Raw genomic sequence first — 50,871 nt, forward strand, 5'->3', positions numbered from 1 at the left:
CACAGCGCTCGGGCGTTCGACGGCGCGCGCGGCATGCCGCGCAAACGCGCCGTCTCACCCCACCAGCCCTTCGGACTTGATGCGGCGGATTTCGTCGCGGAGCTTGCCGGCTTCCTCGAACTCCAGGTCCTTGGCGTGCTTGTACATCTGCGCTTCGAGCTTCTTCAGCACGACGCCGATCTGCTCAGGGTTCATCTGCCGGTAGTCATCGCGCGGTTCGGCGACGCGGCGCTCGCTGGCGGTGGTGCGCCCGCGACCCTTCTTGGCCTCCGCCGGCTCGCTGCGCGCGCCTTCCATGACGTCGTTGATGCGCGAGACGATGGTCTTGGGCGTGATGCCGTGCTCGGCGTTGTAGGCGATCTGCTTGTCGCGGCGGCGCGCGGTCTCGCCCATCGCGGTTTCCATCGAGCCGGTGATGCGGTCGGCGTAGAGGATGGCCTTGCCGCGCACATTGCGGGCGGCGCGGCCGATCGTCTGGATCAGCGAAGGCGCCGAGCGCAGATAGCCCTCCTTGTCGGCGTCGAGGATGGCGACCAGCGAGACTTCCGGCATGTCCAGGCCCTCGCGCAGCAGGTTGATGCCGACCAGCACGTCGAACACGCCGAGGCGCAGGTCGCGGATGATCTCCATGCGCTCGACGGTGTCGACGTCGGCGTGCAGGTAGCGCACCTTGCAGCCGTGCTCGCCGAGGTACTCCGTGAGGTTCTCGGCCATGCGTTTGGTGAGCGTGGTGACCAGCACACGATCGCCCCAGCCGACCCGCTCGTGGATCTCCGACAGCAGGTCGTCGACCTGGGTGCGCACCGGCCGCACTTCCACCTCGGGATCCACCAGGCCGGTCGGCCGCACCACCAGCTCGACGATGTTGCCGTGCGACTTCTCCAGCTCGTACTTGGCCGGCGTCGCCGAGACGAAGATGCTGCGTGGCGCGCGGCGCTCCCATTCCTCGAACTTCAGCGGGCGGTTGTCGAGCGCGCTGGGCAGGCGGAAGCCGTACTCCACCAGGGTTTCCTTGCGCGCGCGATCGCCCTTGTACATGCCGCCAATCTGCGGAACGGTGACATGCGATTCGTCGACCACCAGCAGCGCATCGGGCGGCAGGTAGTCGAACAGGCAGGGCGGCGCCTCGCCGGGCATGCGCCCAGTCAGGTGGCGCGAGTAGTTCTCGATGCCCTGGCAGAAGCCAATCTCGCCCATCATTTCCAGATCGAAGGTGGTGCGCTGCTGCAGGCGCTGGGCCTCCAGCAGCTTGTTGTTGGCGTAGAACCACTCCAGCCGCTCGGCCAGTTCGACCTTGATCGCCTCCATCGCCTCCAGCACGGTGCGGCGGGTGGTGACGTAGTGGGTCTTGGGGTAGATCGTGTAGCGCGGCACCCGCCGCTGCACTTCGCCCGTCAAGGGATCGAACAGCGAGATTTGCTCGATCTCGCCGTCGAACAGCTCGATGCGCACGGCCTCGCTGTCGCTTTCGGCCGGATGCACGTCGATGACCTCGCCGCGCACGCGGTAGGTGCCGCGGCGCAGGTCGAACTCGTTGCGGGTGTACTGCAGCTCGGTCAGGCGGCGGATCAGCTCGCGCTGGTCGATGCGCTCGCCGCGCACCATGTGCAGCACCATCTGGAAGTATTCGTTGGGATCGCCCAGACCGTAGATCGCAGACACCGAGGCGACGATCAGCGCATCACGTCGCTCCAGCAGGGCCTTGGTCGCCGACAGCCGCATCTGCTCGATGTGCTCGTTGATCGAGCTGTCCTTTTCGATGAAGGTGTCGCTGGAAACAACGTAGGCCTCGGGCTGGTAGTAGTCGTAATAGCTGACGAAGTACTCGACCGCGTTGTTCGGGAAGAACTGCTTGAACTCGCCGTAGAGCTGGGCGGCCAGCGTCTTGTTTGGCGCCAGCACCAGGGTGGGCTTCTGGATCTGCGCGATGACATTGGCGATGGTGTAGGTCTTGCCCGAGCCGGTCACGCCCAGCAGGGTCTGGTGCGCGAGCCCATCCTCGAAACCTTCGACCAGGCGCGCGATCGCCAGCGGCTGATCGCCCGAGGGCTGGTAGGGCGAGACAAGTTCGAAGGGGATGTTGGCGGCTTCCGGACGGTTCATGGGCCTCTGGCAGGATCGGGGTTCGGGAATCGGGAATCGGGAATCGGGAATCGGGAATCGGGAATCTGCTGAGGCTCGGCGCTGCAGGCGAACCGCGCAAGTCTGGCTCCCGGATGCTGACACTGTACTGACAGCAGCGTGAGGCCAGCGGAGGGCCAGGCCACTCCGAGGCTTCCCAAACACGCATTGGCAAAACTCCTACCCGCACGCGGAGCCGCTTCCGATTCCGCCGAGACGAGCCGCTGCCGACACTGTGCTCCGTCGAGCGCGGCCCTTCGCCGCCGACGTTTCGGGGAGGCTGTCCTTATGCGTATCGGATTCGCGTATCGCTCGATCAGGGGCTTCAGCCTGATCGAGCTGCTGATGACGATAACCGTGGCTGGCATCGTGCTCGGCATTGCCCTGCCGAGTTTCCGCCAGATGATCGAACGGCAGGGCTTCATCGCCGCGCAGCACCAGCTGATGGGCGGGTTCCATCACGCTCGAACTCTGGCCGTAACCCGCGGCCGGCCGGCGGCGATCTGCCCGACTTCCGACGGGTTGAGCTGTCGCAGCGGCGGGGTCTGGGACGACGGCTGGCTGGTGTTCGTCGACTCCAATCGCAACGGTGCGCGTGATGCTGGCGAGGCGATCGAACGCGTGCAGCGCGAATCCTCGCCGCGCCTGCGCGTCCGCAGCAGCGCGCAGCGACCGATGGCGATGTTCCGGCCCAATGGCGGCAGCGGTGCCAGCAACCTGAGCCTGCGCATCTGCAGCGAGGACGGCCGCCTGCTGGGCGCGCTGGTGCTGAACAACACCGGACGCCTGCGGCAGGCCCGCCCGGAGTCGATCGGCGGTGGCTGCGGCTGACGGGGACTCGCGCAAGAGAGGGCTTGACCGCGGCCGCGGACTGACTACAATGCGCGGCTCTGTTCCCGAGTAGCTCAGCCGGTTAGAGCATCTGACTGTTAATCAGAGGGTCGCCCGTTCGAGTCGGGCCTCGGGAGCCACCATTCACAAAGGCCGGAACGCGAGTTCCGGCCTTTGTTCTTTCTGGCCTGTCGATCGCGCGAGCCGCTGCTGCCCATGATCGCCTTCCGTAACCTCGCCCTGCGCCGCGGCGAACGCCTGCTGATCTCCGGCCTCGATGCCGCCCTGCACGCCGGCTGGCGGGTGGGCGTGATCGGCCGCAATGGCTGCGGCAAATCCACCCTGTTCGCCGCCGTCCAGGGCGAACTGGAGCCGGACGCCGGCGATATCGACCTGCCCGGCGGCTTGCGCATGGCGGCCGTCGCCCAGGAAACGCCCTCCTTGCCCGACCCCGCGCTCGACTTCGTGCTCGGTGGCGACAGGCCTGTCGCGGAGGCCCTGCGCGCGGCCAGCGAAGCCGAAGCGCGCGGCGACCATGAGGCCGCGGCCACCGCGCACCAGCGCATCGAGGAGCTCGGCGGCTACGACGCCCGCGCCCGCGCCGGCCGCCTGCTGCACGGGCTTGGCTTTCCGGCCGATACCCATGATCGCCCGGTGGCCAGCTTCTCCGGCGGCTGGCGGGTGCGCCTGAACCTCGCGCGCACGCTGATGACGCCCGCCGACCTGCTGCTGCTCGACGAGCCCACCAACCACCTCGACCTCGACGCCGTCCTGTGGCTGGAGGAATGGCTGAAGCGCTTCGCCGGCACCGTGCTGGTGATCTCGCACGACCGCGAGTTCCTCGACGGCATCGCCACCCACACCCTGCACCTCCACGGCGGCACCGGGCGCCTGTACAGCGGCGACTACACCAGCTTCGAACGCCAGCGCGCCGAGCAGCTGCGCCAGCAGCAGATCGCCTTCGAGCGCGAGCAGGCCGAGCGCGCCAAGCTCAAGGCCTTCATCGACCGCTTCAAGGCCAAGGCCAGCAAGGCCAAGCAGGCACAGTCGCGGGTCAAGCGCCTGGAAAAGCTGGCCGGCACCGAGGCCGTGCGCGCCGAGCGCGGCTTCGAGTTCAGCTTCGCCGAGCCGGCCAAGCTGCCCACGCCCCTGCTGCGGCTGGACCAGGTCGACGCCGGCTATGGCGACACCACCATCCTGCGCGGGGTGAAGTTCAGCCTGGAGCCCGGCGACCGCATCGGCCTGCTCGGCCGCAATGGCGCCGGCAAGTCGACCCTGGTGAAGAACCTCGCCGCCGAGATCGCCCCCCTCAAGGGTGAGCGCGCGGCCCATCTCGAACTCAACATCGGCTACTTCAGCCAGCACACGGTCGAGCAGCTCACCGAAGGCCACAGCCCGCTGCAGCATCTGGCCGAGATCGCGGCGGGCGTGGGCGAGGCCCAGCTGCGTGCCTATCTGGGCGGCTGGAACTTCGCCGGCGACCGCGTGTTCGAGCCGGTCGACGGCTTCTCCGGCGGTGAGCGCGCGCGCCTGGCGCTGGCCCTGATCGCCTGGCGCAAGCCGAATCTGCTGCTGCTTGACGAGCCCACCAACCACCTCGACCTGGACATGCGCGAGGCCCTCGCCGATGCGCTGGCCGAGTTCCCGGGCGCGATCCTGCTGGTCAGCCACGACCGCCATCTGCTGGGCCTGGTCTGCGACAGCTGGTGGCGCGTCGCCGACGGTCAGGTCGCGCCCTTCGAGGGCGACCTGGACGACTACGCGGCCTGGCTGCGCAAGGGCGCCTCGGCCATTACCGCCGGCGTGGCCAAGCCCATCGAATCCGAGGGCGAATCAAGCGAATCGAAGGCCGACCGCCGCCGCAGCGCCGCCGAGCAGCGCGAGCGCGAGAAGCCGCTGCGCAACCGCATCAAGGCCATCGAAACACGGCTGGAGAAGATCGGCCGCGAGCTGGTGGAGATCGACAGCCGCCTGGCTGACCCGGCGCTCTATGCCGGCGACAAGGCCGAGATCCAGAAGCTGGTACAGACCCAAGGCAAGCTGCGCGGTGAACGCGATGCGCTCGAGGAAGAGTGGCTGACGGTGCAGGACGCGCTGGGCTGATTCGGCGCGTTCCGGTCCGGCCGCCCAGGCTTCAGCACGCCCGCTTTCGAGAGGCGCGAACGCTGGCGCCGCCGCCGGCGGCAGACGGCTTGCGACGCACTACCCTGCAGCCGCGTCACGCTGCAGCCGCCACACCCAGGCCGGCGGAAGATTCCATGGCACCCAGCGCATGCGCTCGGCGCGCAGACCCAGACGCGCCCGGATCGACCCAGGCACCGGGCAGCGCCATCCGTAGCTGAATTGAACAAAGCGCAGATCCGGCCGGCAGCAGTCGAGCACGGCCCGCAGAATCGCCTCGACCTGAGTCTCGCTCATCGCGCGTAGCGGCAGGCCAGACACCACTGTGACCGGCGCGTGTGCGAACTGCGCGGGCTGCAGCTCGGCCGCATCAAGTTCCATCACCTGCACCGCGGGGAGTTGAGAGCGCAGGGCTGCGGCGAATTCGGGCAGACGCTCGACCACGTATAGCGCCTCGGGCGCCAAGCCCGCCCGCAGCAGGGTGCGACTGAATACACCGGTGCCGGCGCCGAGCTCCAGCACTGCCCCCTGCAGCGGCATTGCGGCCCTGAGCATCGCCCGAGCCAGCGCTTCGCTGGAAGGCGCAATAGCACCGACGATGCGCGGGTGACGCAGCATGCGTGCAAGGAAGGCGCGCCATTCGCCTTTGACCCGGGTTGGAAGACGCTCACCTTCTACAGTCGCACAGCGCGCGGTGTGCTGATTCATGTGCAGTCCTTGCCGATGGCCGCACCAGTCGCGGCAGGTGAAGGCTGCGCTGCGCACCTCAAGCGAGGCTCAATCGAGGGTTCTATGGCAGATCTGACGCAAGGAGCTCGACGCACGCACGGCGCGGCCCATAGCGATCGGCGCGCGACATGCGCACCCTACAAGTTCGAGCGACGCCACGCCCCGAACCAAGCGGAACGTGCTGCGCGCATACGGTGCGCGACACGCGCACCCTACGGATTCGATTGACGCCGCGCGCCAAACAAGCCAGCCCAGACGTGCGCATAGGGTGCGCGTGTCGCGCACCAAGCCCCTTCGCGTAGCGCAACCCTGAGTGCGCCACCCCGCTTTCCTGCGCAAGCGCAGGCGACCCTGGACCGGAACGGATCACACGCCGGCAGTCTTCGCCATGGGACACAAGATGAGCTCCGCAGCAGCGCGGTCGATGCGCGCCACCAGTGTCCATTCGATCTTCGCCAGCAGCCGACGTGCCAGTTCAAGGCCCAGGCCGAAGCCCGAGTGGCTCTCGCCCCCAGGGACCGCGTTCCGGAACGCGATCCGCTCGGCGTCCAGTTGGATCTCGATCGCGCCCGGCGCGCCGTGCTGGATCGCGTTGACCAACAGATTGCCCAGCACAGCCTCGATGCCCGCCGGGGGCAGCGCCCAGCGCACGTCCGCATCGCCCGCGAGCACGAAGTGCTGGCCGCGCCTTGAGGCCAGCGGGGCGAACTCGTCAACGAGCGTCGAGAGCATCGGCTCCACGTCGAGGGCCTCGGCGACCGGCGTCGACTCGCCCAGCCACAGCACCGCCGCGCTGGCGCGCTCCAGCCGCTGCAGGGCACGACGCAGGCGAGCCTCCGCGGGCGCTTCGATCTGTTCACCCAGCGCCGCCATGGCGAGCCGCGCACTCTGCAGCGGCGTGCGCAGCTCATGGGCGAGAAAGCGCAGGGTCTCCTCCTCACGCTTCAAGGCCGCAAGCCGCGCATCCAGGGCATCGGCCAGTGCATGGCCAAAGCGCTGGAACTCGGCGACAGGCTGGGTATCGGCCGCGTTACGCAGCGACGACGCACTGGGCTCGCGCTCCAGCGCCTGCAGCAGACCCGTGGCCGCGCCCTCGATGCGGCCAACAAAGCGCCGCGCGAGCCAGGCGGCATGCAGCAGCAGAATCGCGAGCAGCACGGCAAGCACCGGCGCGGCCCGCCACAGGGCTTCGCTGACGCGCATTTCCTCCTGCGCATTGAACACGAGGAAGCGCGGCCCCTCGGCATCGGCCGCCAGCGCGCGCAGATGCACATAGCGGTCCTTGTCGAGGCGGAACTCGCGCAGCGCCCCGGGCTTCAGCGCGGCGAGGCGCTCCCGCTTCGCTGCCGGGAACGCATCGAGCCGCCACAGCTGCACCTGCGGCAGCGGTTCACGCTCCCCGGCCAGGGCGCGCTCGGCCGCCAACAGGCGGGCGTCGATGAAGCTGTCCTCCAGCACGTACAGCGCCACTGCAGCCAGCGTGCACAGGCCCAGCAGCAGCGCACCGCCGAACAGCGCCCACTGCACGCCCAACACACGCTTGAGCGAGCGCGGCCTCATGCGGTTCCGCCGAAGCGCACGCCGAGGCCGCGCTCACTGTGGATGGGGGCCTCGCCGAAAGCCTCGCGCAGGCTGCGGCGCAGGGCGTAGAGATGGGTGCGCAGGTCGTCGTCCTCGCCCGCCTCACCCCACAGCGCTTCGCCCAACTCGGCGCGGCTGACGCAGCCGGGGCTGGCCTGCAGCAGGCAGCGAAGCAGTCGGGCCGCAGACGCCGAAAGCTGCAGCTGCGTACCGGCACGCTCGAGCAAGCCGCGCTGCGGGTCGAGGCGCCAGTCATCGACCACGATCCAGCCGCCCGCGCGCGCCGGCACGTGCTTCGCCAGTGCACGAATGCGCGCAACCAGTTCGGCCGGCTCGAAGGGCTTGATCACGTAGTCGAGCGCGCCGGCCTCGAAACCGGCCAGCCGATCGGCGAGCGCGCCACGAGCGGTCAAGAACAGCACCGGCGCACTGTCGGGCTGCAGCGCCTTGAGCCGGCGACACAGGCTGAAGCCGTCCTCGCCGGGCAGCTGCACATCGAACAGCCAGAGGTCGAAGCGGCCCTCGAGCAGACGCGCCTGCGCCTCGCGGGCGTTGAAGGCATGCTCGGCCTCGATGCCGCGCGCCTCGAAGTAGTCGACCAGGCCCGCTGCGATGTCGAGGTCATCCTCGACCAGCAGCACGCGCAGAAGCTCTGGCGGACGCTCGGGCACGCGCAGGCGCTCCTTGGGCCGCTCAGGCACGCGCAAGCCGCATCAGATCGAACATGCGCTTGTACTCGCCGCGCATCGAAGCGATCAGGCCGTGCATCAGCAGCAGGCGGTTATCGACCGGCCCGAGCCCCGGCTTGGCGGCGCGCGCGGCGTCGTAGCCCTCGGCGTGCAGGCGCTGCAGCAGATCGACCGCGCGCTCTTCGCTGCTGCGCGGACGCACGGCGGGCTCCACGCCGAGCGCTCGCACCGTCGCCTCGGCGAGCGCCCAGGTCGACCACGGGTTCTGGCCGGTAATGACGCGACCATCCACAACCACATGCTCGAGGTACATCGGCGCCTCGCTGAACTCGCCCTCATCGGCCAGCGCATCCTGCAGCAGAAAGCCCAGGCGCTGCACGGGGTCCTCCATCAGGAACAGCTCCTCGGCGTTGCTGAAGCCGGTGACGCTGCGGCCCTGCAGCAGGGTCTTCCCCGGCGCGATCTCGACGCCAAGCAGGGCCGCCGGGCCGTGGCAGACGGCGCTGATCACGCCGCCGCGGGTGTAGACCTCGGCGAGGATGCGCTTCAGCGCTGCGTTGCCGTGCAGGTCCAGCATCGCACCCTTGCCCCCGACCACATAGACGGCGTCGTAGCGGGCCGGATCGACCGCGTCGAGGCGCAGCGTGTGCTCGATCGCTTCACGCGTGCGCGACTCGTTGAGGAAGGCGTAGTCGGCATCCACCGCATCATCGGTGTCGACCACCTTGGGCGGCGCCCCGCCCTCGGGACTGGCCAGTTCGACCTCGAAGCCCGCGGCCTCGAACACCCACCAGGCGCGCGACAGCTCGGTGAGCTCGAAGCCAGCGCGCCCCTGACCGACCAGGGTGCGCTCGGCACTGGTCAGCACCGCAAGGATGCGGCCGCGTGTCGGCGCCGGCCCCGTCGGCAGCCAGGCAAGATCGGCGCGCGTCGCCTGCGGATTGGCGACGCTGTGGCTGAAGTCGATGCCCGCCCACCAGACCCACAGTCCCAAAACCAGCAGCAGCGGCACCGAAGCCAAGCCCGCCACCCATCGCACCCATCGCCTGCGCCACATGTCCGAGCCTCCGTCGTTGAACCAGTGACGTCAGCGTGCCGGGGCTGTCTCAAGCGGGGCTCAATGCCCGGGTTGGGATTGGGGATAGGGCAAGGACGCAGCATCGCAAACGACCGAGTGAAGCCACCTAGAACACCATGACATGGTCGACCAGATAGCGGCCGCCCTGCTGCAGCAGCACCATCTCGGCCACAAAGTCACCGGGCTGCCGGGTGAAGCGCTGCTTCCAGACCACCGCGACCGAATCCGGGCGACGAAAGACCGCGACGAACTCCCGCTCGGCGAAGTAGCCCTTGGTGCTCTGGTAGTCCTGACAGATCCACTCCAGCTGCTGCCTGGACAGGCGCTGCTTGAGGCGATCGGTGAAGTCGCGGATGTGCCGGTCGTAATCGATGGCCGTGGATGCCTCCATCAGGTTGTCCATGATGGGGTTCGCCACCGACAGGATGTCAGCGTCCGATTTCGTAGCCAGATCCACCTGAGTCCTCCTTGGCGCCAACCGTTGGCGTGAGCGACATGCTGACATCGACGGCGCCCGAGGCGCTTCCTGCGCCTTGGAAGCAACCCAGCTCGCGCCTTCACCTTCAAGCGTCCAGAGCCGCGAGCCACGCAGCGACCTTCGCCTTGCCGCGTGAGGCCGCGAGCTGCGCGGGCGTGAGTCCATGAGCATCCGGGATCTTCGTGTCCGCACCCGCACGAACAAGCGCACGCACAACACCGAGATTCCCCCAACCCGCAGCCCAGTGCAGCGCGGTCATGCCGTCGGTCGACACCAGATCATGCCGTGCGCCGAGCTTCAGCAAGGTGCGCACCGCCGTGCGGTTGCCCCAAGCCGCCGCGCCGTGCAGCGGGGTCTCGCCGATGTCATCTCGGAAATTGACATCGTGCCCGCGCGAAACCAGGCGACGAAGGCGCCGCCACTCGTTGCACCACGCGGCGCCATGCAGCGGCGACTCCGCCTCGCCTCTCGCGCCCGAGCTTCGTTCACTCATGCGGAGCACTTCGTGTCATCGAACAAGAATGGAGTGTGGACTGGCACATCGAACCTCCGCAGCGACTCACTCCTGCGCAAGCGCCAACGCAAAGCGGCCCGAGATTACAGTGACAGCCCACGCGGCTGTCGTCTTCCTCACGAACGCGCAGCTGCTCCCGGCGCCGCCCTGCCAGCGCGGCAGCGACGACCGTCCTGATCTGCTTGATGAAGGCGTGCCTGAGCCCGTCGGGGTCTTGAGCGCTTCCCAGCCCCGCGTCGCGGATCGGGTGTTCTTCAAGAAACATCGGTTCGTCATCCCCGCGAGGAGCCTGTCCTCGCGGAGGCAGGGACGGGTTTCCAGAATCGGGGCCTCGCATCTGGGCCCCCGCCTTCGCGGGGGCGACGGTGAGGGAGGTCGGGCGAGAGGTCTGCTTGTTGAGCGCTTCCCAGCCCGGCGCGGTGGATCGGGTGTGCTTCACGAGAGCAGGGCTCACACGCTCGCGCTGTCGGCAGGTGCGCGCTCGCGGGCGACCGCGGCCGCCGCTCTGTGTCCACCCTGCGGGTCGCGACGAGCTCGCTCCTGCACACAGCCAGTCTTCGCGGGGCGGCTAGCGAGTCCCAAGGGTGCAGTTTCTCTCGGGGTGCGCCTCGTCGGCAGCCCGCGGGGCCTTACCGATAAAGGCCCCGGATTCCCGATCAACCCACCTCACCAACCTCCACCCCGCGAAGTCAAGCTGACCTCGCGAGGCAGGCGGCAAGCGCATTGGGTACGCGCGTTGGCCGCATCAGAACGCGTAGCGCGCACCCACGCTCAAGGTCGTGATCTTGCCCAGCTCGTAGCCGGCGAATACTGCGACCTTGGGACGGACGTACCAGCGGCCGCTCAGGCCGACCAGGACGTCGGCGTCGAAGACATCGGAGCCCTCGGTGGCGACGTCGCCCACCGAGGTGTAGCGCGCGTGGCCCTGCAGGTGGACGCTCGGGCTCGCTGCCCAGATCACGCCGACCTCGCTGCCAAAGCCATCTTCGCCGCCGTCGGCCGGGAAACGGAAGTTGGCGACTTCTAGATTCTTCAGCTCGGCGCTGTCGAAACTGAGGCGCCCGTAGAGACTGGTGCGCGGCGAAAGCGCGTGCGCGTAGCCGACGCCGATGCGCCAGCGAACGACGTCGAACTCACCGTCGATCGTCTCGGGGCCGCCTCTGACCTCCAGCTCCTGGCCGGCGTTGGAGTACTCGCCGAACACGTGCATGTTCTCGCTGAACTGCCATGCGCCACCGATGAAAACACCGCCACCTGCATCCGCTTCGAGTTCGAGCGGGGTGCCGCTGCCCGTGAAGGTACCAGCGCCCTCCACGTCGTTGACGAAGGCGCCGACGATGCCGCCCTCGATGTAGTTGAAGCCGATGTCCTGTGCGCCCGCTGCCGCCGGGGCGCCGAGCGCGAGCGTCAGCGCAAGCGCGATCATCCGTTGTCGCGTGGTCATGTGTTTGCTCCTTGATGAGTTGGTGAATGCGACCGGCTGCTGCGGGCCCGGCTGTGTGGGTCGGGCTGAGCCCGGCCAGGCGATGGTGTTGAGGCTGTGCCGACTGCCGGCCCGTTCGCCATGAAGCCGAGGGCCGTGGCAACGGCAGCCTGGGTCACTCGTGGGTGGCGGTCCGCGTTGCGGTCCGTGTCGGAGTGCGGTGAGGCGGATTGCGACCACGCCACCAGACTCAGGCGGCGGCAAGCCTAGGCCGCGCTTCGCGAATTCCGCGTGTCGATCCGGTTGCTGCGCGCGCTTCTGCGCAGAGGGTTTACGCCGGCGCGTTCGCCCGGTTCCACGCGTACCCAACACATCCAGTGCGCGAACGCCGCGCGGCCAACGGTCGCCGCAGCATTCGGCAGCTCACTCCCCACTCCCCAATCCCGAATCCCCGCTCTCCAGCCACACCTCCGCCCGACAGCCGCGAGCATCATCGCGATTGCGCAGCGTCAGCCGCCCGCCGTGGCCTTCGACGATCTGGCGGGCCAGCACCAGGCCGATGCCGGAGCCGCCGGGCTTGGTGGTGAAGAAGGGCACGAACAGGTTGTCGCTGCCGGACAGGCCCAGGCCCTCGTCGAGGATTTCGATGTGCACTTGGCTGCCTTCGGCGCGGGCGCGGATTTCGACGCCACCATGCTGGGCCAGGCTGGCCTCGGCGGCGTTCTTGACCAGGTTGATCAGCGCCTGCTCCAGCTGGTCGGGGTCGGCAGCGAAGCGCAGCTCGGGCAGGGCGCCGAGCTTGACCGGCACGCGCTGTTCGAGGGCGGCGACGCGCCGCAGCAGCGGGGCCAGCTCGACCTCGCGGCGCTGCGGCGGCGGCAGGCGGGCGAGCGCGGTGTAGCCGATCATGAAGCGGTTCAGGGCTTCGGCACGGTCGCCGATCACCTGCAGGCCGGCGTCGACGTCCTCGCGCCAGTCTTCGGGCAGGGGCTCGCGCGCCAGCACGCGCACCAGGGTGCCGGCCATCGATTTGATCGGCGCCAGCGAATTGTTCAGCTCATGGCCGAGCACGCGGATCAGGCGCTGCCAGGCTTGGCGCTCTTCTTCGCGCAGGGCGCGCGAGAGGTCGGTGATCACCAGCAGGTCCTGCGGGCGGCCGGCCGAGCGAAAGCGGAAGCGACGCACGTCGAAGCGGCCTTCGCTACCGCCAAAGCTGCGCTTCAGCACCGCGGCGGTTTCCACGGCGAGGCAGTCCTCCAAGCCAAGTTCGGCGGCACTGCGGCCAGCCGCGTGGCTGCGGCCGAGCAGTCGCAGGCCGGCGGCGTTGACCAGCTGCAGGCGCGAATCGGCGTCGAAGCTGAAGAGGGCGATGTCGATGGCTTCGATCACTTTGGCCAGCAGCGCGCTCGATTCCTCCACTTTCAGGCGCTGCTCGCGCAGGGTGGCGGACAGCGCATTGACCTCCCAGATCACTTCACCGATCGCATCGCCGCGCTGGGCGCGCGAACCGCGCAGGCTGAAGTCGCCTTCGCGCAGGGCTTCGAGCAGGTTGGCAAGCGTGTACAGCGGGTAGACCACGCGCTGCTTCAGGCGCAGGGCCAGCAGCAGGCTGGCGATGGCGGCGCTGACCAGCAGCGGCGTGCGCAGCCGGCTCAGGGTGTCGGCGGGCAGCCACAGCAGCAGGCCGATGCAGAGTACGGCCGGCAGCAACAGCAGGGCGGCATCGAGCAGCAGGCGGCGCTCGAAGTTGGGCTTCAGCATGCGGGCGCTGCGCTGTGGTTCGGCGCTGCGTAGGAGCGCACGGCGAACACCGCCTGCGCGAGGACGGGTGCAGCAAATGCGGCAGGCGGCGTCCGAACCGCAGATCGCTGCGATTGCGCGAGACGCATGGCGCGTGCGCCCATGGCTTACTCCTCCGTCGCCAGGCCGTACTTCTCCAGCCGCCGATACAGCGCGCCGCGGCTCAAGCCCAGCACCTCGGCGGCGCGCTGTATGTTGCCGCGGCATTGATCCAGCGCGTTGCGGATCATCGCCTGCTCGGCCTGCTCCAGGGTCATGCCGTTCAAGGCCGGTGCGGCGGCGCTGGCAGCGGGCGCATCCGCCACCACGGCACTGCCGCTGCCGAGGTCGAGACTGTCGATCTCGCTGCCGCGCGCCATCAGCACGGCACGTTCGATCACATGCGCCAGCTCGCGCACATTGCCCGGCCAGGCGTGCTGCTCCAGCGCACGCAGGGTCGAGGGCGCGAAGCGCAGGCCCTCGCGGCGGTAGCGCTGGGCGGCGCGGGCGAGGAAGTCGCGGGCCATGGCGGCGATGTCCTCGCGGCGCTCGCGCAGCGGCGGCAGGCGCAGCTCGACCGTGTTGAGGCGATACAGCAGGTCCTTGCGGAAGCGGCCGGCGGCGACCTCGTCGGCGAGGTCGGCATTGGTCGCCGACACCAAGCGGACGTCGACCTTGAGCGTGCGCGAGGAGCCGACCCGCTCCAACTCGCCGTCCTCCAGCACGCGCAGCAGTTTGGGCTGCTGGCTGGGCGGGATGTTGGCGATCTCGTCCAGGAACAGGGTGCCGCCGTCGGCCAGCTCGAAACGGCCGATGCGGTCGGCCTTGGCATCGGTGAAGGCACCGCGCACGTGGCCGAACATTTCCGACTCGAAGACGGTCTCGGCGATACCGCCCATGTTGACCTTGACCAGCGGCGCTTCGGCCCGCGCCGAGCGGCGGTGCAGCTCGCGTGCGAGCAGGCCTTTGCCGGTGCCGTTCTCGCCAAGGATCAGCACGTTGGCATCGGACGGCGCGACGCGGTCGAGCAGATCGAGCAGGGGGCGCATCGAAGGCGCTTCGGCGATGAAGGGCTCGGCGCCCTCGCCCTGCTTGAGCATGCCTTCGAGCTTGGCGGCGCGGCGCTGGCTGCGGCCCAGCGCGACCTGGGTGGCGAGGATGCTGAGCAGGCGCGTGTTGTCCCAGGGCTTCTCGATGAAATCGCCGGCGCCTTCGCGCATGGCGCGCACGGCCAGATCGATGCTGCCCCAGGCGGTCATCACCACCACCGGTAGCTCGGGCGCCAGCTTCTTCAGCTCGGCCAGCAGGGCCAGGCCTTCCTCGCCCGAGGTGGTGTCACGGGTGTAGTTCAAGTCGATCAGCGCGGCGTCGAAGGCTTCGCGGCGCAGCTTCTCGATGGCCTCGCGCGGGCCGTCCGCGCAGACGCAGGTGTGGCCTTCGGATTTCAGCAGCAGGCGCAGGGCCTGCAGCACGTCGGCCTGGTCGTCGGCGATGAGGATGCGGGAGGTCATGGGGGCAGCAACGAGTGAAGAGGAGAGACGAACGCGTGGCGCGAGTTGCGGTGGAGTGATGCGGGGGCGACGCGCGGCCCATAGGGTGGGCCCTGGCCCACCGTGAGCTCAAGCCTTGCGCCGGCGTGGGTGAGCGTAGCGGGGCTCAAGCCTTGCACCGGTGTCGGCTGGAGCATGAGGGCGAGCGTCGAGCCCATGGTGGGCCAGGGCCCACCCTATGGGAACGGTGTTGTCGTGGCGATGCCGGGTTCGCAGGTTGTCGTGGGGCGTGGCATTCGATCAATGACCGGGGCGAGCATCGGGCCCATGGTGGGCCAGGGCCCACCCTATGGATCACGGTGGTGGGGTGGCGGGATATTCATGCGAGTCGTCGGTGAACGTAGGGATTCGCCGTGCATCGCCCTGCGCTCAAGCCACCTGCTTCATCCAGCCATCGTGCAGCTCCACCCGCCGCGATCCGCGCGCGGCGTACTCGGGGTTGTGGGTGACCTGGACGATGGTGGTGCCCTCCTTGTTCAACTCGCCGAGCAGGTCCATCACCTGCTCGCCCTGGCTGGAGTGCAGCGCGCCCGTGGGCTCGTCGCAGAGCAACAGGCGCGGCCGCGCGATCACCGCGCGCGCCACCGCGACGATCTGCTGCTGGCCGCCCGAGAGCTGGCGCGGATACAGGTCGCGCCGCGCCGCCATGCCGAAGCGGTCGAGCAGTTCGGCCACCCGCGCCTGCCGCTCGCTGCCGCGCACGTTGCGGTAGGACAGCGGCAGCTCCAGGTTCTCGGCGACGGTGAGGTCATCCAGCAGGTGGTAGTGCTGGAACACGAAGCCGATGTGCTCGCGGGCGAAGTCCTTGCGCGCGCGCTCCTTCAGCGTGTGCAGGTCGGTGCCGTCAAAGCGGTAGCTGCCCGACCAGTCGGAATCCATCAGGCCCAGCACCGACAGCAGGCTGGTCTTGCCCGAGCCGGACGGCCCCATGATCGACAGGAAATCGCCCTCGGCAATGCTCAGGGTGATCTTGCGCAGGACGTAATGGCGCTGGGCAGCCAGCGGGTAGGACTTCTCGATTTCGCGGAGTTCGATCATGGTGTTGGCGGTTCCAGGTTTTGTTTAGTCATTGAACAGGGCAAGCTGCGTGCTGTCACCGTTGCCCCGTGGGTGAGGGTTCGACTGTCACCGCCCTCTCCGCGCGAAGAGTCGAAATCGTCCGCCCCTCTCCTGGCTGCGCAGCGCGCCGGCTGTCACTCCCCTCCCCCCTCGTGGGGAGGGATCGGGGGAGAGGGGGAGAAACCTTGCGACGGGCGGCGCACACCGCTTCCGGTCGCACACGCATCACTCGCCTCAACGGCGCTTCTTCTGCGCAAAGCGCGCCCCCCAAAATCTAGTCCTGCCGCAAGGCCTGCATCGGATCGATCCGCAGCGCGCGCAGCAGCGGGCCGGCGAAGGCCGCCAGTGCGGCCAGCAGCACGACCAGCAGGGCCGCGAGGAACACCGCGGGCTCGGCGCTGCGCGTGTGGAAATTCTCGCTGGCGAGCATGCCGGACCAGGGCAGGGCCAGGGCCAGGCCGATCGACAGGCCGATCGCCAGCTGCAGACCGACGCCGCCGCCGACCAGGCGCAGCACGCTGCGCGCGTCAGCGCCGATCGCGCGGCGGATGCCGATCTCGCGCGAGCGCGCCAGCACTGCCTGGGCCAGCACACCGTAGAGGCCGGTCGCCGCCAGCACCAGGCCGAGCAGGCCGATCGCGCTGAACATCTGGCTGAGGATCACCGGCCCGATGCGGCCCATCTCGATGGCGCGCTGCTGGGTCCGCAGCCAGTAGACCGGCAGGTCGGCGTCGAGCTGGCGCACACGCTCGGCCAGCAGCGGTGCGAAGCCGAGCGCCTCGCCCTCGGTGCGGATCGCCACGGTGACGAACTCGCGCGGATGCTGGGCCAGCGGCGCCAGCAGGGTCGGCTGCACGGGGTCGTCGGCGTCCTCCAGATGCAGGTTCGCGATCACGCCGACCACGGTGTAGACATCGGGCTCGGCGCGCTGCGGGTTCACCCACAGGGTCTGGCCCAGCGCATTGCCCGAGGGCCACAGTTCCTGCGCCAGCCTCGCATCGATCACCACCACGCGCGCGCTGTCGGCGCTGTCACGGGCGTCGAACATGCGGCCTTCGAGCAACTCCAGCCCGTAGACCTCGGCGAAGCCGGGGTCGACATGCGCCGCCAGCGCCTGCGGCCAGCCGCCGTTGGGCTCGGCCTGGCCGGCGGCGGCGACGCTCTCGCTGGCGCCGGCCATGGTGCCCGGCAGCGCCGAGGAGACCGAGGCCGCTCGCACGCCGGGCTGGGCTTCGAGGTCTTCGACCAGCGACTGGTAGAAGGCCTGCTTCGCGGGCGCCTCGGCATAGCGCGCATCGCGCAGGCCGATGCGGCCGGTCAGCACTTCGGAGGGCGGTGTGACGGTGCCGAAGTCGAAGGCGAAGGTGCGCTCCAGCCCGCGCAGGAAGGTGCCGGCGCCGACCAGCAGCAGCACGGTCAGCGCGATCTCGGCCACCACCAGCGCGCGTACGGCGCGCCCTGCGCCGGCATCGGCGCCGCTGCGGCCACCCGCGCGCAGGCCCTGCTGCAGGTCGAGCTTGGAGGCCCGCAGCGCCGGCCACAGGCCCGAGGCCAGCGCGGTCACGAGCGCCGCGAGCAGGGCGAAGCCGAACATCTGCAGGTCGATGCCGAAGTTGACGAAATAGGCCGGCGCGTCCTCGTTGGCGATGAACACGGCGAGCAGCCAGCGCCCGGCGGCATCGGCGATGACCAGGCCGATGGCGGTTGCCGCCAGCGCCAGCAGCACGCTCTCGGCCAGCAGCTCGCGCAGCAGGCGCGCGCGGCTGGCGCCGAGCGCGCCGCGCACCGCCAGCTCCTGCTGGCGCGACAGCGCATGGCCGAGGCGCAGGTTGGCGGCGTTCAGGCAGGCCAGCAGCAGCACCAGGGCGCCGGGCACGAAGATCATGCCGATGATGCCGCGGGTGTGCTCGTTGACGAAGCGCAGCACCAGCGGTTTCAGGTTCAGCGGGCGCTGGTCGCGCTGCGCCATCAGCGCCGGCCCCAGGCGCTCGACCACGGTGTCGAACTCGACGCGCGCCTGGCTCAGCGACACGCCGTCGGCGAGCTTGGCGATCACCTGCGCGCCGTAGGGGTCGTCGCTGCGCAGGCGGCGCGGCATCCACACTTCGGCGATGTAGGGAAAACGGAAGTCTTCCGGCAGCACGCCAACCACGGTGGCGGCTTCCCCGTTGAGCTTGAGCACGCGGCCGATGACCGCTGGATCGGCGCCGAAGTCCTCGCGCCAGACGCGCTCGCCCAGCAGCAGTACGGCGGGTGCGCCGGGCTGGTCGTCGGCGGCGATGAAGCCGCGGCCGAGGATCGGCTGCACGCCGACCAGCTGCTGGGCCTCGACGCTCATCTGCGCGCCGTCGTAGCGCTGCGGCAGGCTGCTGCCGCCGCGGCTGATGTTTGCAGTGGCCTCGTCGTACACGCCCATGCGCTCGAAGCTGCGCAGCTCGTCGCGCAGCCGCAGGAAGTCATTGGCATGGATGCCGCCGACCCCGCTGTCGCGGCGCTCGCCCATGGCCACCAGGCGGTCCGCTTCGGGAAAGGGCAGCGGCCGGATCAGCAGGCCGTTGACCACCGACAGCAGGAACAGGAAGGCACCCAGCCCGAGGCCGAGCACGCCGACCACCAGCGCGCTCTGGGTGGGCCGGCGCAGCAGGCGGCGGGCGGCGTTGTTCAGCTCCGTTGCGAGAAACATGGCGCACTCCTGTCCGTATGAAGACGACGCGGCTCCCGTGCGTCGTCGAGATGCCCGCCGCCGGCGATCGCCGCGCGGGCCTCGTGATGTCCGCTCACTCCGCGCGCAGCGCCTGCATCGGCTGCACCCGCAGCGCGCGCTGCATGCTGCGCAGGCTGGCGGCGACCACCACGGCCAGCAGCAGGGCCGCCGCCAGCGCCGGCATGCTCCACAGCCAGCCGTCGACGCCGACCACCACGCTCCGCAGCACCTGCCCGAACAGCAGGCCCAGCCCGGCACCCAGCGCCGCGGCCGGCAGGCCGAGTGCAAGTCCGGCGCGCAGCACGCGCAGGGCCAGCGCCCGCGGCGCCGAGCCCAGCGCCAGGCGCAGCGCGAACTCGCGCTGGCGCCGGGTCATCTGGTAGGCCACCACCGAATGCACGCCGATCGCCGCCAGCAGCAGGGCCAGCACGGCGAAGGCGCCGGCATTGCGGGCAAAGAAGCGCGGCGTGGCGAGTTGGCGATCGCGCAGGGCGGCGACCCGCTGCGTGCTGTAGATGCCGAGATTCGGGTGCAGGGACCAGATCGCCTCCTGCGCCGGCTTGAGCAGGGCGCCGGGCTCGGCCTGGGCGCGCAGCAGCAGGGCCACCGAGCTGACCCAGTACTGCGCGTCCGGCACCCAGACCTCGGGCTCGGCCGGCGCCGCCAGCGTGTCGAGGCGCGCGTCTTCCATCACGCCAACGATGCGGAACTCCTTGCGCGGCCCGGCCTCGCCGAAGGGCGGCAGGCTGATGCGCTGGCCCAGCGGATCCTGGGTGCCGAACACGCGTTCGGCGAAGGCGCGATTGACTACCGCCACCGGCTCGGCGTCGGCGTGGTCACCCGACTCCAGCCAGCGCCCGCTGCGCAGGCCAAGCCCCAGCACCTCCTGCACCGGGCCGGAGGCCGTGCGCACGCGTGGGCGCAGCGCCTCCTGTGCGTCGCGGCCCAGCACCTGCACATCGATCGGAATCGACCCCAGCGGGCTCAAGGGCCCGGAGCTCAGACTGGCGGCCGCAGCCACGCCGGGGACCGCCTGCAGCTGCTCGATCAGTGCGCGGTTGAAGGCACCGCGGCCGGGATCGGGCTCGCGGAACAGCTGCAGCATCAGCACCGGCTCGGGCGTGTAGCCCAGCGGCACCTGCTCCAGATGACGCACGCTGCCGGCCAGCAGCAGGGCCGCGGCCAGGCCACCGACCGACACCGCGCAGGCCGCAATCGGCAGGGCCCGACTCACTCCGCCGCGCGCGGCCAGCACGCGACCGCTGGCACCGCCGAGGCCGCGCGCCGGATCGGCGCGCAGCAGTCGCCAGGCCGGCAGCAGGGCCGCCAGCAGGCTGGCCGCGAGGCCGATCGCGACCACGCTCAACAGCCCGGCCGCATCGAGCTGGATCTCATCGACCCGCGGCAGGTCGCTGTCGGCGAGTCCGACGAAGCCCTGCAGGGCCAGCTCGGCGCCGAGCACGCCGAGGCCCGTGGCCAGCGCACCGAGCGCGAAGGTCTCGATGAACACGCGCCGGGCCAGCCGCCCGCGGCTGGCGCCCAGCGCCTGGTGCACGGCCAGCTCCTGGGCGCGGGCCAGGGCGCGCAGCAGCACCAGGTTGACGACGTTGGCACAGGCCACGCCCAGGGCCAGCGCCGCTATCAGCAGCAGGGCCAGCAGCACCGGGCGCACCGGACCGATCTCGTCGTCGAGCATCGGCGTGGCCGCCAGCCGCCAGTCGCGCAGCGGCGCGTGCTCGCCGGCCAGACGCTGCGAGAAGGCCGCAAGCTCGGCCGACAGGCTCGCCTCGTCCACACCGGGCTTGAGCCGGGCGATGCCCTTCAGGAAGCGCGCGTTCTCGAACAGGGGCGGCTGCGCGCGCAGCTGGGCGACGTCGTAACCGATCCACAGGTCGATGCCGTCGACCGGATAGCCGAAGCCCGGCGGCATCACGCCGACCACGGTCGACTGGATCCAGTCGACCTGGAAGGGCTTGCCGATGATCCCGGGATCGCCGCCGTAGAGGTCCTGCCAGAGCTGGTGGCTGAGCACGACGCCGCTGTCGCGGTTGGCATCGCCGGCGGTGAGCCAGCGGCCCAGCTGCGGCTGCACGCCCAGCGTGCGGAAGAACTCGCCGCCGGTCAGGATCAGGGTGAGCATGCGCGGGCGCTCGCCGCCGGTGTGCGTGGCGCCACCCCAGAGGAAATAGCCGGCGCTTTCGACCACGCCGAGCTCGGCGAGCCGCTCGGCCTCGGCGCCGGCCAGCATGCCCTCGCCGCCGGCGCTGAGATCCTGCGCACCCAGCACCCGCAGGCGCTCGGGCTCGGGGTAGTCGAGGCCCTTCAGCACCACGCCATGGACCACGCTGTACATGGCCGCGCAGACCGCAATGCCGAGCGCGAGCGTGAGCACCACGCCGAGCGCGTGGCCGGGCTGGCGCAGCAGGCCGCGCAGGGCCAGTCGAAGTTCGGGAAGCAGCTGGGCCATCATCGCGTTCGTCCTCACTCGTAGCGCAGCGCAACCATCGGATCGGTCCGCGCGGCGCGGCGCGCGGGCAGGTAGCAGGCGGCCAGTGCGACCGCCGCGAGGAAGCCGCAGACCCCCACATAGGTCAGCGGGTCGCCGGCGCTGACGCCGAACAGCTGGCTGCGCGCGGCGTAGCCGAACAGCGCTGCGCCGAGCAGGCCAAGGCCGAGACCGATCGCCACCAGCCGCGCGCCCTGCCCCATCACCATGCGCAGCAGCTCCTGCGCGCTGGCGCCGATCGCCATGCGCACGCCGAGCTCACCGGTGCGCTGGCTGACCGCGTAGGCCAGCACGCCATAGATGCCAAGTGCAGCCAGCAGCATCGACACCGCGGCGAAGGCGCCGAGCAGCAGCATCGGCGCGCGCTGCTGGTCCAGTGAGAGCGCGATGCGCTCGTCCAGGCTGCGGATGTCGTACTCCGGCTGCTCGGGATCGACCGCACGCAGGGCCTCGCGCACCTGCGGGATCAGCTGTTCGGCCGGCAACGCCGAGCGCAGCACGAAGCTGCCGAAGGGCGGCGTCGCCTGGCGGGTCGGCCAATACAGGGTTTCCTTGCTGGTGGCGGTGGCCAGCTGCTGGTGGCGGACCGTGCCGACCACGCCGACGATGGTGGCCGGCGGCAGTGAGCTGCCGCCGCGAGTCAGCTGCTGGCCGAGCGCATCGCGACCACTGAAGTACTTGTTGGCGAGGATCTCGTCGATCACCACCACCCGCTCGGACTCCGCGCTGTCGCCCTCGTTGAGATAGCGACCGGCCAGCAGCGGAATCTTCAGCGCCTGGAAGTAGTCGCCGGCCACCTGCCGCTGCATGCCGTGCGGGTTGGCCTCGCCATCGCCGCTGTCGCGGCCGACGATGGTGTACGAGCCCGAGGAGTTGCTGTTGCTGAAGGGCAGGTTCGAGGTGAAGGCCGCATGCTCCACGCCCGGCAGCGCGCGCAGCTGCGCCAGCGCCTCGTCGATGAAGCGCGCACGGGCGGCGTCCTCGGCGTGGCGCGGCGCGTCCAGATCGACGCGGGCGGTCAGCAGGCCGCTGGACTCGAAGCCCGGGCTTTGCTCGGACAGCGCCTGGAAGCTGCGCAGCAGCAGGCCGGCGCCGATCAGCAGGGTGGTCGCCAGCGCCATCTGCAGCACCACCAGGCCCTGCCGCGACAGCGCCGCGCGACGGCCGCCGGCCCCCGAGCGGCCGCCTTCCTTGAGCGTCTCGCCGATGTCCATGCGCAGCAGGCTGGCCAGCGGCAGCGCGGCGGACAGCAGCGCCGCCAGTAGGCTGATGCCGATGCCGAACAGCACCACCTCGCTGTCGAGGCGGATCGTGTAGTCGGCCGAGTCGGGCTGGATGCCGAGTGCGGGCATCAGCTCGATACAGGCAGTCGCCACCGCCAAGCCGGCAAGCCCACCGAACAGGGCCAGCAGCAGGGCCTCGCCCAGCACCTGCAACGCCAGACGCGTGCGTCCGGCGCCGAGCGCGCTGCGCAGCGTCAGCTCCTTGCGGCGGCCGTGCAGGCGGATCAGCATCAGGTTGGCCAGATTGGCGCAGGCGATCAGCAGCAACATGCCGACCGCGGCCTGCAGGATCGCCAGCACCTCGCGCGCCTCGCCGACCTGCTGCTCGCGCAGGCTGCGCGCGCCGCCCTTGAAGTTGCCGGCGCGCAGGAAGGCGGCGAAGCCCGCGCCCTGGTCACCGGCGGCGGCCAGGCGATCGGCATTACGGGCGATGATGGTGTCGAGCTCGGCAGCAAGGCCTTCGACGCAGGCGCCGGGCTTCAGCCGCGCGATGCTCGCCGAGTACTCGTTGCCGCGCTCCTGGTCGCTACGCTGCTGCTCGGTGAAGGCGAAGGGCACCCACAGCTGCACGTTGCGCGAGGGAAAGCCGAAGCCCTCGGGCATCACCCCGAGCACGCGGAAGTTCTCGCCGTTCAGGCGGATCTCGCGGCCGATCAGCTCGCGGTCGGCATTGAAGCGGTTGCGCCAGAGGTTCCAGGACAGCACCGCGACCCTGTCGCTGCCCGGTTCGGCATGCGCATCCGTGAACACCTGGCCCACCGCCGCCCGCGTGCCCAGCGTGCTGAACAGGCTGGGCGTGGCCTTCAGCGCGCTCAGGCGCTCGGGTGTGCCGGCGCTGCTGCTGAGCCCGAAGCTGACATTGGTGTAGAGCGCCATGTCCTCGATCGAGGGCGCCTGCTCGCGGCGGTCCAGATAGTCGGGGATCGAGGTGCCGGCGTAGTCGAGGTTCATGTTCGGGTAGCGGTTGAACACCTCGACCAGACGCTCGCCGCCGGCGTAGGGCAGCGGCCGCAGCAGCAGGCCGTGCATCACCGAAAAGATCGCGGTGTTGGCGCCGATGCCCAGGCCCAGGGTGAGCACGGCGATGGTCAGGAACAGCGGTCGCGCCAGCAGGCCGCGAAGGCTGTAGCGCAGGTCCTGCAGCAGGGATCCGATCATGTCGCTCTCCTCGTCGTGCGGGCGCTCAGGCGCCGCGCAGGCTCTGCACGGGGTCCGCGCGCACCGCACGCAGACTGGGAATCAGACAGGCCAGCAGCCCGACCAGGCCGAGCACGCCGGCCACCGCCAGCAGCACGCCGGGCTCGAAGCTGGCGACGCCGAACAGCTGCGCGCTCAAGCTGCGGCCCAAGAGCAGCGCACCGACCAGGCCCAGGGCCAGCCCCATCAGCAGGAGGCCCAGGCCCTGGCGCAGCAGCAGGCCGAGCAGGCGCCGCGCATCGGCCCCCAGCGACATGCGGATGCCGAGCTCCTGCCGTCGCTGCTGCACGCCGTAGCTGATCACCCCGTACAGGCCGATCGCCGCCAGCCCCAGCGCGACCGCACTGAAGATCGCCATCAGCTGCAGGTTGAAGCGGCGCAGCAGGTTCAACTCACCGGCCATGGCTTCGAAGGGACGGATCGCCGACACCGGCATCGCCGGGTCGAGCGTCTGCAGGGCGCGGCGCAGCGGCTCGGCCAGGGCCATCGGCTCGCCGCGCACGCGCAGGGCGAGGAAGAACTGCTCCTGCACCGCCTGGTGGTGGTGCATGTAGACCTCCGGCGGAGGCTCGCGGTCGGCACCGAAGTGGCGGGTGTCGGCGACCACGCCGACCACGGTCTTGGGCCCGCCGAGGAACTCGATCTGGCGGCCGACCGGATCGCCCTCGCCCATGAAGCGACGCGCGAAGCTGCGGTTGACCAGCACATTGCCCGGCATCTCGCCGGCGCGCGCATCGCTGTCCTGCAGGCCACGCCCCTGCTCGATCAGCAGACCGACCGCGGCGAAGAAGTCCGGATTGACGAAGCGCCAGTTGGCGCCCGGCTCGCGGCCTTCGACCGGCTCGCTGCCGATCACCCGCACGCCGGAGCTGAAGTTGTCGAGCGCCGACAGCGGCAGCGCGTCGCTGATACCGACGGCCTCGACACCTGGCAGTGCCGCGACCGCTGCAAGCACGGCGTCCAGCCTGGGCGCGATGTACTGCGTGTGGCGGCGGTAGGTGTCTTCCCAGCCCTCGCCGTCCGGGCCCGCCGGCACGTTGAGCACCAGACTCGCGGTCAGCACGCCCTCGGCCTGCACGCCGGTATCGACCTCGCCCAGGCGACGCAGGCTCTCGATCATCAGGCCGGCGCCGGCCAGCAGGGTGAGGGCGAGCGCGACTTCCGCCACCACCAGCACGCGCCGCGCACGACCGCCGTGGCGGCCCGCCGCCGGACCGCGCCCGGCTTCGACCAGACTGCCGGCCGGCGCCACGTTGGCCGCGCGCCGCGCCGGCAGGAGGGCGAACAGCAGCAGGGTGACGAGGCTCAGGCCGAGGCACAGGGCGAGCACGCGCAGATCCAGCGCGACATCGACCTGCGCCGGCAGCAGGTCCGGCGCGCCCGCCAGCAGCAGGGGCACGCCGGCCGCGGCGATCAAGGCGCCGCCCACGGCACCGAGCACGCCGATCAGCAGGGCTTCGACCAGGGCGGCGCGCAGCAGGCGGCCACGCGCCGCGCCCAGCGCCGCGCGCACGGCGTACTCGGCGCTGCGCTGGCTGGCGCGGGCCAGCAGCAGATTGGCAAGGTTGGCGCAGGCGATCAGCAGCACCAGCAGCGAAGCCGCGAACAGGCTCCACAGGGGCTGTTCCAGGCGCGCGCCCAGGCTCTCGCGCAGCGGCTGCAGGCGCGCGCCGAGCTTGGCATTGTCTTCGGGATAGGTCTCGGCCAGGCGTGCATTGACCGCGGTCAGCGCAGCTTCGACCTGCGCGGGCGTCACGCCTTCGGCATAGCGACCGAGCAGGCGCAGGTAGCTGGTACCGCGGGCCGCGCCGCTCAGCGGCAGATGGGTCGGCAGATACAGCTCAGCGCCCTCGGGCAGACGCAGTGCTGCAGGCGCCACACCGATCACCGTCCAGGCTTCGCCATTCAGTTCGATGCGCTCGCCGATCACTTCGCTGCGGCCGCCGAAACGCTGCTGCCACAGCGCATGCGAGAGCACGGCGACCTTTTCGCCGCTGTCTTCCTCGGCCTGACCGAACCAGCGTCCGAGCTGCGGCTGCAGGCCCATCACGGTCCAGAACTCCGGGCTGACCCGATAGCTGATGCGGCGCTCGGCGGCGTCGCCGATACGCAGGGTGGCGATGCCACCATAGGTCGCGGCGAGCGCTTCGAACTGATCGCGCGTGGCCTCGCGCCAGTCGAAGTACAGCGGCCGCGAGACCGGGCCGCCGTAGTTCTCCTGCACGCGCAGCACCTCGACGATTCGCTCGGCCTGCGGATACGGCAGGGGCTTGAGCAGCACGCCGTAGACCACGCTGAACACCGCGGTGACCGCACCGACGCCCAGCGCCAGGGTGAGTACGGCGGTGAACAGAAAGCCCGGCTGGCGCAGCAGGCTGCGCAGGCACGGGCGGATCTCGCTCAGCAGGGTCATGGCTGGGCCTCCCGGCTCATTGAAAAAGTGCGTCCTTGCATGTCGCCTCCTTGATATGGGTCGCGTGGCGCTGCGCTTCAGTCGCTGCGCAGGGCGGTCAGTGGATCGATGCGCAGCGCGCGCCCCAGCGGACCGGCAACGCCGACGGCGAGCGCCAGCAGCAGGACGATCAGCGTCGCGCTGATCGCCACCGCGCCGACCTGGCTCTCGCCGTACAGGCTCTGGCTGAGCGGATCGACCAGGGCCACCGCCGCAGCGATGCCGAGCAGCGCGCCGGCTGCCCCCCACAGGCCCAGACCGCCCAGCAGGCCGCGACCCACGTTTGCTCCAGAGGCGCCCAGCGCGCGGCGCAGACCGATCTCGCGGGTGCGCTCGTTGACCAGACTGCCGAGCAGGGCCGACAGACCGGTGGTGGCCAGCACCAGGGCGAGCACGCCCAGCGGCGCGAACATGCCCAGCACCATCTGCGCCCATTCGTTGGCGCGCGCGCGGCGCTCGGCGAAGCTGCCGATCTCGGCCAGCGCGAAGTCGGGATCGATCTCCGCCGCCAAGGCCTGCAATCGCGGCACGAAGGCCTCGACATCACCCTGCAGACGCAGCGCGAGGGCGAGCTCGGCGCCGCTGCGCGGCGGCATCGGCACGAACACGCTGGGGCGATCGGCGCCGACCGCGTCGGCCAGCCGCAGCTCTTCCGTGAGGCCGATCACCTGGTAGCGCACGCTCTCGCCGCCGATGTCGCGGGTGAAGCTCTCGCCGATGCCGTCGCGCCCCTCGAACAGGGCTGCCGCCAGGGCCGGATCGATCACCGCCACGCGCCGCTGCTGGGCGATCTCGTCCTCGCTGAACCAGCGCCCGCGGCGCAGGGGCAGCCGATAGACCTCGGCGAAGCCGACATCGACCGGCGCCAGGTCGACGTTGACGCGACGCTCGCCGAGTTCGAGATCAGGCCGGCTCACCACCGCCAGCGGAATATGGTTGGACACGCTCACCGCGCTCACACCCGGCTCGGCGCGCAGCCGCTGCTGCAGGCGCTCGCTGAAGGCAGCGCGGGCGTCGAGATCGGCGCCGTTGAACTGCGCCACCAGCACAGCATCGGTATCGAGTCCGATCGACTGCGTCTGCTGGGCATGCGCGCCCAGCCCGGCCTGCAGGGTGGCGAGTACGGTGACTACCGCCAGCAGTGCCTGCAGGGCGAACAGGCCGCGGCTGAAGCGCGACAGCATGCGGCTGGTCGAACGCGTGCCGCTGCGCAGCTCGGCCAGGGCACCGGCGCCACGCAGGCGCATCAGGGTCGGCACGGTCAGCAGCAGCACCGCCAGCAGCGCGGCAGCGGCGCTGATCGCCAGCACCTGTGCCGACAGCTGCAGCTCGACATACAGCGGCATGCCGCTCTCGACGGTCCAGAAGTAGCGTGACAGCGCATCCAGGATGCGATCGCTCAGCAGCAGGGCCAGCACCCAGGCCAGACCCACCAGCAGCAGCCCCTGCAGCAGCAGGCCGGCACCGATGCGCAGCGCGCCCGCACCCAGCGCCCGCCGCGTCGCCAGCTCGCGCGCGCGGCCCAGCCACTGCACCAGCAGCAGGCCGCCGGCATTGGTCGCCGCCATCAGCATCACCAGCCCGACCACCGCCGCCAGCACCAGCACCAGCAGCTCGGTCTGCGGACCGGAGGAGGCACCCCACAGCGGGCTGAAGTGCAGCGCCTCGTGTTTGGCCGAGGCGCCCTGCAGGCGCTCGCGCTCGGCCTGCGCCGCAGCAAACGCCGCGCGGAGGGCCGGCAGCGCGCCCGGTTCATCGACGCGCACCAGGGTCTGCCAATAGCGGCTGTGCAGGCCGGGCGAGGCGGCAAGATTCACCGGCCGGTAGATCTGCTGCTGGAAGGGATAGGCGCGCTGCGGCGGCAGCACGCCCACCAGCACCGCAGGCGCGCCGTCGATGCGCAGGCTGCGACCGATCACCGAAGGGTCGGCATTGAAGCGCGAGCGCCACAATGCATCGCCGATCACCACCACCGCCGGCGCATCGGCGGCGAAGTCCTCGGCGCTGAAGCCGCGGCCCATCGCCATCGGCCAGTCCAGCAGGGCAAAAGGATCGCCATCCAGCAGGGCGCCGCTCACGCGCTCGCTGCGTGCAGCATCGCCGCTGGCAGCAGCGAGATTGAACTCGACGCCTCGCAGCAGGACCGCGCGCTCAAGGCCGCGCACATCGGCGCGCAGGGCCAGCGCTTCGCTACCGGGCAGGCTGCGCGCCTGCGCCGGGTGGGCGCCGACGCCGAAGCCGAACAGGCGCTCGCCCGGGATCGCATCGGGCGCTGCATCCGTGACCAGCGCGCTGATCGCGCTGACGCACATGACAGCCACCAGCCCCAAGGCCAGCACCAGCACGACCGCGGCATTGCCCAGCGGCCGCGCGCGCAGCAGGCGCAGTGCTTCGCCCCAGATGCCTGCGAGCGCGGTCATGGCCTGCGCCTCGCGTGCTCGCACAGGATGGATTGGACGGCGCGCATTCAGACCCCCGCGACGTGGCTGGCGCGGGCGCGGGCGATCTGCGCATCGAGGCGGGCTTCTTCCTCGCGGCGCAGGCGATGCAGGGTGTCCTCGTCGACGATGCGGCCGTCGAACATGCAGATCTTGCGCTGGGCGAAATCGGCGTAGCGGGCGTCATGGGTGACCATGCAGATGGTCGAGCCGGACTGGTGCAGCTCGTCCAGCAGGGCCATCACCGCCTCGCCGTTCTTGCTGTCGAGGTTGCCGGTGGGCTCGTCGGCGAGCAGCAGCGAGGGCTGGCCGACCAGCGCACGCGCGACCGCCACGCGCTGCTGCTGACCGCCCGAGAGCTGGGCCGGATAGTGCTTCAGGCGATGCGCCATGCCGACGCGCTCCAGCGCATGTTGGACGCGGTCGCGACGCTCGGCCTTGGACACGCCGTCGCGGTAGGTCAGCGGCAGCTCGACGTTCTCGAACACCGACAGGTCACCGATCAGGTTGAAGGCCTGGAAGATGAAGCCGATCTCCTTGTTGCGGATGCGCGCGCGCTCGGACGCGCTGATGTCCTGCACCGGCACGCCGTTCAGGTCGTACACCCCCGAGGTCGGCGTATCCAGCAGGCCAAGGATCGACAGCAGGGTCGACTTGCCGCAGCCCGAAGGCCCCGAGATCGACACGTACTCGCCGCGCTGGATGTTGAAGTGCACGCCCGAGAGCGCGTGGGTTTCGACTTCGTCCGTGTAGAAGACCTTGGCGATGTCTTCGAGCTTGAGCAGGGCCGTTGGCTGGGTCATGGCTTGGCTTCCGTTATCTGGTGTGTCGATGTGTGGTGGTGGTCGCTTGGCCTACTGGCCCTGCTCAAGCCGGGATTCGGGGTTTGGGATTCGGGATTCGCAAGAGCGCGTGGCGTCGAGCCTGAGGAGTAGGGAAGAGCCTGTGATGCTGACCCCCTGAAGGTTGCCCAGCCCCGGTTTTCGGCGCAGCTGGGTCGTTCTTGGAGACGCTTTGCTTCGTCGTCCCCGCGAAGGCGGGGACCCAGTCGACACGGCGAAGCATCTGGGCCCCCGCCTTCGCGGGGGCGACGGCCGAGGTGGAGGCAAGACTGCAGCCACCCTGAAGGGCGGCAGAACAACTCGCCTTGTCCAACACACCCCGGTTTCTGACGCGCGGCTTCAGAACGATTCCCCATTCCCGATTCCCCATTCCCGGTGTTTGCGAATCAATCGATCCGCAAACGCTCATACCCCTCCCACTGCGAGGTGTCCGACAGGATGATGCGGTCGCCGGGGTTCAGGCCCTGGGCGATTTCGATCTGGTTGACGGAAGCGCGACCCAGGCGCACCGGGATGCGGTGGGCCTGGCCGTCCTCGTCGAGGCGGAACAGGCGCACTTCGCTCTCGGGCTGGCCGTAGGCGGGGCGGCCGACGTGCAGCACGTTGGTCAGGCGCTCGATCTCGATGGTGCCGTCGACGCTCAAATCCGGGCGCGCGCTGTCCGGCAGCTTCTCGGTGAAGTCGACCTCGACCAGCACGGTGCCGTTCTGCACGGCCGGGTCGATGCGCACCACCTGCCCTGCGACCACGCCGTTGCGCGTGTCCACGCGAACGCTCTGGCCGTGCACGATGTCCTTGACCTGGGTTTCGCTGATGCGCAGCTCGGCCATCAGGGCACCGGGCTTGGCGACGCGGGCGAGGTTGGTGCCGGCGACGACCTGCTGGCCCTCCTGCACCGGCACCTGCTGCAGCACGCCGGCGATGCCGGCGCGCACCTGCAGACCCTCGGCCTGGCGGCGGCGCAGCTCGGCCACGTTCTTCAGCTGGTTGATGCGCGCGCGCTCCGCATCGAGCTGGGCGCGGATGGTCTGCTCGAACTTGGCGATGCGCTCGACTTCGATCTCGGTGCGCAGCTTGAGCTGCTCCGCCGCGAGCTCGCTGCGCCGGGCCTGGATGCGCGAGATGATGCCGCGCCCCGCGAGCTCGGTTTCGGCTTCCGCCGTGAGCCGCGCACCCTCGTAGTCGGCGCGGATGCCGGCAAGCGCGGCGCGCTGATCCAGCAGCTGGCTCTCAAGGCCAACGCGGCGCGCCACGAAGTCGGCCTCGGCGGCGGTCAGCGCGGATTCCGCTGACAGCTGCTGGTCGACGACCTCGGGGTTGGACAGCTCCAGGATCACCGTATCGGCCTCGACCTGGGCGCCCGCGCGGACCACGATGCGCTCGACCCGCGCATTGCTTTCGGCGGCGATCCAGCGGATCTCGCGCGGCACCAGCACGCCGGGGCCCCGCACCTCGCGCAGCATGTCGCCCTGCTTGACCGTGTCGATCCACAGGCTGGCCTCGGCGACGCTGGGCGCGGCCGGATCGAGCCGGCTGACGAAGCCGACCAGGGCGACGAGGGCGATGATTCCGCCGGCCACGTAGGCGATACGGCGACGGCGGGCTTTCTGCTTGAGATCGATGCGCTGGATGTCCATGCCCTCGACGTAGCACGCCCCGTGCCAATCGATCTGCCCCGTCAAATCAATTACTTGGCAAGTCAAAGCGCCACACTGTCCGATTCCGAACAGCGATCGCGCGAGCGGTCTGCCCGCTTCCGGACGGCTGCGCCGCGGGCCTTCGCAGGGCGCGACCGCGGCAGGCTGGGAGAGCCGCGCGATGCCCCCGAAGGCGCGTCAGCCGTTCGCGCCTCCAGTCACCGCGCCCGCAGGACCTGCATGGCCGGCACCCGCAAGGCCGTGCGCGCTGGCCCCAGCGCAACCATCAGACTCAGGCCGAGCAGCAGCAGGGCGATCGCCAACAGCTGCAGAGGCTGTGGCAGCGGCAGGCCGTGCAGCCACAGCGCACCCAGCTGCTGCAGCCCCAGCTGCAGTGCAAGCCCCAGCAGGCAGCCCACTGCTGCCATGCCCAGCGCAGGCTTCAGGACAGCCTGGAGCAGCGCCCGATCGTTGGCACCCAGGGCGCGGCGCAGGCCGAACTCGCGCTGCCGCTGCAGCACCGCCACGCGCTGGCATGCAAACAGGCCGAGCAGCGCAATCAAGGCCGCCAGCCCGGCAAAGCCCGTCACCATCAGACTCAAAGCGCGAGTCAGGCGGATTGACACCGGCTCTGCCGCGGCCAGGGGACGCAGTGCCTCCAGCGCCAGTGCGGGGTCCAGGGCCTGCACCCGGGCGTCGAGCGCACGCTGCAGGTCGCCGGCAGCGCCGGTTGCATGCAACACCAGAAACACATCGCGCTCGGCGCGCTGCGCCAGCGGACCATACAGCTGCGGCACAGTGTCGAGGCCGGCACCGTGCTGGTGCACGTCCGCCACCACGCCGACGACTTCACGCCAGGCGGGATCGTTGACCACCCGCACGCGCTTGCCCAGGGCCTGACCTTCGCCGAACCAGCGGCGCTCGAATTCGGCGCTGACCAAGGCCACCGGTATGGCATCGGCGTGATCGGCAGCCTCGATCGTGCGGCCGCGCAGCAGGCGCAGGCCGAGAGTCTGCAGATGCTGATCCGAGACCAGCGAGTAGTTTCCCGATGGCGAAACTTCCGATTCGGTCTGCAGCCCCCCTTCAACATCAACCAGCAGCTGGTAGTGCCGCAGCACCGGGAGGCTGTGGCTGAGGCTGGCGGATACCACGCCGGGCAGCGCACGGATCTCCTCCAGCAGCTGGCGATGGAAGGCCTCCACGCTGGCTGGTTCGGCATGGCGCGTGGGCGGCAGACTGAAACGCGCGTAGTGGCGATCGGCCGTCACGAAGCCCGGATCGATGGCAGCGGTGCGCGCACTGGCGGAAATCAGTGCCAAAGCCGAGCTCAACAGGACGAAGGCCAGACCGAACTTGGCACCGACAAGCAGGCCGTGCAGACGCGCCATCCGCTCGGAGCGATGCTCACGCAGCGTCGCGATCCGCGCGCTGCGCGGCTCCCAGAGCAGGGCCGGCGCTGCCGCCAGCAAGGCCAGCATCAGCCCGATGAGCGGAGCGATCACGAGCGTCTCCGCCGGCAGTTCGATGCCCTGCGCGCGCGGCAGATAGAGGATCAGCTGGGTTTGCAGAAGCGGCGCCCCGAGATGGGCCAGAAGCAGTCCCAATACGCCACCGGCGAGGCCCGGCGCCAGCACCTCGGCGACGCGCTGCAGGTTCAACTGCGCCGCGGTCGCTCCCAGGGCTGACTTCAGTGCGCGATCCGGCGCTTGCGCCGCCGAGCGCAGCAGCGACAGCGCAGACAGCGCACCCAACAGGCTCAACACCAGCAGCACGACCACTGAAGCCAGTAGCAACAGCGCCGGTCGCTGCGACGCCAGCAGGTCTTCGGAATAGGCGCGGATCTCTGGTCGCCAGGGCCGCAGCCGCGGATGCTGCTGCTCGAACTGCAGGCTCAGCGCAGCCAGCTCGGACCGAGCCGCTGTTGCCTCCACGCCCGGCCGCAGGCGCGCGATCACATGCGCACGGTTACCGCCAATGCCCGCCAGCTCCTTCGCATTCGGCTGCCAGCGCAGCAGCAGCTCGATGTGAGGCTCAGGAAAGTCGAAGCCTGCGGGCAACACGCCGGCGATCCGGTAGGGCTGGCCGTCAACCCACAGCGGCTGGTTCAGGCGCTGCGCGTCCGCGCCAAGCCGCGTCCGCCACACCTGCTCGCTGATCAGGACCTGCGCGTCGTCGTCTTCCAGAAAGCCCGCGCCGAACGACTGCGGGCCGCCGAGCACCTGAGGCAAGTCCGGCGTCACCTGCGCTGCCAGCACGCGCTCCGCGCCCTCGTCGACACGAAGGCTGACGCCCAGGGAGCGGTACTGGGCCATGGCGGAGAAGCTGGTTGACTGCTGCTGCCAGTACGCGAAGCGCGCCAGGCTGACCTGAAAACCCTGGAAACTCGGCTCACTGGATTCGCGAATCCGCACCAGCTGCTCGGCCTGTGGGTAAGGCAGCGGCGCGAGCAGGGTCGCTCGCAGCAGCTGCGCGCCCAGCAGGGAAACCGCGCAGCCAAGGCCAATCAGGACCACCCACAGCGCCCACTCGCGCCGCTGCGCACGCAGGCTGCGCAGCGCCTGCCAACAGGCCGCGCGAGCAGCAGCCATCCAACAGCATCCGAACTGCTGCAGCAGCATCCCGTTCCAACCTCTGCCGAATCCCCGAGCCTCACAGCCTACGACAGACACTCACTCGCATCAGCGCAAGCTGATGGCCACACGCCATGCCGCGTTCAGGCCTGCACATATGCGGCCAACTCGTGCGAACGTGGGACAGGCGCGGAAAGATGTAGCGAGCGCCTGCATGTGTCGGCTCTGAACGAGGCCAGAGCGGATCCGAACTGGCTGCTGCGCCTCGCTGGAGGCCCGGAAGGGTGAAGTTCGCCGCGCAGCTGGGGAATGCCGCCACGTGCACGGACTGGGACAGCTCGGAACACGTGGGCGCGCGACCTTGAGTCGGTCGAGACACGAGCCTTCGGGGCAGGAGGCTCAGCGACTGTGGGCGAGAACTTCAAGGGCCTCCAGGATCGCTTCCTTGCGGAACCCTTCGATGCGGCGCTGCCCGATCAGCAACACCGGCACGCCTACGGCCGAGAGCGCCTCGAACTCGGCGCGGGCCTGCTCGGAATCATCGATGCGCAGGTCTGCGTAATCGACCCCGCGGGCGTCCAGCAGCGCACGAGCCTGTGCGCAGTAGCTGCAGGTGGCGGTGGAGAACAGGATGACCGGCCGACCGGTGCGCTCCACAAGCGCTTGGCTATCGAAGTTGACGTACGCTGCAGCTTGCGCCTCACCGCGGATCAGCTGGACCACCACCGGCCCTAGCCACAGGCCCAGGCCAAAGCAGACCAGGATCGCGGTGACGGCGAGGAGCGCTGACAGAGGCTTCGACATGCGTACTCCCTTGCTTCCTGGTCGTGGGCTGCGGGGCGGCACACGGCCGCCCCGCAGCGGCTTCATCAGGGACAGAACAGCGACTCGCAGGTCGTGCGCTGGCGCGTGCAGGTGCGATAGCAGCCACCTTCGCCGTTCTCGGCGTCACACTGGGCAAGGCACTGCATGAAAATGGTGTAGCAGGACTGGCAGCGCAGGTCGGGCACCGACTGCGCCACCGCGACGCCCATCCCCAGGCCGATCGAAAGGGCGCAGGCACCCCAGAACAGGATCTGCTTCAGCTTCATGGTGGTTCTCCAAAGTGGGATACAAAGCGAGATCTCATGCGGTGGCTACGCCACGCCGGACCTTGGGTCGTGAGCCCGGACCAGACATCGCCGCCGCAGCATCGGAACGCTCGGTCGGGCCGCAAAGACCCGGAGAACAAATCCCCCAACGATCGAGCCCTTCAGGCTGCCGCAGTGACCGCGCCTCCGACCTGTCGATGGTGGCGCGTCAGGTCCGCTTCGCCTACCTGTCAGATCTGACAGCTCAAGGCCTCCAGACCGCAACGACCTTCCACACGCCCCCCCGGGCGGTAGCACTCGCATCGGACCACCACTTGCAGGGCGACGCGGCCCGGAGGATCGTCCGTACTCGTCTTCCAAAGCCGAGATCGCCAGGAGCCGCGCCATGAAGATCCGCGTCAACGGGGAAACCCACGAGATCGACCTGCCGGCGGACACGCCGCTGCTGTGGGTGCTGCGCGATGGCCTGGGCTTGACCGGCAGCAAGTACGGCTGCGGGATCGCCCAGTGCGGCGCCTGCACCGTGCATCTGGATGGCGCGGCGATCCGCGCCTGCGTGACGCCGGTGTCGGCCGTCGGCGAGCGCGAGGTGCTGACCATCGAGGGGCTGGCCGGCGAATCGCTGCATCCGGTGCAGCAGGCCTGGATCGAGGCCGACGTGGCGCAGTGCGGCTACTGCCAGTCGGGCCAGATCATGGGCGCGCTGGCCCTGCTGCAGCGCACGCCCGAGCCCAGCGATGCTCAAATCGTCGAAGCCATGGACGCCCACCTCTGCCGCTGCGGCACCTACAGCCAGGTGCGTGAGGCAGTGCGTCTCGCTGCGAACAAGCTGAAGGAGGGTGCGTGATGGACGCTTCCTTGTCCCGCCGCGAATTCCTGAAAGCCGCCGGGCTCGGCAGCGGTGTGCTGGTCGCCCTGCATCTGCCCGGCTTCAGCGCACTCGCCGCCGACGCCAGCGAAGCAGCCGCGACCGCGTTCAAGCCCAACGCCTTCGTGCAGATCGACGCCAGCGGTCAGGTCACGCTCTACGTCAGCCAGGCCGAGATGGGCCAGGGCGTGCGCACCTCGCTGCCGATGCTGCTGGCCGAGGAGCTCGACGTCGATCTCGATGCGGTCAAGGTGGTCGGCGTCGGCGCCGATCCGGCCTTCAATCATCCCTGGTTCCGCAGCCAGGTGGCCGGCGGCTCGACCTCGGTGCGCGGCCTGTTCGAGCCGATGCGCCGCGCTGGCGCGCAGGCCCGGCACATGCTGGTCGAAGCGGCGGCGAATCGCCTTGAGGTGCCGGTGGAGTCGCTGCGCACCGAAGCCGGCTTCGTCACCCACGAGGCCAGCGGCCGTCGTCTTGGCTACGGCGAGCTGGCCGCGGCCGCCAGCGCGCTGGACGTTCCGGACCCGGCCAGCCTCACCCTGAAGTCACCCGAGAACTTCCGCTACATCGGCCGCGAGCGCCGCCGCCAGGAAGGCCCGGACAAGGTCACGGGCCGTGCGCAGTTCGGCATCGATGTGCGCCTGCCGGACATGCTCACCGCGGTGGTCGCGCGGCCGCCGGTGTTCGGAGCGACGCTGAAGTCGCTCGACGACAGCGCGGCGCTGAAGATCGCCGGCGTGCGCAAGATCAAACGCGTGCCCGAAGGTGTGGCCGTGATCGCCGAGCATTTCTGGGCCGCGCGTCAGGGCCGCGAGGCGCTGAAGCTGGACTGGGACCTGGGGCCGCTGGCCACATTCGACAGCGAGGCGCAGGGCCGCGAGTACGCCGCACTGGCCGAGGCCGCGGGCGCGGTCGCCGCCACCCGCGGCCTGCCGACCCTGGCGCTGGACGAAGACGCCGAGGCCATCGCGCTCGACATCGACGTGCCCTATCTGGCCCACGCGACCATGGAACCGCTGAACGCCACCGTGCACCACCGCGGCGACAGCGCCCAGGTCTGGACCGGCACCCAGATGCAGGGCGCGGATCGCGCGCGTGCGGCCGCCATTCTGGGTCTGCCCGAGGACAAGGTGACGCTGGACAACCTGCTGCTGGGCGGCGGCTTCGGCCGCCGCGCCAATCCGCAGTCCGACTTCGTTGCGCTGGCTGCGAATGTGGCGAAGGACGAAGGCGTGCCGATCAAGACGGTCTGGACCCGCGAAGACGACACCCGCGGCGGCTGGTACCGGCCGCGCGCGTTCCATCGCGTGCGGGTGCGTCTGGACGAGAACGGTCTGCCGCTCGCCTGGCACCAGCGCGTGGTCGCGCAGTCGATCATGCGCGGCACGCCCTTCGAGGCCAACGGCATCCGCGATGGCGTCGACGCCACCCTGGTCGAGGGCGCCTCCGACCTGCCTTACACGATCCCCAACTTCCAGGTTGAATGCCACCTGGCGCCCGACGGCGTGCCGGTGCTGTGGTGGCGCAGCGTCGGCCACACCCACACTGCGCTGGCAGTCGAGCACGCGCTCGATCTGGCTGCGCGCAAGGCCGGCATCGACCCGGTCGAATACCGCCGCCGACTGCTCACCAACAACGCGCAGTGGCTGCGCGTGCTGGAGCTCGCCGCCGAGCGCAGCGGCTGGGGCAGCGCGCTGCCCGCAGGCCATGCCCGCGGCATCGCCATCCACGCCAGCTTTGGCAGCGTGGTCGCGCAGGTCGCGGAGGTTTCCATCGAGAACGATCGCCCGCGCGTGCACCGCGTGGTCGCCGCGGTCGACATGGGCCGCGTGGTCAATCCGCTGCACGCCAAGGGCCAGATCGAAGGCGGCATCGTGTTCGGCCTGGCCGCCGCCCTGCACCAACAGATCAGCTTCAAGGACGGCCGCGTGCAGCAGAGCAACTTCCACGACTACCCGCTGCTGCGCCAGCGCGAAATGCCGCAGATCGAAGTGCACCTGATCGAAAGCGAAGCCGACCCCGGCGGCGCCGGCGAACCCGGCACCCCGCCGATCGCCCCGGCGGTGGCGAATGCGCTGCTGGCGCTGACGGGAAGGGCGACCACGCGCTTGCCCTTCGGGCGCATCGGGATCGCGTGAGCGAAGCCGCGCGCGCCGTCGATCCCGCCGCGCACGGCCCAACCTTCACTCGCGTTGAAAGCGCCAGCTCACCGTCAACTGGGCCGGCTGTCCGCTGATCTGGTCGACAATCTCGTAGCTGCGGCTGCCGCGCGCGGCCCGGCAGCCGTCGCCACAGGCGTGGCTGACTTCAAGATCCAGGCGCTGATCGGTCAGGAATCGATACGACTCGCGTTCGCCGCTGAAGCTGTCGGGCTTGTCCGAGCTCACCGTCTCGCGCACGGCCACGGGATAGGGCAGCGGCAGGGCGAAGCGCAGCGAACCGCCCTGCAGATCGACTTCGACGATGGAGCCTCCGGGCGGATTGGACTTGCCCTCAAGCGTGATCTCCCCGGACTGGCGTACCGTCACCTGCCGGTGACAGGTCGCCGCCGGCCGGTTGCCGCAGATCGGATCGCGATCGGCTTCCTTCAGCGACTCGTCAATGTCGAAGCGACCGCTCACCGTCAGCGGCTCGAACAGCTGGTAGCGGTCCTTGGGCATCTGACTCGCGGTGGCGACATCCGCGCGGGCGCCACGCATCGCCGCAGAATTCGTGTCGACGCCTTCGGCCATCTTCATGGCCTCACGCATCAGACAGGCCTCGTCCTCACCGCAGCGCTCAGCGATCTTCATCGCATCGTCCATCATCGGCGCCATGTCCTGCGCTGCCCGCTGCGCAGCGGCGTTGCGCTGCCCCTCGCTGGCCTGTTGCTGCGCGTCCATGCCATGCAGGGCAGGGAAGCCCGATGCCGCGCGCGCCTGCATGCGCGCGCTGAGCGCGTAGCGATCAGCAACGCGCCACTCGCGTTCCAACACGCGATCCTGGCTCTTCCAGGTTCCGGCTCCACTGATCTCGTACTCGACCGTGAGAGTGGCGGTGGACTTCGGCGCGGAAGGCCCAGCCAGGCACGTCAGCGGCGCCAGACACGCGGCCAGTGCACACCCAAGGAACGAACGCTCGCAGATCATCGAATGCTTCCTCATTGCAGAGCGGGCGAAAAAGGCCTCCACCCGCGCCTGCCCTACCCGCGCGCCGGTGGCGGCGCGGCCCGTCGATTCGCAGGCCGCGTCACCCTGCTCGACGAGAAAGCGGGAGGAAATTGGTCAGCAGGATCGGGACAGCATCTCGGATGCCTGCGCGCGGTGGAAGCTTCCGCGCGCATTGGACAGCGTGCCACTGCTCTCTGGCGGGTCGCCCGATGCCGACGTGGTCCACGAACGCTGGGCGAGAACCGGCACTTGCTGCTGGCATCCTGGCGGCCGCTGTGAGCAAGCACTGCGCCGAGGCGTCGCCACCGGATCGAGTGCGGCACTACTTCCGCATGAACGCCGCAAACTCCAGCGTCGCAATCGCGCCCTGCCGGTCCGCACGCGGGGCCAGGCTGACCTTCCAGTCGTAGAGTTCGCACAGGCGGCGCACGATGGCGAGCCCGATGCCGCCACCCTTGCTGCCTTCCGAACTGCTGCCGCGGTAGCCGCGCTCGAACAGCCGGGTGGCTTCTTCCTCGGGGATTCCGGGGCCGGTGTCGCGGACTTCGACGCGATCGCCAAGCACGCTGATGCGGATCTCGCCTTCGCGGGTGTACTTGAACGCGTTGACGATGAGATTGCCGAGTGCCACGGCGACGATGGCCTCGGGCGCGTCGACCAGCACGCCCTGCTGGCCTTCGACGATCACCTCGATGGGTTTCGAGCCGATGTTGACGCGATTGGCTTCGGCCAATTGTTCGGCGAGGCGACGGACATCGGTGGCACCGCTGCCGCGCTCGCCGCGCGAGAGCATCAGCAGCGCGGTGATCAGGTCGGTGCACTGCTGCACCGCGCGCTCGATGCGCTGCAGGCGCTGGCGGGTCTTGTCGTTCAGGTCCGGCTGCGACTGGATCAGCTCGACTGCGCCGCGGATCACAGCCAGCGGCGTGCGCAGCTCGTGGCTGACGTCAGCGTTGAATTCGCGGTCGCGGGTGACGCGCTCGGTGAGCTGCTCGGCGTAGTCGTCGAGCGCACTGGCGAGCTGGCCGACCTCGTCATCGGCGAAGTGCGGCGCCAGCTTCTCCGGCGCGCTGCGGCTGCTGTAGCCCTCGATGCGCCGCGCGAGATCGGCCACCGGCTGCATCACCCGCCGCGAGGACCACAGGCCGATCAGCCCGGCGAACACCGAGAACAGGGCCACGGCCGCGACCAGCGCGGTGACCAGCTGACGCTGGCCCAGGGCTTCCTTGGAGTAGTCATAGCGCAGGAAGCCGACCAGGTCGGAGGCGCGATGCACGGCGAGCTTGTACTCGGTCGGCTCGCCGTCGGGCCCGGCCTCCAGCACTTCATGCACGCCTTCGGGCAGCTCGCGCCAGCTGAAGGGCACGCTTTCCTGGCGGCTGCTTCGCACCACGAACAGCTCGATCTGGCGCGAGAACTGGAACTGCGCGTCGGGCGCCGGATTGAGACGCTTGAACTCGACGAAATTGCGCGCCTCCTGCTCCAGCCAGTTGTCGACCAGCTGGTTTTCCAGCCGCGCACGCAGGCCGATCGTGGCCACGGCAAAGAGGGCGGTGAGCCCGCTGCCGAGGATCAGGAAGGAGATGATGATCCGGCTTCTAAGCCGGCGTCTGAACTGCTTCGATGTCGGCAAGGCGATACCCGATTCCGTGGCGGGTGTGGATCAGCGGCTTGTCGAAGGGCTTGTCCAGCGCCGCCCGCAGGCCGTGGATGTGCACGCGCAGGGAGTCGCTGTCGGGCAGCTCCTCGCCCCAGACGCGGGTCTCGAGCTCCTGCCGGGTCACCACCGAGGGGCTGGCTTCCATCAGGCACTGCAGGATCTTCAGCGCCGTCGGGTTCAGGTTGATGGACTTGCCGGCGCGGCTGATCTCCAGCGTGTCGAGGTTGTAGCGCAGGTCCGCCACTTCAAGCACGCGCGGCTGCGCGCCCTTGCCGCGGCGGGCCAGCACCGTCAGGCGAGCCTCGACTTCCTGCAGCGCGAAGGGCTTGACCAGGTAGTCATCGGCACCGACGTCGAAGCCGGCGAGCTTCTGTTCCAGCGCGTCGCGCGCGGTCAGCATCAGTACCGGGGTCTGGCGGCGTGCGTCCTGGCGCAGCTTGCGGCAGACCTCCAGGCCATCCATGCCGGGCAGGTTCAAATCGAGAACGATGGCGTCGAACTCGTTGACCACGGCGAGGTGCAGGCCGGTGACGCCATCGGCGGCGAAGTCGACGATGTGCCCGCGGTCTTCCAGATAATCGCCAAGGTTGGCGGCGATGTCGGTGTTGTCTTCGATGACCAGGATGCGCATGGGGTCTGCTGTCGTAAGCGGCGCAGGTGCGCGCGGGGCCAAGGGTAACGGTTAACGCGACCCGGGTGGACAGCGCGGCGCGCGCTTCGTTCACCTGCGGCCCTGCCGATACACTCGGCGGATGACCACGATCTGGCCGACCTCGCTGAGCCCTGCCGCCCTGCGCGCGCTGCGCGACGCCCTGCCGGCGAACGCGCTGCTGCTGGACGCCGCCGAGCGCATCGCCTACAGCGTCGACAACAGCAAGCGCCAGGCCCTGCCGCTGGCGGTGGCCCTGCCCGAGACCGCCGAGCAGGTGACCGCATTGGTGGCCGCCTGCGCCGAGCACGGGCTGCCGATCACCGCGCGCGGCCGCGGCACCAACACCACCGGCGCCAGCGTGCCGGTCGCCGGCGGCGTGGCCCTGAGCTTCGAGCGCATGCGCCGCATCGTCGAGATCCATACCGCCGACCGCTACGCCGTGGTCGAGCCCGGCGTGTTGAACGGCGACCTGCAGGCGGTGCTGGCGCCTCACGGCTTCTTCTGGCCGCCGGACCCGACCTCGGCGCCCTACTCCACCATTGGCGGCAACCTCGCCTGCAATGCCGGCGGCCCGCGCGCGGTGAAGTACGGCGCCTGCCGCGACAACGTGCTGGCCCTGCGCGCGGTCGACGGCAGCGGCCGCGCCTTCCGCTGCGGCGCACCGACCAGCAAGGGCGCGGTCGGCTTCGACCTGACCCGTCTTCTGATCGGCTCCGAGGGCACGCTGGCCCTGATCACCGAGGCGACGCTGAAGCTGACCCCGCTGCCGCCGCTGCGCCGCGGCCTGCGCCTGATCTACGCCGACATCGTCGCCGCAGCGCAGGCGGTGGCGCGGATCATGGCCCAGCCGGTGACGCCCTGCGCGCTGGAGTTCATGGACGGCGAGGCGCTGGCCCTGGTGCGCGCGCGCGGTCTTGACCTGCCGCCCGGCGAGGCCCTGCTGCTGGTCGAAGTCGATGGCGATGCCGAGGGCATTGAGCGCGCGGCATCCGCCGTCGCGCGTGCCGCGGAAGGACCGGGTCTGAACGATCTGCAGGTCGCCCGCGATGCCGCCGACGGCGAGGCCCTGTGGGCCGCCCGCAAGGCGCTGTCGCCGGCGCTGCGCTCGCTGGCGCCGAAGAAGATCAACGAAGACGTGGTGGTGCCGGTCTCGCGCCTGCCCGAATTGATCGAGGGCGTGCGCGGGCTGTCGCAGCGGCACGGCATCCGCATCGTCAACTTCGGCCACGCCGGCAACGGCAATATCCACGTCAACCTGATGTACGACCCCGCCGAGCCCGGCCGCGATGCCGCCGCCGAGGCCTGTCTCGAAGCCCTGTTCGGCCTGGTCATCGCGCTCGACGGCACGCTCTCGGGCGAGCACGGCATCGGCCTCGCCAAGCGGCCCTTCATGCGGGCGGCAGTCGATGCGCGCACGCTGGAGCTGATGGCCGCGGTCAAACGCGCCTTCGATCCCAAGGGCCTGCTCAATCCGGGCAAACTGCTGCCCGACTTCGACTGAGGATGGGCGCGAACGGATGAGCGAACTCGATGCCCTGCTGCTGCGGATCCGCGCCTGCCGCCTCTGCGAAGCGCAGCTGCCGCTGGGCGCCAACCCCGTCCTGCGCGCCCAGGCCAGCGCGCGCCTCCTGATCGTCGGGCAGGCGCCGGGGACCAAGGTGCATGAATCCGGTATCCCCTGGAATGACGCGTCCGGCATCCGCCTGCGCCACTGGCTGGGCCTCGACCGCGAGCAGTTCTACGACGGCCGCCGCATCGCCATCGTGCCGATGGGCTTCTGCTATCCGGGCAAGGGCACGGCCGGCGACCTGCCGCCGCGGCCGGAGTGCGCGCCGACCTGGCACCCGCAGCTGCTGCCGCTGCTGCCCAACATCCGCCTGACCCTGCTGATCGGGCACTACGCGCAGGCCGGCTTCCTCGGCGCCGCGCGCGGCCGCACCCTCACCGACACCGTGCGCGAGCACGCGCGCTACCAGCCGCGCTACTTCCCGCTGCCGCATCCCAGCCCGCGCAACCAGCTGTGGGTGGCCAGCAACCCCTGGTTCGACACCGAGGTGGTGCCCGCGCTGCGCCAGGCCGTGGCCGAGTCGCTTGCGGAGTGACTCGCAGGGCAAGCGTGTCGGCCTTCACGCTCGAACGCCTGTTCGCGATGTCAGTCACGCTTTTGCGGGCGCATCGGGCAGCTTTGGGCCGATTGCGCGTTTGCAGATTGACACATCACGGCACCTCGACTTAGGTTCCGCTCCGCGATCGCGGGGCATGACGCCCGGCGCAACCTCCGGGGGAGGTAGCGGCCAGATCACAAGGACACGTCGACCCCGCGCTGCGCGCCGGTACCAGAGGGCATTCGCCCCTGCCGGTCCAATCCGCTGCATTCAACGGGGAGTTCCGCAACATGAAGATGCTTTGTTCCGCCGTGGCCCTGGCCATGGCGCTGCCGGGTCTTGCTGCCGCATCCGAGCTGCGTCGCGTCGAGAAGCCGGTGAGCGGCCAGTACATCGTCGTCCTGCAGGAAGACCTGGTGCGCTTCGGCGATGACACCAGCTCGCGCCGTCCCGACGTCAACACGCTCGCCGTCGACATGGCCTCCCGCTTCGGGCTTGAGGTCAGCATGGCCTACTCGCACGTGCTGCCCGGCTTCGTCGTCCAGGCCAACGACAAGCAGATCGAGCAGCTGCTGAGCGACGCCCGCGTCGCCTATGTCGAGCAGGACGGCTACGTCAGCACCACCGCCGTGCAGAGCGGCGCCACCTGGGGCATCGACCGCGTCGACCAGCGCAACCTGCCGCTGTCGGGCACCTACGAGTACCTGACCACCGCCAGCAACGTCCACACCTACATCGTCGATACCGGCGTGCTGGGCACCCACGCGCAGTTCAGCGGCCGCATGGGCAACGGCTACACCGCCATCAACGACGGTCGCGGCACCACCGACTGCAACGGCCACGGCACCCATGTCGCCGGCACGGTCGCCGGCACCACCCACGGCATCGCCAAGGGCGCCATCATCCATCCCGTGCGCGTGCTGGGCTGCAACGGCTCGGGCACCAACTCCGGCGTGATCGCCGGCATGGACTGGGTGGCTGCGAACCACATCAAGCCGGCCGTGGCCAACATGAGCCTGGGCGGCGGCGCCTCGACCGCCACCGATGATGCCGTCACCCGCATGCACAACGCCGGCGTCACCGTCGTGGTCGCCGCGGGCAACGACAACTCGAACGCCTGCAACTACTCGCCGGCGCGCGCGCCGGTGGCGATCACCGTCGGTTCCACCACCAACACCGACGCGCGTTCGAGCTTCTCGAACTTCGGCACCTGCCTCGACATCTTCGCGCCGGGCTCGAACATCACCGCGCCCTGGTACACCAGCACCACCGCGACCAACACCATCAGCGGCACCTCGATGGCGTCGCCGCACGTGGCGGGCGCCGCGGCCCTGTACCTGGCCAACAACCCGAGCGCCACGCCCGCCCAGGTGGCCACTGCGCTGATCAACAACAGCACGCCGAACAAGGTGACCAGCGCCGGCACGGGCTCGCCGAACCGTCTGCTGTACTCGATCTTCGGCGGCGGCACCACGCCGGTCGACAACCCGCCCACCGCCAGCTTCACCTTCAGCTGCTCGGGCCTGACCTGCTCGTTCAACGGTACGGGCTCGACCGACGACAACGGCATCAGCAGCTACAGCTGGACCTTCGGCGACGGCGCCAGCGGAACCGGTGCCACCACCAGCCGCACCTATGCGGCCGGCGGCACCTACACGGCGACGCTGACGGTGCGCGACACCGCCAACCAGGCCAACAGCACCAGCCGCACGGTCACGGTCAGCACCGGCCCGACCGCCCCCTGCACCAGCTGCGAGGCCTATACCGGCACGCTGTCGGGCACCGGCGCCCAGGCCTTCGTCCCGGGCGGCACCTACTACTACAGCTCGGTGAGCGGCACCCACAGCGGCTGGCTGCGCGGCCCGGCCTCCGGTGCGGACTTCGACCTGGCCCTGCAGAAGTGGAACGGCAGCAGCTGGACCACGGTCCGTTCGGGCACCAGCGCGAGCTCGAGCGAGGACGTGAGCTACAGCGGCACTGCCGGCTACTACCGCTGGCGCGTGTACTCCTACAGCGGTTCGGGCAGCTACAACTTCTGGATGCGCCGCCCGTAAGCGTTGATCGGAGCTGCAAGTAGAGCAAAGGCCGGCGGGGCGACCCGCCGGCCTTTTCGTTGGTGGCGCCGGAACGACCGCCGGATTCGCAGAGACATACGATACGCGCACATCGGAGCGCGAGGTCGCCGCCTTCGATGCATTCAAGGCTTGCTTGGACTCGAAGCCAGCGGGTGCATGCAAGGCTCGGCCCTGAGGCAAGCGGCTGGTGGATGCGCTGCGCTTATCCACCCTACGGGTTCAGGCAACACCTTGCAGCAAGCGCAGCGGCAGCCTGCGGCTCGCGCAGGGTACATAAGCGCAGCGCATGTACCGGAACTTCGCGGCAGGCGGGGCGCCTGCCAAGACCTCGCAACCGGCCAGCGCTCCGCAGAGCGCCACGCCGACGCACGGACGCCCACGTGACACGCTGGCAGGCAGTCGTTGCGCATAGGGTGGGCCCTGGCCCACCGTGACCTCGGCACTCCCCCCGGTCCGCCTCCGAATCCTGCTCACCCGGCCCGCAAAAAACCCTCGAGGCGCCATCCACCGGTCGCATATCGCGTGCGCTCACGGGACCGAAACTGGGGCCGGGACCGAGACCGAGGCGAGTGTGGAGCTCCGGTGGGCCAGGGCCCACCCTATGGTCGTCGTGGCGACGCAGTCGATGTTGCGAACCAGCCGTCGTGGCGAACCGGTCACTCTGTCGAAGCGATCGTCGCGGCGCCCGGCCCCGCCGCCATTCGTGCGGGGCCGCGGCGCTACCCGCACGTGTCTCAGTCCTTCAACACCCGCTCGAACAGCTTGAAGATGCGCCGGTACTGGTCGAACCAGGCCTCCGGGTGCACATAGGCGTGGCGCTCCATCGGGTAGCTGGCGAGCTCCCAGTGATCCTTGCGCAGCTCGATCAGGCGCTGGGCCAGGCGCACCGAATCCTGGTAGAGCACGTTGTCGTCGATCATGCCGTGGGCGATCAGCAGGTGGCCCTGCAGGCCTTCGGCGTACTCGATCGGTGAGCTCTTGCGGAACGCTTCCGGGTCGATGTCCGGGGTGTTGAGGATGTTCGAGGTATACGGATGGTTGTACTGCGCCCAGTCGGTGACCGGCCGCAGCGCCGCACCCGCGTGGAAGACCTCGGGCGCACGGAACATCGCCATGAAGGCCATGAAGCCGCCGTAGCTGCCGCCGTACACGCCGACGTTGGCGCGGTCGCCCTGGCGGTTCTCGACCAGCCATTCGATGCCGTCGAGGTAGTCCTCGAGCTCCGGGTGGCCCATCTGCCGGTAGATCGCATTGCGCCAGTCGCGGCCGTAGCCGGCCGAGGCGCGGAAGTCGAGGTCGAGCACGATGTAGCCCTTCTCCACCAGCAGCTGGTGGAACATCTGCTCGCGGAAGTACTGCGACCAGCGCAGGTGCACGTTCTGCAGGTAGCCGGCACCGTGCACGAACAGCACGATCGGATAGCGCTTGCCGGGTTCCAGCACGGCCGGGCCATAGTACTTGCCCCAGACCGTGCCGGCGCCGTGGCGGCTCGGCACCTGCACGAACTCGGGCGCGAGCCAGCTCTGCGCCTTGTAGGCCTCGCTGCGGGTGTCGGTGAGCGCGGTCAGCCCGCCGCCGCTCGCCGCCATCACGCCCAGCTGCGGCGGCAGGTGCGGCTCGGAGTACACCACCAGCAGGCGCTGCTCGTCGGGCGAGAGCACGAAGGCGTTGACGCCGCCGAGCGCCGTCAGCGTCTCGATGCGGTCGCTGCCGAGATCGAGGCGCACCACCTCGTACTTGCCCGGCCACTCCTGATTGGCCAGCGCGTAGACCTGGCGGCCATCGCGGCCGATGACAGGCTCGGAGAATTCCCACTTCCCACGCGTGTGCTGCTTCGGCCGCGCGTCGCCGCGGCGGGTGTAGAAGTGGCTGTAGCCGTCCTCTTCCGACAGGTACCACAGGGTGCGGTTGTCGGGCAGCCAGCCGAACTCGTTGAAGTTCCAGTTGATCCAGCCTGGGTCGGTGAGGCGGTGGCGGGTTTCGAGCGCGCGGCCCTCGCGCTGCACCTCGGCGATCCAGCGGTCCTTGTTGTCGACCGCGCGCAGCATCACCGCTGCGCGTGCGCCGTCGCGGCTGAACTCCATCGCATTCACACGCAGCGCGCGCGGGCCCTTCAGCGCCTCCTTGCCGGCCGCCGCCCGCAGCTCGGCCAATGGATCGGTGTCGATGCCCGGCAGCGCCTTCAGATCCAACGGGTACTGCTTGCCGTCGGCGAGATCGACCAGCACCAGTGCTTGCCCGGCCGGCGGATTGCGGCCGACGCGGACGCGCACGTCCTCGCTTTCCTCGTAACCGCTTTCGGTGACGTACTTCGGCATCTTGCCCACGCGGCCGGGCTCGCTGCCCTTGGGCTGGGTGACCACCAGCATCCAGCGGCCGTCGGGGCTGAGCGCGCTGTCGGCGATCGTCAGCGTGTCGCCCAGATAGACCGGCGGGGCGATGCGCGTGGACAGGCCGCGGCGCAGTTCGGACTCACGCGCCGCCTGCGCGTCGCGCCAGGCCTTCTCGCGCGCCAGCGTGCCGATCAGACGCAGCTGCATGTCGCGCAGGTCGTCGGCCTTGGGCGCCTCGGCCGGATCCTTCTCGGCCTTCAGCACAGCGATCGGCCCGGCAAGGCCCGTCGCGAGGTCGTGCACGATCCAGTCGGCGCCGGCGCGGTACATCACCCGGCCATCGGCCATGAAGGCGGGCGCGGCTTCGGCCACCTCGCTGCGGGTCAGCTGGCGCAGAGCGCCACTGCCAATCTCGCGCAGAAACACATCGCCATCGCGCAGGAACAGCGCGCGCTCACCCGCTGCATCGAACACCGGGTTTGGCGCATCGACGCCGGCGAGATCGGCATCGGCCAGCAGAGTCGCCGCGCTGCCGTCGAAGCCCACGCGGTGCAGATCGCGCAGCGGGCTGTCGGCGCGCTTGAGCTGGAACAGCGCGGCCCGGCCGTCCAGCGACCAGTGCGGGTTCTCGACCGGCGGCCCGATCCAGGCCGGGTCGTCCATGATCTTTTCGAGCTCCAGCGGCTGCGCGCTGCCGGCAAGCGGCAGCAGCAGCGCGGCGCAGTAAAGAGCGAAGGTGGCTTTCAGGCGCAGGGGCAGTCGGCGCATCGAAGCGCTCCGTGCAGGCAGTGGAGGAAGCGGCAGCCTAGTCGCGGGCTTACGCGGGCAACACCGCCGAAGGGCATGGATGCCGGCGGCGATGAGCCGCCCCGACCATTGCCAGACCACCCCGTACGCTGGCGGCGGGGTCGCGCGCAGCCGCTACAATCCGGCGGTCAATCGCATCCAGGAGCGCGCGTGAGCACGGAAATCGAGATCAAGGTGCCCGACATCGGCGGCCACAGCGACGTACCGGTGATCGAACTGCTGGCCAAGCCCGGCGACAGCATCGCCAAGGACCAGGGCCTGGTCACGCTCGAATCCGACAAGGCCACGATGGAAGTGCCGAGCTCGCACGCCGGCGTGCTGGTGGCGCTCACCGTCAAGGTCGGCGATGCCGTCAGCGAGGGCAGCGTGATCGCCAGGCTGCGCGTGGAAGAGGCCGGTGCTGCGAAGTCTTCGCCCGCAGCGTCTTCGCCAGCGGCAGGTGATGCACCGGCGGCAGCACCTGCGCCCGCATCGAACCCGGCACCCGCGGCAGCCTCAACCGCCGCCGCGCCTGCGCCGAAAGCCGCCAGCGCCAGCGGCCGCGACGCCGACTACACCTGCCAGCTCGCCGTGCTGGGTTCCGGCCCCGGCGGCTACACCGCGGCCTTCCGCGGCGCTGACCTGGGGCTCGATGTGATCCTGATCGAGCGCTACCCGGAGATCGGCGGCGTCTGCCTGAACGTCGGCTGCATCCCGTCGAAGGCCCTGCTGCACGCCGCCCGCGTCATCGACGAGGCGGCACACGGCGAGGACTTCGGCGTGAGCTTCGGCGCGCCCAAGATCGACCTCGACAAGCTGCGCGCCTACAAGTCGAAAGTGGTGAAGCAGCTGAACGGTGGCCTGGCCGGCATGGCCAAGCAGCGCAAGGTGCGCACGGTCACCGGCACGGGCCGCTTAATCAGCCCGCACGAGATCGAAGTCGAAACTGCCGACGGCGCGAAGATCGTGCGCTTCGAGCACGCGGTGATCGCCGCCGGCTCGCAGCCGGTCAAGCTGCCGGGCATTCCCTGGGACGACCCGCGGGTGATGGACTCCACCGACGCGCTGGAGCTGAAGGAGATTCCGAAGTCCCTGCTGGTAATCGGCGGCGGCATCATCGGTCTTGAGATGGGCAGCGTGTACGCGGCGCTGGGCGCGGACGTCACCGTGGTCGAACTCGCCGACCAGCTGATGCCAGGCGCGGATCCCGATCTGGTGCGCCCGCTGCAGCAGCGGCTGGCCAAGCGCTTCAAGGGCATCCACCTGAAGACCAAGGTCAGCGGCGTGGTCGCCGAAAAGAAGGGCCTCAAGGTCAGCTTCGAAGGCGACAAGGCGCCCGAGGCCCAGCTGTTCGACCGCGTACTCGTTTCGGTGGGCCGCACGCCCAACGGCGGCAAGATCAATGCCGACGCCGCTGGCGTCGCGGTGTCCGAGCGCGGCTTCATCGCCGTCGACAGGCAGATGCGCACCAACGTGCCGCACATCTTCGCCATCGGTGATCTGGTCGGCCAGCCGATGCTGGCGCACAAGGCCACGCACGAGGGCAAGGTCGCGGCCGAAGTCGCCGCCGGCCACAAGACCGAATTCGTCGCCCGCGTGATTCCGAGCGTGGCCTACACCGACCCGGAAATCGCCTGGGTCGGCGTCAGCGAGACCGAAGCCAAGGCCAAGGGCCTCAAGGTCGGCGTCGGCAAGTTCCCCTACGCGGCCTCGGGCCGCGCCATCGGCCAGGGCCGCACCGAAGGCTTCACCAAGCTGCTGTTCGACGAAGCCAGCCACAAGGTGATCGGCGCCGGCATCGTCGGCCCCAACGCCGGCGACCTGATCGCAGAAGTCGGCCTCGCGATTGAAATGGGCGCCGAAGCCAGCGACATCGGCCTCACCATCCACCCGCATCCGACCCTGAGTGAATCGGTGGGCATGGCGGCGGAGGCGTATGAGGGCACGATCACTGACCTCTATCTGCCGAAGAAGTAGGCGAGCTGCATACGCCGATGAACACCTATGCCGCACAAGTCGCGCTTTGCTTTCAGTCGGAGAGTGCTGAAGACCGTCGTCTCGATAAGTTCTTCCTGGAGCTGGAAAGTCTCGCTGCGAAGCATGGGATCGTCGTGTGCGACTCGCAGTCAATGCAGCTGCCGGGCGAGATGTATCCAATCGCTCCCTGTTCAAGGTGCGGCAACCTGACCGTAGACGCGAACGCCGTTCGGGCGGGTGACGAGAACATGCTCCCCGATTTCTGGTTCTCGCTGCGACGAGGAAGTCTGTCGGCGGGCAGACTCACCTGCTACGTTTGCAAAGCGCCTGAGGGGGGGTGAGCTGAGCGTCAAGCGCGCCGGCTGGGCCAAGCGACGCGCGGCCCAACGTCGCAAGCACGAAACTCGCTCCAAGCTCCGAAGTCGCCTCGGTTTGGACGATCGCAGCTGCGCGTTGAACCAGACCTTCGTTGCATCACCACCTCTCAGGCCCCGGAGATCGGCAAGTCGTCCACCTGCCCCGCATCTCAACGCGGCCTGTCTTGCCCCCAGGTTCTTGGACCCGATGGAATGTTAGACAGCCATCGAGGA

General features: G+C 69.7%; 34 protein-coding genes and 1 tRNA gene. 10 read left to right on the top strand and 25 right to left on the bottom strand.

Going from position 1 to position 50,871, the window contains the following annotated elements:
• Positions 1-54: 54 nt before the first annotated feature.
• The gene (gene uvrB / locus Q0654_RS17365) at positions 55-2,103 is read right to left on the bottom strand and encodes an excinuclease ABC subunit UvrB (RefSeq protein WP_298856229.1); all 2,049 of its coding nucleotides are present in this window, start codon (positions 2,101-2,103) and stop codon (positions 55-57) included.
• Between the two features lie 306 nt (positions 2,104-2,409).
• Here uvrB and Q0654_RS17370 point away from each other — a divergent pair, with 306 nt between their 5' ends.
• From Q0654_RS17370 to Q0654_RS17380, 3 genes are all read left to right on the top strand, one after another.
• Positions 2,410-2,952 carry a GspH/FimT family pseudopilin gene (locus Q0654_RS17370; protein ID WP_298856232.1) on the top strand — a complete coding sequence of 181 codons (543 nt, stop codon included), beginning with the start codon at positions 2,410-2,412 and terminating at the stop codon, positions 2,950-2,952.
• A gap of 63 nt (positions 2,953-3,015) precedes the next feature.
• Positions 3,016-3,092: transfer RNA gene (locus tag Q0654_RS17375), tRNA-Asn, on the top strand.
• Positions 3,093-3,168: 76 nt separating this feature from the next.
• Positions 3,169-5,055 carry an ATP-binding cassette domain-containing protein gene (locus tag Q0654_RS17380; RefSeq protein WP_298856233.1) on the top strand — a complete coding sequence of 629 codons (1,887 nt, stop codon included), beginning with the start codon at positions 3,169-3,171 and terminating at the stop codon, positions 5,053-5,055.
• Positions 5,056-5,154: 99 nt separating this feature from the next.
• Here Q0654_RS17380 and Q0654_RS17385 read toward each other — a convergent pair whose 3' ends face one another.
• The 20 genes from Q0654_RS17385 to Q0654_RS17480 form a co-directional block, all read right to left on the bottom strand.
• Entirely contained in the window at positions 5,155-5,781 is a 627-nt protein-coding gene (locus Q0654_RS17385) for a methyltransferase domain-containing protein (RefSeq protein ID WP_298856234.1), read from the bottom strand.
• A 387-nt stretch (positions 5,782-6,168) separates the two neighbouring features.
• On the bottom strand, positions 6,169-7,362 hold the full coding sequence (locus tag Q0654_RS17390; RefSeq protein WP_298856235.1) for a HAMP domain-containing sensor histidine kinase: 1,194 nt from the start codon (positions 7,360-7,362) through the stop codon (positions 6,169-6,171).
• Complete coding sequence (locus Q0654_RS17395; protein ID WP_298856236.1) at positions 7,359-8,054, bottom strand: response regulator transcription factor; 696 nt, start codon at positions 8,052-8,054, stop codon at positions 7,359-7,361. Before Q0654_RS17395 ends, Q0654_RS17390 begins: the two co-directional genes overlap by 4 nt.
• Positions 8,055-8,076: 22 nt before the next feature.
• On the bottom strand, positions 8,077-9,129 hold the full coding sequence (locus tag Q0654_RS17400; RefSeq protein WP_298856237.1) for a type 1 glutamine amidotransferase domain-containing protein: 1,053 nt from the start codon (positions 9,127-9,129) through the stop codon (positions 8,077-8,079).
• Between the two features lie 127 nt (positions 9,130-9,256).
• The gene (locus Q0654_RS17405; protein ID WP_298856238.1) at positions 9,257-9,607 is read right to left on the bottom strand and encodes a hypothetical protein; all 351 of its coding nucleotides are present in this window, start codon (positions 9,605-9,607) and stop codon (positions 9,257-9,259) included.
• Between the two features lie 106 nt (positions 9,608-9,713).
• The gene (locus Q0654_RS17410; protein ID WP_298856239.1) at positions 9,714-10,121 is read right to left on the bottom strand and encodes an ankyrin repeat domain-containing protein; all 408 of its coding nucleotides are present in this window, start codon (positions 10,119-10,121) and stop codon (positions 9,714-9,716) included.
• A 766-nt stretch (positions 10,122-10,887) separates the two neighbouring features.
• Entirely contained in the window at positions 10,888-11,586 is a 699-nt protein-coding gene (locus Q0654_RS17415) for an outer membrane beta-barrel protein (RefSeq protein ID WP_298856240.1), read from the bottom strand.
• A gap of 402 nt (positions 11,587-11,988) precedes the next feature.
• Positions 11,989-13,326: an ATP-binding protein gene (locus Q0654_RS17420; RefSeq protein ID WP_298856241.1), complete on the bottom strand. Its 1,338-nt coding sequence runs from the start codon at positions 13,324-13,326 to the stop codon at positions 11,989-11,991.
• Positions 13,327-13,472: 146 nt separating this feature from the next.
• On the bottom strand, positions 13,473-14,855 hold the full coding sequence (locus tag Q0654_RS17425; RefSeq protein WP_298856242.1) for a sigma-54 dependent transcriptional regulator: 1,383 nt from the start codon (positions 14,853-14,855) through the stop codon (positions 13,473-13,475).
• A 408-nt stretch (positions 14,856-15,263) separates the two neighbouring features.
• Positions 15,264-15,932, bottom strand: coding sequence for an ABC transporter ATP-binding protein (locus Q0654_RS17430; RefSeq protein WP_298856243.1), 669 nt, complete (start codon positions 15,930-15,932; stop codon positions 15,264-15,266).
• Between the two features lie 295 nt (positions 15,933-16,227).
• Positions 16,228-18,636: an ADOP family duplicated permease gene (locus Q0654_RS17435; protein ID WP_298856244.1), complete on the bottom strand. Its 2,409-nt coding sequence runs from the start codon at positions 18,634-18,636 to the stop codon at positions 16,228-16,230.
• A 94-nt stretch (positions 18,637-18,730) separates the two neighbouring features.
• Positions 18,731-21,124: an ABC transporter permease gene (locus tag Q0654_RS17440; protein ID WP_298856245.1), complete on the bottom strand. Its 2,394-nt coding sequence runs from the start codon at positions 21,122-21,124 to the stop codon at positions 18,731-18,733.
• 14 nt (positions 21,125-21,138) lie between these two features.
• Positions 21,139-23,604 (bottom strand): ABC transporter permease, encoded by a 2,466-nt coding sequence (locus Q0654_RS17445; RefSeq protein WP_298856246.1) that lies wholly within the window; start codon positions 23,602-23,604, stop codon positions 21,139-21,141.
• A gap of 25 nt (positions 23,605-23,629) precedes the next feature.
• A complete protein-coding gene (locus Q0654_RS17450; RefSeq protein WP_298856247.1) occupies positions 23,630-26,056 on the bottom strand; it encodes an ABC transporter permease in 2,427 nt (808 codons plus the stop codon).
• A 77-nt stretch (positions 26,057-26,133) separates the two neighbouring features.
• On the bottom strand, positions 26,134-28,515 hold the full coding sequence (locus tag Q0654_RS17455) for an ABC transporter permease (RefSeq protein ID WP_298856248.1): 2,382 nt from the start codon (positions 28,513-28,515) through the stop codon (positions 26,134-26,136).
• Positions 28,516-28,562: 47 nt separating this feature from the next.
• Complete coding sequence (locus Q0654_RS17460; protein WP_298856249.1) at positions 28,563-29,336, bottom strand: ABC transporter ATP-binding protein; 774 nt, start codon at positions 29,334-29,336, stop codon at positions 28,563-28,565.
• A gap of 425 nt (positions 29,337-29,761) precedes the next feature.
• Positions 29,762-31,012 (bottom strand): HlyD family efflux transporter periplasmic adaptor subunit, encoded by a 1,251-nt coding sequence (locus Q0654_RS17465; RefSeq protein WP_298856250.1) that lies wholly within the window; start codon positions 31,010-31,012, stop codon positions 29,762-29,764.
• A 218-nt stretch (positions 31,013-31,230) separates the two neighbouring features.
• Positions 31,231-33,603, bottom strand: coding sequence for an ABC transporter permease (locus Q0654_RS17470; RefSeq protein WP_298856251.1), 2,373 nt, complete (start codon positions 33,601-33,603; stop codon positions 31,231-31,233).
• Between the two features lie 381 nt (positions 33,604-33,984).
• Positions 33,985-34,389: a glutaredoxin family protein gene (locus Q0654_RS17475; RefSeq protein WP_298856252.1), complete on the bottom strand. Its 405-nt coding sequence runs from the start codon at positions 34,387-34,389 to the stop codon at positions 33,985-33,987.
• A 65-nt stretch (positions 34,390-34,454) separates the two neighbouring features.
• Positions 34,455-34,676 (bottom strand): hypothetical protein, encoded by a 222-nt coding sequence (locus Q0654_RS17480; protein ID WP_298856253.1) that lies wholly within the window; start codon positions 34,674-34,676, stop codon positions 34,455-34,457.
• A 385-nt stretch (positions 34,677-35,061) separates the two neighbouring features.
• Here Q0654_RS17480 and Q0654_RS17485 point away from each other — a divergent pair, with 385 nt between their 5' ends.
• Together Q0654_RS17485 and Q0654_RS17490 are read left to right on the top strand one after the other, a co-directional pair.
• Complete coding sequence (locus Q0654_RS17485) at positions 35,062-35,523, top strand: (2Fe-2S)-binding protein (protein ID WP_298856254.1); 462 nt, start codon at positions 35,062-35,064, stop codon at positions 35,521-35,523.
• Complete coding sequence (locus tag Q0654_RS17490; RefSeq protein WP_298856255.1) at positions 35,523-37,682, top strand: xanthine dehydrogenase family protein molybdopterin-binding subunit; 2,160 nt, start codon at positions 35,523-35,525, stop codon at positions 37,680-37,682. The genes Q0654_RS17485 and Q0654_RS17490 overlap by 1 nt, the downstream gene beginning before the upstream one ends.
• Before the next feature lie 45 nt (positions 37,683-37,727).
• Here the strand turns inward: Q0654_RS17490 and Q0654_RS17495 are convergent, their stop codons facing one another.
• The 3 genes from Q0654_RS17495 to Q0654_RS17505 form a co-directional block, all read right to left on the bottom strand.
• Complete coding sequence (locus Q0654_RS17495) at positions 37,728-38,516, bottom strand: hypothetical protein (RefSeq protein WP_298856256.1); 789 nt, start codon at positions 38,514-38,516, stop codon at positions 37,728-37,730.
• Positions 38,517-39,015: 499 nt separating this feature from the next.
• A complete protein-coding gene (locus tag Q0654_RS17500) occupies positions 39,016-40,326 on the bottom strand; it encodes a HAMP domain-containing sensor histidine kinase (RefSeq protein WP_298856257.1) in 1,311 nt (436 codons plus the stop codon).
• The gene (locus tag Q0654_RS17505; protein WP_298856258.1) at positions 40,292-40,984 is read right to left on the bottom strand and encodes a response regulator transcription factor; all 693 of its coding nucleotides are present in this window, start codon (positions 40,982-40,984) and stop codon (positions 40,292-40,294) included. The genes Q0654_RS17500 and Q0654_RS17505 overlap by 35 nt, the downstream gene beginning before the upstream one ends.
• A gap of 121 nt (positions 40,985-41,105) precedes the next feature.
• On the opposite strand from Q0654_RS17505, the gene Q0654_RS17510 reads away from it, so the two are divergent.
• The 3 genes from Q0654_RS17510 (at position 41,106) to Q0654_RS17520 (ending at position 45,164) form a co-directional block, all read left to right on the top strand.
• Entirely contained in the window at positions 41,106-42,506 is a 1,401-nt protein-coding gene (locus Q0654_RS17510; protein ID WP_298856259.1) for an FAD-linked oxidase C-terminal domain-containing protein, read from the top strand.
• 16 nt (positions 42,507-42,522) lie between these two features.
• A complete protein-coding gene (locus Q0654_RS17515; RefSeq protein ID WP_298856260.1) occupies positions 42,523-43,107 on the top strand; it encodes a uracil-DNA glycosylase family protein in 585 nt (194 codons plus the stop codon).
• Positions 43,108-43,400: 293 nt separating this feature from the next.
• Entirely contained in the window at positions 43,401-45,164 is a 1,764-nt protein-coding gene (locus Q0654_RS17520) for a S8 family serine peptidase (protein WP_298856261.1), read from the top strand.
• Positions 45,165-45,919: 755 nt separating this feature from the next.
• Here the strand turns inward: Q0654_RS17520 and Q0654_RS17525 are convergent.
• The gene (locus Q0654_RS17525) at positions 45,920-48,286 is read right to left on the bottom strand and encodes a prolyl oligopeptidase family serine peptidase (protein WP_298856262.1); all 2,367 of its coding nucleotides are present in this window, start codon (positions 48,284-48,286) and stop codon (positions 45,920-45,922) included.
• 189 nt (positions 48,287-48,475) lie between these two features.
• On the opposite strand from Q0654_RS17525, the gene lpdA reads away from it, so the two are divergent.
• Together lpdA and Q0654_RS17535 are read left to right on the top strand one after the other, a co-directional pair.
• A complete protein-coding gene (lpdA, locus tag Q0654_RS17530) occupies positions 48,476-50,281 on the top strand; it encodes a dihydrolipoyl dehydrogenase (RefSeq protein ID WP_298856263.1) in 1,806 nt (601 codons plus the stop codon).
• 17 nt (positions 50,282-50,298) lie between these two features.
• The gene (locus tag Q0654_RS17535) at positions 50,299-50,622 is read left to right on the top strand and encodes a hypothetical protein (protein ID WP_298856264.1); all 324 of its coding nucleotides are present in this window, start codon (positions 50,299-50,301) and stop codon (positions 50,620-50,622) included.
• Positions 50,623-50,871 lie beyond the last annotated feature (249 nt).

Origin of the sequence: uncultured Aquimonas sp. (assembly GCF_937888285.1) — a bacterium.
GTDB lineage: Bacteria > Pseudomonadota > Gammaproteobacteria > Xanthomonadales > Xanthomonadaceae > Aquimonas.

What these genes read in the sequence shown, in the direction of transcription:
- uvrB (WP_298856229.1), bottom strand. Translation starts at nt 2,103, where the DNA reads ATGAACCGTCCGGAAGCCGCCAACATCCCCTTCGAACTTGTCTCGCCC.
- Q0654_RS17370 (WP_298856232.1), top strand. Translation starts at nt 2,410, where the DNA reads ATGCGTATCGGATTCGCGTATCGCTCGATCAGGGGCTTCAGCCTGATC.
- Q0654_RS17380 (WP_298856233.1), top strand. Translation starts at nt 3,169, where the DNA reads ATGATCGCCTTCCGTAACCTCGCCCTGCGCCGCGGCGAACGCCTGCTG.
- Q0654_RS17385 (WP_298856234.1), bottom strand. Translation starts at nt 5,781, where the DNA reads ATGAATCAGCACACCGCGCGCTGTGCGACTGTAGAAGGTGAGCGTCTT.
- Q0654_RS17390 (WP_298856235.1), bottom strand. Translation starts at nt 7,362, where the DNA reads ATGAGGCCGCGCTCGCTCAAGCGTGTGTTGGGCGTGCAGTGGGCGCTG.
- Q0654_RS17400 (WP_298856237.1), bottom strand. Translation starts at nt 9,129, where the DNA reads ATGTGGCGCAGGCGATGGGTGCGATGGGTGGCGGGCTTGGCTTCGGTG.
- Q0654_RS17410 (WP_298856239.1), bottom strand. Translation starts at nt 10,121, where the DNA reads ATGAGTGAACGAAGCTCGGGCGCGAGAGGCGAGGCGGAGTCGCCGCTG.
- Q0654_RS17415 (WP_298856240.1), bottom strand. Translation starts at nt 11,586, where the DNA reads ATGACCACGCGACAACGGATGATCGCGCTTGCGCTGACGCTCGCGCTC.
- Q0654_RS17420 (WP_298856241.1), bottom strand. Translation starts at nt 13,326, where the DNA reads ATGCTGAAGCCCAACTTCGAGCGCCGCCTGCTGCTCGATGCCGCCCTG.
- Q0654_RS17425 (WP_298856242.1), bottom strand. Translation starts at nt 14,855, where the DNA reads ATGACCTCCCGCATCCTCATCGCCGACGACCAGGCCGACGTGCTGCAG.
- Q0654_RS17430 (WP_298856243.1), bottom strand. Translation starts at nt 15,932, where the DNA reads ATGATCGAACTCCGCGAAATCGAGAAGTCCTACCCGCTGGCTGCCCAG.
- Q0654_RS17435 (WP_298856244.1), bottom strand. Translation starts at nt 18,636, where the DNA reads ATGTTTCTCGCAACGGAGCTGAACAACGCCGCCCGCCGCCTGCTGCGC.
- Q0654_RS17440 (WP_298856245.1), bottom strand. Translation starts at nt 21,124, where the DNA reads ATGGCCCAGCTGCTTCCCGAACTTCGACTGGCCCTGCGCGGCCTGCTG.
- Q0654_RS17445 (WP_298856246.1), bottom strand. Translation starts at nt 23,604, where the DNA reads ATGATCGGATCCCTGCTGCAGGACCTGCGCTACAGCCTTCGCGGCCTG.
- Q0654_RS17450 (WP_298856247.1), bottom strand. Translation starts at nt 26,056, where the DNA reads ATGACCCTGCTGAGCGAGATCCGCCCGTGCCTGCGCAGCCTGCTGCGC.
- Q0654_RS17455 (WP_298856248.1), bottom strand. Translation starts at nt 28,515, where the DNA reads ATGACCGCGCTCGCAGGCATCTGGGGCGAAGCACTGCGCCTGCTGCGC.
- Q0654_RS17460 (WP_298856249.1), bottom strand. Translation starts at nt 29,336, where the DNA reads ATGACCCAGCCAACGGCCCTGCTCAAGCTCGAAGACATCGCCAAGGTC.
- Q0654_RS17465 (WP_298856250.1), bottom strand. Translation starts at nt 31,012, where the DNA reads ATGGACATCCAGCGCATCGATCTCAAGCAGAAAGCCCGCCGTCGCCGT.
- Q0654_RS17470 (WP_298856251.1), bottom strand. Translation starts at nt 33,603, where the DNA reads ATGGCTGCTGCTCGCGCGGCCTGTTGGCAGGCGCTGCGCAGCCTGCGT.
- Q0654_RS17475 (WP_298856252.1), bottom strand. Translation starts at nt 34,389, where the DNA reads ATGTCGAAGCCTCTGTCAGCGCTCCTCGCCGTCACCGCGATCCTGGTC.
- Q0654_RS17480 (WP_298856253.1), bottom strand. Translation starts at nt 34,676, where the DNA reads ATGAAGCTGAAGCAGATCCTGTTCTGGGGTGCCTGCGCCCTTTCGATC.
- Q0654_RS17485 (WP_298856254.1), top strand. Translation starts at nt 35,062, where the DNA reads ATGAAGATCCGCGTCAACGGGGAAACCCACGAGATCGACCTGCCGGCG.
- Q0654_RS17490 (WP_298856255.1), top strand. Translation starts at nt 35,523, where the DNA reads ATGGACGCTTCCTTGTCCCGCCGCGAATTCCTGAAAGCCGCCGGGCTC.
- Q0654_RS17505 (WP_298856258.1), bottom strand. Translation starts at nt 40,984, where the DNA reads ATGCGCATCCTGGTCATCGAAGACAACACCGACATCGCCGCCAACCTT.
- Q0654_RS17510 (WP_298856259.1), top strand. Translation starts at nt 41,106, where the DNA reads ATGACCACGATCTGGCCGACCTCGCTGAGCCCTGCCGCCCTGCGCGCG.
- Q0654_RS17515 (WP_298856260.1), top strand. Translation starts at nt 42,523, where the DNA reads ATGAGCGAACTCGATGCCCTGCTGCTGCGGATCCGCGCCTGCCGCCTC.
- Q0654_RS17520 (WP_298856261.1), top strand. Translation starts at nt 43,401, where the DNA reads ATGAAGATGCTTTGTTCCGCCGTGGCCCTGGCCATGGCGCTGCCGGGT.
- Q0654_RS17525 (WP_298856262.1), bottom strand. Translation starts at nt 48,286, where the DNA reads ATGCGCCGACTGCCCCTGCGCCTGAAAGCCACCTTCGCTCTTTACTGC.
- Q0654_RS17535 (WP_298856264.1), top strand. Translation starts at nt 50,299, where the DNA reads ATGAACACCTATGCCGCACAAGTCGCGCTTTGCTTTCAGTCGGAGAGT.